Source organism: Pelosinus fermentans DSM 17108, from assembly GCF_000271485.2.
GTDB lineage: Bacteria > Bacillota > Negativicutes > DSM-13327 > DSM-13327 > Pelosinus > Pelosinus fermentans.
On sequence record NZ_AKVN02000001.1, the window covers coordinates 4,453,186 to 4,510,856 of the forward strand.

General features: G+C 45.7%; 54 protein-coding genes and 1 pseudogene (2 of these 55 only partly in view). 2 read left to right on the top strand and 53 right to left on the bottom strand.

Annotated elements, in window-relative coordinates; all coding sequences use genetic code 11:
• From FR7_RS20455 to tpiA, 11 genes are all read right to left on the bottom strand, one after another.
• Nucleotides 1-674, bottom strand: the 5' portion of a protein-coding gene (locus tag FR7_RS20455) for a DUF3829 domain-containing protein (protein WP_007932575.1). It extends 355 nt beyond the left edge of the window; 674 of the gene's 1,029 nt are visible here — the first part of the coding sequence; its start codon is at nt 672-674; its stop codon lies off the left edge, out of view.
• Between the two features lie 456 nt (nt 675-1,130).
• The gene (locus tag FR7_RS20460; protein ID WP_007932577.1) at nt 1,131-1,856 is read right to left on the bottom strand and encodes a hypothetical protein; all 726 of its coding nucleotides are present in this window, start codon (nt 1,854-1,856) and stop codon (nt 1,131-1,133) included.
• Nucleotides 1,857-1,879: 23 nt separating this feature from the next.
• A complete protein-coding gene (locus tag FR7_RS20465; RefSeq protein WP_007932578.1) occupies nt 1,880-2,656 on the bottom strand; it encodes a hypothetical protein in 777 nt (258 codons plus the stop codon).
• A 379-nt stretch (nt 2,657-3,035) separates the two neighbouring features.
• Complete coding sequence (locus tag FR7_RS24060) at nt 3,036-3,428, bottom strand: hypothetical protein (RefSeq protein ID WP_202817059.1); 393 nt, start codon at nt 3,426-3,428, stop codon at nt 3,036-3,038.
• 254 nt (nt 3,429-3,682) lie between these two features.
• The gene (locus tag FR7_RS24065; protein WP_017531511.1) at nt 3,683-3,883 is read right to left on the bottom strand and encodes a transposase; all 201 of its coding nucleotides are present in this window, start codon (nt 3,881-3,883) and stop codon (nt 3,683-3,685) included.
• Between the two features lie 257 nt (nt 3,884-4,140).
• Nucleotides 4,141-4,869 carry a dihydroxyacetone kinase subunit DhaL gene (dhaL, locus tag FR7_RS20475; protein WP_007932588.1) on the bottom strand — a complete coding sequence of 243 codons (729 nt, stop codon included), beginning with the start codon at nt 4,867-4,869 and terminating at the stop codon, nt 4,141-4,143.
• Between the two features lie 220 nt (nt 4,870-5,089).
• A complete protein-coding gene (locus FR7_RS20480) occupies nt 5,090-6,082 on the bottom strand; it encodes a dihydroxyacetone kinase subunit DhaK (protein WP_007932593.1) in 993 nt (330 codons plus the stop codon).
• A 36-nt stretch (nt 6,083-6,118) separates the two neighbouring features.
• Complete coding sequence (locus FR7_RS20485; protein ID WP_007932594.1) at nt 6,119-6,457, bottom strand: Lin0368 family putative glycerol transporter subunit; 339 nt, start codon at nt 6,455-6,457, stop codon at nt 6,119-6,121.
• A gap of 4 nt (nt 6,458-6,461) precedes the next feature.
• Nucleotides 6,462-6,833, bottom strand: coding sequence for a Lin0368 family putative glycerol transporter subunit (locus FR7_RS20490; protein ID WP_007932595.1), 372 nt, complete (start codon nt 6,831-6,833; stop codon nt 6,462-6,464).
• Nucleotides 6,834-6,908: 75 nt separating this feature from the next.
• Nucleotides 6,909-7,304: a dihydroxyacetone kinase phosphoryl donor subunit DhaM gene (dhaM, locus tag FR7_RS20495; protein WP_007932596.1), complete on the bottom strand. Its 396-nt coding sequence runs from the start codon at nt 7,302-7,304 to the stop codon at nt 6,909-6,911.
• Nucleotides 7,305-7,345: 41 nt separating this feature from the next.
• Entirely contained in the window at nt 7,346-8,119 is a 774-nt protein-coding gene (gene tpiA / locus FR7_RS20500) for a triose-phosphate isomerase (RefSeq protein WP_007932597.1), read from the bottom strand.
• Between the two features lie 535 nt (nt 8,120-8,654).
• Between tpiA and FR7_RS20505 the strand changes: the two genes are divergently transcribed.
• Entirely contained in the window at nt 8,655-9,023 is a 369-nt protein-coding gene (locus FR7_RS20505) for a helix-turn-helix domain-containing protein (protein ID WP_007932598.1), read from the top strand.
• A gap of 423 nt (nt 9,024-9,446) precedes the next feature.
• Here FR7_RS20505 and FR7_RS20510 read toward each other — a convergent pair whose 3' ends face one another.
• The 38 genes and pseudogenes from FR7_RS20510 to FR7_RS20685 form a co-directional block, all read right to left on the bottom strand.
• Nucleotides 9,447-9,881: a hypothetical protein gene (locus FR7_RS20510; RefSeq protein ID WP_007932599.1), complete on the bottom strand. Its 435-nt coding sequence runs from the start codon at nt 9,879-9,881 to the stop codon at nt 9,447-9,449.
• Between the two features lie 75 nt (nt 9,882-9,956).
• On the bottom strand, nt 9,957-10,184 hold the full coding sequence (locus FR7_RS20515) for a PAAR-like protein (protein WP_337453672.1): 228 nt from the start codon (nt 10,182-10,184) through the stop codon (nt 9,957-9,959).
• A gap of 40 nt (nt 10,185-10,224) precedes the next feature.
• Complete coding sequence (locus FR7_RS24330) at nt 10,225-10,536, bottom strand: hypothetical protein (protein ID WP_017531394.1); 312 nt, start codon at nt 10,534-10,536, stop codon at nt 10,225-10,227.
• Nucleotides 10,537-10,630: 94 nt separating this feature from the next.
• The gene (locus tag FR7_RS20525) at nt 10,631-11,059 is read right to left on the bottom strand and encodes an Imm26 family immunity protein (protein ID WP_007932600.1); all 429 of its coding nucleotides are present in this window, start codon (nt 11,057-11,059) and stop codon (nt 10,631-10,633) included.
• Nucleotides 11,056-11,565: an RHS repeat-associated core domain-containing protein gene (locus FR7_RS20530; protein WP_237715549.1), complete on the bottom strand. Its 510-nt coding sequence runs from the start codon at nt 11,563-11,565 to the stop codon at nt 11,056-11,058. Before FR7_RS20530 ends, FR7_RS20525 begins: the two co-directional genes overlap by 4 nt.
• Before the next feature lie 27 nt (nt 11,566-11,592).
• A pseudogene (locus FR7_RS24520) lies at nt 11,593-11,745 on the bottom strand (RHS repeat-associated core domain-containing protein); the annotation flags it as partial.
• Nucleotides 11,746-11,824: 79 nt separating this feature from the next.
• Complete coding sequence (locus FR7_RS20535) at nt 11,825-12,670, bottom strand: transposase (protein WP_064448917.1); 846 nt, start codon at nt 12,668-12,670, stop codon at nt 11,825-11,827.
• A gap of 1,398 nt (nt 12,671-14,068) precedes the next feature.
• Nucleotides 14,069-14,236: a hypothetical protein gene (locus tag FR7_RS23595; protein WP_017531603.1), complete on the bottom strand. Its 168-nt coding sequence runs from the start codon at nt 14,234-14,236 to the stop codon at nt 14,069-14,071.
• A 33-nt stretch (nt 14,237-14,269) separates the two neighbouring features.
• The gene (locus FR7_RS20540; RefSeq protein WP_007932621.1) at nt 14,270-14,734 is read right to left on the bottom strand and encodes an Imm30 family immunity protein; all 465 of its coding nucleotides are present in this window, start codon (nt 14,732-14,734) and stop codon (nt 14,270-14,272) included.
• Between the two features lie 46 nt (nt 14,735-14,780).
• Complete coding sequence (locus FR7_RS20545) at nt 14,781-15,050, bottom strand: hypothetical protein (RefSeq protein WP_237715547.1); 270 nt, start codon at nt 15,048-15,050, stop codon at nt 14,781-14,783.
• A 236-nt stretch (nt 15,051-15,286) separates the two neighbouring features.
• Nucleotides 15,287-15,856 carry a hypothetical protein gene (locus FR7_RS20550; protein ID WP_007932623.1) on the bottom strand — a complete coding sequence of 190 codons (570 nt, stop codon included), beginning with the start codon at nt 15,854-15,856 and terminating at the stop codon, nt 15,287-15,289.
• A 17-nt stretch (nt 15,857-15,873) separates the two neighbouring features.
• A complete protein-coding gene (locus FR7_RS20555; protein ID WP_007932624.1) occupies nt 15,874-23,046 on the bottom strand; it encodes an RHS repeat-associated core domain-containing protein in 7,173 nt (2,390 codons plus the stop codon).
• A 71-nt stretch (nt 23,047-23,117) separates the two neighbouring features.
• On the bottom strand, nt 23,118-23,750 hold the full coding sequence (locus FR7_RS20560; RefSeq protein ID WP_237714825.1) for a DUF4105 domain-containing protein: 633 nt from the start codon (nt 23,748-23,750) through the stop codon (nt 23,118-23,120).
• 47 nt (nt 23,751-23,797) lie between these two features.
• Complete coding sequence (locus FR7_RS20565; protein ID WP_007932626.1) at nt 23,798-24,751, bottom strand: hypothetical protein; 954 nt, start codon at nt 24,749-24,751, stop codon at nt 23,798-23,800.
• A 147-nt stretch (nt 24,752-24,898) separates the two neighbouring features.
• Nucleotides 24,899-25,486, bottom strand: a complete 588-nt coding sequence (locus FR7_RS20570; RefSeq protein WP_007932627.1) for a hypothetical protein — start codon at nt 25,484-25,486, stop codon at nt 24,899-24,901.
• A gap of 63 nt (nt 25,487-25,549) precedes the next feature.
• Nucleotides 25,550-26,062 carry a hypothetical protein gene (locus FR7_RS20575; protein WP_007932628.1) on the bottom strand — a complete coding sequence of 171 codons (513 nt, stop codon included), beginning with the start codon at nt 26,060-26,062 and terminating at the stop codon, nt 25,550-25,552.
• A 271-nt stretch (nt 26,063-26,333) separates the two neighbouring features.
• Nucleotides 26,334-27,278, bottom strand: coding sequence for an ankyrin repeat domain-containing protein (locus FR7_RS20580; protein ID WP_007932630.1), 945 nt, complete (start codon nt 27,276-27,278; stop codon nt 26,334-26,336).
• A 153-nt stretch (nt 27,279-27,431) separates the two neighbouring features.
• Nucleotides 27,432-28,376, bottom strand: a complete 945-nt coding sequence (locus tag FR7_RS20585) for an ankyrin repeat domain-containing protein (RefSeq protein ID WP_007932632.1) — start codon at nt 28,374-28,376, stop codon at nt 27,432-27,434.
• 3 nt (nt 28,377-28,379) lie between these two features.
• A complete protein-coding gene (locus tag FR7_RS20590) occupies nt 28,380-29,489 on the bottom strand; it encodes a DUF4280 domain-containing protein (protein ID WP_007932648.1) in 1,110 nt (369 codons plus the stop codon).
• Nucleotide 29,490: 1 nt separating this feature from the next.
• The gene (locus tag FR7_RS20595; RefSeq protein WP_007932650.1) at nt 29,491-30,042 is read right to left on the bottom strand and encodes a hypothetical protein; all 552 of its coding nucleotides are present in this window, start codon (nt 30,040-30,042) and stop codon (nt 29,491-29,493) included.
• A gap of 1 nt (nt 30,043) precedes the next feature.
• A complete protein-coding gene (locus FR7_RS20600) occupies nt 30,044-31,111 on the bottom strand; it encodes a pentapeptide repeat-containing protein (protein ID WP_007932651.1) in 1,068 nt (355 codons plus the stop codon).
• Nucleotides 31,112-31,129: 18 nt separating this feature from the next.
• Nucleotides 31,130-32,527, bottom strand: a complete 1,398-nt coding sequence (locus FR7_RS20605; protein WP_007932653.1) for a hypothetical protein — start codon at nt 32,525-32,527, stop codon at nt 31,130-31,132.
• Nucleotides 32,528-32,534: 7 nt separating this feature from the next.
• Nucleotides 32,535-33,152: a hypothetical protein gene (locus FR7_RS20610; RefSeq protein ID WP_007932655.1), complete on the bottom strand. Its 618-nt coding sequence runs from the start codon at nt 33,150-33,152 to the stop codon at nt 32,535-32,537.
• 19 nt (nt 33,153-33,171) lie between these two features.
• A complete protein-coding gene (locus tag FR7_RS20615; protein WP_007932657.1) occupies nt 33,172-33,948 on the bottom strand; it encodes a hypothetical protein in 777 nt (258 codons plus the stop codon).
• A 31-nt stretch (nt 33,949-33,979) separates the two neighbouring features.
• Nucleotides 33,980-34,690, bottom strand: coding sequence for a hypothetical protein (locus FR7_RS20620; protein ID WP_007932659.1), 711 nt, complete (start codon nt 34,688-34,690; stop codon nt 33,980-33,982).
• A 12-nt stretch (nt 34,691-34,702) separates the two neighbouring features.
• The gene (locus tag FR7_RS20625; RefSeq protein WP_007932661.1) at nt 34,703-35,992 is read right to left on the bottom strand and encodes a hypothetical protein; all 1,290 of its coding nucleotides are present in this window, start codon (nt 35,990-35,992) and stop codon (nt 34,703-34,705) included.
• 2 nt (nt 35,993-35,994) lie between these two features.
• The gene (locus FR7_RS20630) at nt 35,995-37,131 is read right to left on the bottom strand and encodes a tetratricopeptide repeat protein (protein ID WP_007932662.1); all 1,137 of its coding nucleotides are present in this window, start codon (nt 37,129-37,131) and stop codon (nt 35,995-35,997) included.
• A gap of 25 nt (nt 37,132-37,156) precedes the next feature.
• Nucleotides 37,157-39,796, bottom strand: a complete 2,640-nt coding sequence (locus FR7_RS20635) for an acetate and sugar kinases/Hsc70/actin family protein (RefSeq protein ID WP_007932663.1) — start codon at nt 39,794-39,796, stop codon at nt 37,157-37,159.
• A gap of 76 nt (nt 39,797-39,872) precedes the next feature.
• A complete protein-coding gene (locus FR7_RS20640; protein ID WP_007932664.1) occupies nt 39,873-41,858 on the bottom strand; it encodes a PP2C family protein-serine/threonine phosphatase in 1,986 nt (661 codons plus the stop codon).
• A 48-nt stretch (nt 41,859-41,906) separates the two neighbouring features.
• On the bottom strand, nt 41,907-42,722 hold the full coding sequence (locus tag FR7_RS20645) for a PP2C family protein-serine/threonine phosphatase (protein WP_007932665.1): 816 nt from the start codon (nt 42,720-42,722) through the stop codon (nt 41,907-41,909).
• On the bottom strand, nt 42,719-43,264 hold the full coding sequence (locus tag FR7_RS20650; protein WP_007932671.1) for an FHA domain-containing protein: 546 nt from the start codon (nt 43,262-43,264) through the stop codon (nt 42,719-42,721). Before FR7_RS20650 ends, FR7_RS20645 begins: the two co-directional genes overlap by 4 nt.
• 24 nt (nt 43,265-43,288) lie before the next feature.
• Nucleotides 43,289-43,837 (bottom strand): FHA domain-containing protein, encoded by a 549-nt coding sequence (locus FR7_RS20655; protein ID WP_007932672.1) that lies wholly within the window; start codon nt 43,835-43,837, stop codon nt 43,289-43,291.
• A 12-nt stretch (nt 43,838-43,849) separates the two neighbouring features.
• Nucleotides 43,850-44,302 (bottom strand): J domain-containing protein, encoded by a 453-nt coding sequence (locus FR7_RS24570; RefSeq protein ID WP_007932673.1) that lies wholly within the window; start codon nt 44,300-44,302, stop codon nt 43,850-43,852.
• Nucleotides 44,303-44,371: 69 nt separating this feature from the next.
• A complete protein-coding gene (locus tag FR7_RS20665) occupies nt 44,372-44,797 on the bottom strand; it encodes a hypothetical protein (protein WP_007932674.1) in 426 nt (141 codons plus the stop codon).
• A gap of 22 nt (nt 44,798-44,819) precedes the next feature.
• Nucleotides 44,820-45,251 carry a hypothetical protein gene (locus tag FR7_RS20670; RefSeq protein ID WP_007932675.1) on the bottom strand — a complete coding sequence of 144 codons (432 nt, stop codon included), beginning with the start codon at nt 45,249-45,251 and terminating at the stop codon, nt 44,820-44,822.
• A 99-nt stretch (nt 45,252-45,350) separates the two neighbouring features.
• Nucleotides 45,351-47,540 carry a hypothetical protein gene (locus FR7_RS20675; protein ID WP_007932677.1) on the bottom strand — a complete coding sequence of 730 codons (2,190 nt, stop codon included), beginning with the start codon at nt 47,538-47,540 and terminating at the stop codon, nt 45,351-45,353.
• Nucleotides 47,541-47,558: 18 nt separating this feature from the next.
• On the bottom strand, nt 47,559-49,349 hold the full coding sequence (locus FR7_RS20680) for a vWA domain-containing protein (RefSeq protein ID WP_007950186.1): 1,791 nt from the start codon (nt 49,347-49,349) through the stop codon (nt 47,559-47,561).
• A 193-nt stretch (nt 49,350-49,542) separates the two neighbouring features.
• Nucleotides 49,543-53,307 (bottom strand): phosphoribosylformylglycinamidine synthase, encoded by a 3,765-nt coding sequence (locus tag FR7_RS20685; RefSeq protein WP_007932680.1) that lies wholly within the window; start codon nt 53,305-53,307, stop codon nt 49,543-49,545.
• A gap of 101 nt (nt 53,308-53,408) precedes the next feature.
• On the opposite strand from FR7_RS20685, the gene FR7_RS20690 reads away from it, so the two are divergent.
• Nucleotides 53,409-54,290 carry a LysR family transcriptional regulator gene (locus FR7_RS20690; RefSeq protein WP_007932681.1) on the top strand — a complete coding sequence of 294 codons (882 nt, stop codon included), beginning with the start codon at nt 53,409-53,411 and terminating at the stop codon, nt 54,288-54,290.
• A gap of 145 nt (nt 54,291-54,435) precedes the next feature.
• Here the strand turns inward: FR7_RS20690 and speD are convergent, their stop codons facing one another.
• The 4 genes from speD to panC form a co-directional block, all read right to left on the bottom strand.
• The gene (gene speD / locus FR7_RS20695) at nt 54,436-55,248 is read right to left on the bottom strand and encodes an adenosylmethionine decarboxylase (protein WP_007932683.1); all 813 of its coding nucleotides are present in this window, start codon (nt 55,246-55,248) and stop codon (nt 54,436-54,438) included.
• 451 nt (nt 55,249-55,699) lie between these two features.
• Complete coding sequence (locus FR7_RS20700) at nt 55,700-56,170, bottom strand: NanQ anomerase/TabA/YiaL family protein (protein WP_007932684.1); 471 nt, start codon at nt 56,168-56,170, stop codon at nt 55,700-55,702.
• A gap of 266 nt (nt 56,171-56,436) precedes the next feature.
• Nucleotides 56,437-56,823 (bottom strand): aspartate 1-decarboxylase, encoded by a 387-nt coding sequence (panD, locus tag FR7_RS20705; RefSeq protein WP_007932685.1) that lies wholly within the window; start codon nt 56,821-56,823, stop codon nt 56,437-56,439.
• Between the two features lie 4 nt (nt 56,824-56,827).
• A protein-coding gene (gene panC, locus FR7_RS20710; protein ID WP_007932686.1) for a pantoate--beta-alanine ligase crosses the window boundary here: on the bottom strand, nt 56,828-57,671 show its 3' portion. Its footprint extends 2 nt past the window's final position; only the last 844 of its 846 coding nucleotides appear in the window; only part of the start codon is in view: it crosses the right edge, with 1 base visible at nt 57,671; its stop codon occupies nt 56,828-56,830.

Sequence of the window (57,671 nt, forward strand, 5' to 3'; positions counted from 1 at the left end):
AACGTATCAAACATATGGCTTATTTCTCTCCCGCTTAATAATACACTTAGTGCATAATAGTGTATGTTAAATCCTTTTTTCTTAAGACCAGGTAATTCTGCGCCTTCATGTTCAACCATTTTCGGATAAAATGCAGTTGAGAAATCATCAGCTGCCTCTGACAACTCTCTATAACTTAAAACCATCTTTTTATGAAGTTCACGTCCTTTGGCAAAATTGTCCTTTTCATACTCTTTATTGGCATAATATAAAGTAACATCTTTAAAATATAGCTCAATAAATGCATCTGTCTTATCGCATAACGTTAGCATTTTATCGTCAATTTCTCCATAGCTAGGTCTATCCGCCTGATATTTGCGTGGCAGCTTGGTGTGGCGCTCCTTATGAAACCCATAAAGACTTTTTTCCCCTTCTCTTTCCGCCGTCGGAAACAATATAAAACCGCTAAATTCTTTTTTTATATTTATTTCTTCGCCTGTACCAAATTCATTAAAATAGAACTTAGCAACACCGCTTAACCAGCCCTGTTTAAAATTTAAAAGTTCGATATAGGAATTAAACTTCTTTATATCATCCCCCTTTGTGCTGCTATTGCTCAAGGTATTTGAGATATTTGAACAAGCCGTTAATAATAGGCTCATACAAATACAAATTAGAACTACTCTTATTTTCATTTCAATCCGCATTCCCCTTTATTAGTAAATTTCCTTCTTCGGTCTGCTAGTTTCCCATTTCATTACCCCATTTTTCTCTCTTTTTCTAATGCTTACTGTTAGGATAAACCATTTTGGGAATCATTACCTCCCCTAAAAGGTGTAGATATCGACATTTTTCACTAAAAACATTAAATTTTAGTATACTTCTCAAAAGCAAAAGACTACGTTTTTGTCAGTCAGACAAAACGTAGTCTTTTACTCGGGAAGCAATGAGGCTCGATGAACTGAAACACTCGCTTGAACAATTTTCACCACGTTTATTTATAATACACCCCTAGTTTATACTTTAAAATAAATTTTCCGATAATACGGCAATCCCCGTTTCGTAGACACCTAAAGTATCGTTTCTATCTCTTTATAGAAGAAGCGACAATCGAATAGCCCGGGCTTCACAGGCCCAAGCCCTCACAATGCCTACAGATCCAGCATAATTTCTATTTTCTTAGGTTCAACACTCACGTAATCCAGATTGAGAAACAGAATGGTCGTAGCAACGGTGTAAAATGCAGCAATGATGTCGATCAGGGTATCGGTAATGATGCTGATAGTGCCAGGCAAGGAGGTGGATAGATAACCGATTCCAAAGCCAATTCCTCCATTGATTAAGGCAAGGACAAACATGATGCCAAAGGTTTTCCACCAGCGTCCTTTGACTAGTGACTTACTGTAATTAAGGGCTGTTTTTCCGCCCAGCTCGCGTAAGGCAACAATTTGTACAATAAAAATATAGTATATAGACCAGATTACGCCAGGTATTATAAGTAAGAATGTTAACCCCAAAATGATAATTCCGCCTAAGATACTGGTTGTTAAACAACTGCCCCACCGGGAAAAAGCTTTGCTTAGCGCTGCCCCCCAACTAATCGGCAGATTATCATTGTTTTGAATTGCATGATCAACAACCACGGCAATCCCCATCATTGCAATCACACCGAATAATCCTTCCAGGATTTTGATTACGTTCATAAAATCCTGAAAACTGTTCATGTATCCAGCCACCATATACAAAATAATGTTGATAGGGATGTATACAATCAGCGTAATCATGACAATGGCTTTAAACTGCTGAGAGTACACTGACCATCCATTGGCTATCACATCACTAAAACTAAATTCTCTTTCCTGTATTGCTTTTAACATGTAGACACCTCTTTTGGGTTATTTTAGTCCACCAATATTCTCCGCCCACCGCCTCTTCCCAGATTGGAAGCCATGTCTTTGCCTTGCTTTATATCATCCAAAATTCTGGTTAGATGGCGGTGTATATCCAGGTTGGTACTTTCTTTGGTTACGATATTCAGTCTGGCGGCGGTGTAGGCAGTAATGAGCAGGCGGGCCACGGGTTCTCCTTGGGCACATTGGCCAATGAAGGTATAATCGAAGGGATGGATGGGGCGATGCCGAAAGGCTTCTTCGGCAAATCTTCTGGTAATAATGGGTGATAGGGTGTATTCATAGGGAGCGGAAAAAGGTACGCTGATGATATTTACCGTATCGTATTCCGTATCGAAATCGGCAAAGTCTTGATAGTCGTCCCGCAGTCTGGCACCTACTTTTAGTTTGAAGCGGCACAGTTCCATCTCATTTTCTGCCATTTTCAGACCGGGAGTGGCCAGGATATCGCCGTTCATAATGGTATAGTCATCACTTTCTTTTGCTCTGCCGAAGCTGATTTTTATGATGGTATCCTGCCCTGTAGCGGTATAGGGCACTGCAATGCTTTGCTGGAGCGTATAAAGAGTGCCTCGATGGCGGACAAGACCAGGTGCTATGCTAAGGCTATCGGTGTTGACAATCATACCGCAGCCTGCGATAACCCCGTCAGCATAATTGCTGTAGAGTATATTCACATAGTCTCTGGGATAGTCTCTTAAAATACCGAGCATATCATGTTTCAGCACTCGTCCAGGGGCGAATTTAGGAAATTTATCAATAAACATGTAAGGACTCCTTCATTCGTTGTTCTCCAAGACTATTTCATTCCATCAAAGAAGTTATTTTCCCACAAATCATTTTCACCGGAGACGCAGGGACGGTGGATTCGTCTTATCAGCCTTTTTTAACAATCCTTTACTTACTCCATCTGGATATTGCTAATGACAGAATTCGTCTTTTTGGATTTATCTTGCTCTACTCTAATGCTCTTTTTTATAGGATAAATCGTTTTAAAAGTCATTGCATCTAGCAAAAGGTATAGATTCCCAAATATATTGAAATACATTCAACAAAAAAAGAACCGTCTAACCTTTAGAGGTAAAGACGGTAATAGTGGTAATCGGGGTCAGGCTTGAGTTATATGTAAAATTGACTTATCACCTTCTAACTGTCAAGTAACTCTTGCCAAATCCTTGTAATATTCGCTGGATCAATCTGTAAGACTTTGGCTAACTGCGTTCTTGTCATTAGATTTCTCTCTATCACTTCATAAATCAGTCGTTTTCTGGCTGCCACCACCTGCCGTATTCGACACTTTCCTAGCAACTGCTCTTGATTCACTTGTTTCTCTATAGTGATCATTTCTACTAGCTGCTCCCACGTTAGTTCTATCCGTGTTCTTTTTATTTCTGCTTTTATGAGAGTTTTCTGATCTTCGTTTACTTCTACGCTTTCATCTTTATATTTCGGTTTATCAACTACTATCTCCACTAAATTTAGGTATTGCTCCATTGCCTCATCATGATTGGAACTCAATATATTCAATATAAATTCCACATTTACTAACCCCTGTGCTCTTCTAATATATGATTTATGACTACTCCATCTATGATTGATTCCCTCTGGTATGTTTGCCCGTATTGGATTCTGATGTATATAATATATAAGAGCCATTAAATAGCTCTCATTCTCGCATAAGAAGGCCTTGTAGCGCTGTTCAAATACATGCCCGCTGTGTTTACAGTGCCAATTGTAATACTGCGTATATCTCTGTTGAATACCTTGCATAATTTTTGCCAATGGATTTTTTCCTACTTGAAGCAGTAAGTGGAGTGATTGTCCATAATCACATAAGCGTACAATTGAAAGTCATATCGTTCTTTATAGTCTGCTAAGATTTCTAGATACTTTTCTTTTTTTTCATCTGTTTCAAATACATTTGCTCGATTATTTCCCCTGGCTATTACATGATAGAGTGCACCATCGTAATGCACTCTTGGCTTTCTTGCCATCATTTCCACCTGCCAATCTTACTTTATCTCAGATTAACAGATCATTTAATATAAGTCAATTTTCCAAATAACTCAAGCCTGACCCCATGACCTTCCAGGGTTCATCGGAAGTTTTGCGCGAATAAAGGCTCAACAAGTAGTAAAATACTGCAAGTTGAGCCTTGAAACTATCTACGCACAAAATTTTTGATTGCCCAGGAAGAAGGAAATTGCGGTGAATTTGCCTATGGATTTTCAATCTGCCGCGCTTTGCTTTTTTAAAAGAAAAATGCGCAATCAACTGACCTTTTTGTAGGTTTTCGGCAGTTTTCTTCCTGAGTGCTTCCTTTTCGCCAGTCATTTTTTTCTAACAATATTTTGTAAATCGTCTGCAAAAACAAAGTTGCAGATACTGCACCTGGATCAATATGACCGATCGCCCGCTCACCTAAACGCATGGCCCTGCCTTTCTTGGCTATAATTGGAATAGTAGCTTTTGCACCTCGGTCAGCCGCTTCCACAAATGCACTAAACGCTGACAACGGTTCGATCTGTTTCTCCATCGCATCGGCAAAAGCATCAATTCCTGGGCGCAGTGCGTCTACCATAGTTTTTTCACCGACCACCGCTTTACCGCGCATTTCGATAGCGGCAATGCCAGCCGAAAACATGGCATAAAAATCATTAAACGTAATAATTTCCTTTCCTTGGGCAACTTCACCAAACTTCAGAAAAAAGCTTCCATATAAAGGACCGGCTGAACCGCCAACCTTACCTAAAATAGCCATACCTATTTTTTCCCATATTATAGCCAAACTTTCTTGCTCCCAAAGAGAAAGGTTCTTCATAACCTCACGGAAACCAATGCTTAAATTGAACCCATGGTCACCGTCACCAATTGGAGAATCCAAATCCGACAGATAATCTCTTTTTTCCTCGACAACTGCCGCTAATGCCGTTATAATTTTTATAAAGTCCTTTTTTCCTAATACATAATTATCATACATTGTATAATTCCTCCTAGCAACATAATCTAGCGCCACAGTAGGCATCGCTTTAGCAATGCTTGCTTATTTATAAACAGTATTGTATCCGGCTGCCCATGCCTGAATTTGTAAAGCGTGTCTACTGAGCGCTTTTTAAACACTACGCTGGATGGAATGAACAGATAAACATATCTTCATTGTCTACTGACAACTGTTGATTGCTTATCTGTTCTTTCTCTTTTTACTTAATCACACAGTATGGAGTATCACATGGAGCATCCAAAAGCTTTTTTAATTCTTCATCTAATTTTATTAAAGTAATGGACATACCGATCATATCCATGGAAGTCGCATAGTTTCCTACAAACGAAATATGTATCTTAATTTCATGCTTTGCCAGGATTTGTGCAACCCGGCGGTACACAATATGTAAATCCATCAATGGTAATCCGCCTAAACCATTTACTAGTACATTGACTTCATCACCTTTATTAAATGGAAGATCATTTAAAATATATGGCATAATCTGGTCAACGACTTTATCAGCCGATTCTAATTTACCGCGTTTCACTCCTGGTTCACCATGTATGCCCATGCCAATTTCCATTTCCCCGTCTTCCATCTCAAAAATTGGACCGCTGGCAGGAAGGGTCGCTGATGATAACGCCACCCCCATAGACCTTGTATTATGATTAGCATGTACAGCCACATCTTTAACTTCATCCAGACTAGCACCAGTATCGGCTTTCGCAGCAGCAGCTTTGAATACAAAGAAATCTCCAGCCACGCCGCGACGGTCAGCAATCGTAGCTGACGAGTAAACGTCATCAGTCACCAGTACGGTTTCCACCCGAATGCCTTCCTGACTTGCCATTTCTACTGCCATATCAAAATTCATAACATCACCAGCATAATTCCCGTACAAAAATAAACATCCCTTGCCAGTATCCACAGCTTTAACGGAATTGTAGCAAGGCTCTGGCGAAGGAGAAGTGTTGATATTACCAACGACTGCTGCATCTGCAAATCCTGACCCTACATATCCTATAAACAAGGGTTCATGCCCTGAACCCCCTCCAATAATAACTCCCACTTTATCTTGCATCGGTGTCTTCTTACTGACAACAACCCGTCCATCATTAGCTAGTAATTTAACATATTTATCATGTGCCAATACATAACCTTCCAGCATTTCCTCTACGACGTCATACGGATCGTTCACCAATCTTCTCATAACCAACACCCCCGTTATATTTTAAAAAAACAATCATTATTTCAAAACCAAGGAAAGAATAAATCCTCCAATAGTTCCTCCGATAATCGAACACACCACAGTAGGCATCGCTTTAGCAATACTTGCTCCTGAGAAAGCAGCACCTGCTAAGAGACCGAATCCGGCTGCCCATGCCTGATCTATCCATGCATGCCCACTTTGATAAATAAGAGGAATATAGTGATTAAGCGCCCATGTCGTGCCAACGATAAACCCTGCTGCCATCCAACCGCCAATCGCCCCCCATACCTCCACCATTTTTCCCCAGCACATACTAACCATGAAGGGAAATATAAAACCACCTGCAAAGGTTGCAACCATAAGTCCCTCTGTCATCGCACTACACTCCTTCCTGTTCATTCTTGACCATTGATTTTTGACATACAGCCGCAACAATACCGCCAGTAATGCCTCCCAAGATTACTAATATCAGTGTAGGCAAGGATTCAACCAATGGTGTTATCGAACCTGCTATAAAAATATCCCGCATAGTCCCAGCAACCCCAATACCCAAGGCCATATCTATCCAGGCACCACCTTCTTGATTGTCAATCATACCTACATGGTGATTCAGAAACCAAAGTGTCCCTATGATGATAAAAGCAGCAAACCAGCCTCCTACTAAATCGTATTTCTGCACAAAGGCCCCCCATACACTCATAACAAAGATACCAGCGACGGCTGTTCCTATAATGGTTCTTACATAATTCATTTTTTCACCTCCTCTCTCTGCTGTTTTAACATAAAACGCCATTCCATTCATATTCACAGCGTATATGCATTTTGATTATTCGCTAAATTTCACGAGTTCTTTACTTTTTTTAATCATTTCCAGCACTTCTGCTAAATCATCAGTAATACTGGCCTGAATCACTCCAATAACAGCGCCTTCCAAAATGGGACCATCAACCATCATGACTTTTTGCCGTAAGTCGTCTTCTAACAAGTCAATAGCCAAATCGGTACTCAGAACCGCACTGCCCAAATCAACGAAAACTAATATATGCTCACAATTTTGAACAGTTTCAATAGCTTCTTGAATTTTCAAAGGATTCGTACCTATTCTTCCATCCACCCCCCCAGCTGCCACGCAAACCGATTTTCCTCCATGCAGCTGTTCGACAACATCTTTTATTCCTTCTGCAACTTTTTCACTATGCGATACAATTACAAATCCAAACATTGATCCACCTCTTTCTAAGCCAGATATCTCGATTTTAATAATTATTTATAACCAAACTCACAGGCAACACTCTTTATAATCTCGGAAAATATTTCGACCTGAAGACCAGATCGACCTATAAATAAGCCATCGACTCCATCCTGGGTAGCTATCTCAATAGCATTGCTTTTATCCACGCTTCCACCATATATAACATAAGTTTCTTGTGCAGCAATAGCACCATAATTTTCACTCAATACTTCACGAATAATGCCATGTACCATCTTTATATGAGTAGCTGGTGCAGCTAATGCTTTGCCAATCGCCCAACGTGGTTCATAGGCAAAAATGATTTTTGTAACATCCCCATGGCTAACATCCTTGAGCATCTCAGCCATTTGTTCTTGCAGAAAAATATGAACTTCTCTTTCAGATAATATAGTCTCTTCCCCTAGGCATAAGATTGGTTTCAGTCCAAACTTCAAGGCTGTTAGAATCTTCAAATTTGTAATTTCATTATTTTCGTTAAAATAAGCTCGTCGTTCCTGATGATTAAGTTCTACATAAGTACAACCTAATTCTCGCAGCATAGGAGCTGAGATTTCACCAGTAAAGGCACCATATTCTTCCCAGTGCATATTCTGTGCACCAAAGATAATACGAGTATTTCCGGCCAATCGCTCACTAACAGCATGTAATGCTGTAAAAGAAGGCAAAACAAACAACGGAAAATAATCAAATTGATCTAAATTTTTTTCTAAATTATCAAGCAACGTTATACTTTCCGCTATTGTATTATTCATTTTCCAGCCAGAGCCAATTATAAATCGTTTCATACAATTCTCCTCTTACTTAGCTTCAAACACTCCTCTTTGATGATTGATGAAATAGAATACTGCGCCCATTGTCTCGAAACTCATCAAATCAATTGTCTTGTTACGATTAACATTTACGTCTCTTGTCCGATACGTTATAATAAAATTGTGTAGTTTGAAATACCATGATTTTCGAGACTTTATAGGCATATCGTCTTATTCTCTTATGAAGCAGTACTTTGCTTGGCGGCTTGGATGCTTCATACAGAATCCCTTAGGTTATTGAGGTATTTTGCTAAATTACCACTTATACTTAAATTTCACCTCGCTTTTTTGTTTCATTTGAGATTAAATGCTGGTGTGCAAAGCAAAATTATCAGCATATACTCCCTTAGTACCGTTTCTCTAGAGCAGTACGCCCCTATTTGTAAGGGTAATTTTACCTTGTTTTTATTATAGTACACTTATAAGTGTACAGTCAATACAAAAATACACATATAAGTGTACTATTTGACAAATTAGAACACTTATATGTGTTTAGAGGTGTTACGTATTTATGAATTATGTAGATATAGGCTTACGATTAAGGCATATCCGTGGTAAGATCAGCCAAAAAGATTTTGGCATTCAATTTGATGTATCTAAATCCTATATAAATAATGTTGAACATGGTTCAAAGCCAAGCCTTGAATTTCTTATCAAAGTTGCTGTCGCTTTTGATGCATCATTAGATTGGATTCTATTAGGAAGGCAATCGCTGCTATCCGAACTTAGTCCAAGTACTGAGGGTGTACAATCTGCAATACCAAAAGAAAACCTCCTGCGCAATGAACTACTTCATATTTTTGATAATCTTCCTCCTGCTGTTCAACCTGTAATTCTCGGAGCTGTAAAAACCATCTTACAACATTCCCCAGAAAAATGAATTCTCCCCAGGTTCGATCCCATGAAATTCCTTCAAGTCGGCCACTCATCCTATCTTTTAACAGGTTCCCAAACAAGACTCGGGGACGGTGGTATCGTCTTATTATTTCAACAGATACTTTTACTTACCCCAGTCATCCTGAAGATTTCCTAATAGATAAATCCAGTCCTTCTACTCCAATGCTCCTTTTATAGAGTAATTGGTATTTAAAGTCGATACCTCTAGCAAAAGGTATCGACTTTAAATACATTCAACAAAAAATAAGCCGTCTCACCTTTCAAGATAAAGACGACAAATAGTTACAACTGAAATCCAAGACATTACCACCGTCCCCTTGGCTCACGTCTGTTTGCCCTAATAAGGAGGTACATTGGGGACAGGTTTCGTTGGACAGCGAACCTATCCCGCTGTTCCTATGCTAGTTTACTCCTCTTCTGCAGCTAATCCACTTTCAGATTTTACAGCACTTACAGAGTCAATTTTTTGTCGCATCACCAAGAGAAATTCTCCCGACCCGTCGGCATGGCTATATCTTTCGTTATAGTCAACGACAAAGGCATTGGGAAAATATATTTTGCGGGGAACTCTGCCGGCTGAGATAACTTCTACGGTTACACTGCGGTAAGCATCTTTATCTTCCGGTGGAACCAGCGACCATGTAAACAATTTTTCGGTTTCAAGGTCATCTATTGCCTTGTTGTTAGACAGTAGTTTACCACTTACAGTCATCGTAGCAACAATGTTTGTTTTTGCTAACGCGGTGCTTTCCGTAGACGTGCTTACTTCGACTGAATTAATTACTTCTTCACCTAACTGAATGGTTGTGTTCTCTCCTGTAACTGTTAATATAAAACCCATAGTAACGCCTCCCCATTCATTTTTTTTATAATAGATATTGTCTTTTTTTGAAATTCAGCTATTACTTTTGAAATTTTATTGTCCATCGGCTACAATTTTAATAACGCCGCCGTTGCCACAAGGAATTATAGAGGTGTTGAGAAGCGCCGGAGTATTGTCAATACCTACACTGTCTTTACCGCATTGCCACTCTCCGCTGGGCGCGGGTACGCAAGGGGCCTTTTTTTTATTTTTACACTTCCCCATACTGCCGATATTGACCATAGACTGGCTATCTTTAATATTTAAGGTAATCAGGGTCAGGCTTGAGTTATATCAAAATTGACTTATTACCTTCTAACTATCACCCAAGTAACTCTTGCCAAATCCTTGTAATATTCGCTGGATCAATCTGTAATACTTTGGCTAAATGCGTTCTTGTCATTAGATTTCTCTCTATCACTTCATAAATCAGTCGTTTGCTGGCTGCCGTCGGCTTTGACGATTTCGGTAATTCTGCCCCATTTGTCCAGCTTGTATTCCGTTTAAACAAAGTCCCTGTCCCCATGTTTTCCATAATCATCAGTTGTTCACGAGACGACACCTGAGAAGAAAAGAGGTCAACGGATTTTGTCCGTTGACCCTTGAAATTACTGGAAATTATTGATATCCCCATCTCTGCAGCATTTAAGTTTGCGATACACTCCCTGAACCTTTTTACGTACAAAACTTCCGATTGAAACCTTCAAGAACCGTCACCTGACCAATTCTTAACGGCGATGCCACTTATCATCGCCCATTATTCTATCAATGATATGATGTGCATCCCAAACAGCTGCTTTTTCTAGACCCTCATATTCATCTTTAGTGGACTCCTTTATTTCGCCTTTATGGTATATAGAATATTCTCCCGAAATCTTATCAATAATACATGCAGGCGGTGGCCATGCTTCTTCCTCATCAGCAAATGGCCGATTATCCACTATAAGCCAATTTCCTGATTTTAATACATCTTCATAAACACCAACAATGAACTGATATTCTTCTTTTTGAGGAAGATTTTCAATAGAATCTCCAATATGCTTGTATATTGCGATAGAAGCATCTTTAAATATTCTACCAAAGCCATATTTACCATCAGATAAAGGAATAGCATATACATCGCCAAGCTTTATTCTTTTACGAGTTTTCCTAGTCATATTTTACCAAACTCCTCATCAGTTGCATCAAAATATCTTTCGCGTTTTTTATTTTTATCTGAAATACCATTGATTTGGTTTCCAGATGTCCCATCTTTAGATTTCGCACCACCAAATTTATCTATGAGTTGTTGTTCTCTTCCTCGAATAGCATCTCTATTTGTGGAAGATTTATCAAGTTCAGCAGGACCAAAGCCTTTATCATTAATATGATGATTTACATCTCTGCGCCTAACATTTTCCAAAGGAGTACCTGTCCCACTAGTTCTTCCAGAGTAAACCTCTCCTGTCTGCGGGTTAGTCTTAGTATATGTCTGATAAGATTTATTAGCATTACTCGACTCCTCAGGCACCTCAGCCTTTGGCTTCTGCGGCTGATTGGCTTTCTGCTCAGCAACTTGGTTCTTCGCATTCTCATAGGCATCTTTTTTGGCTGCCTGCGAATCGTAATCTTCTCTGCCGCTCTGACTCTGTTGTTCACGTTGCTTTTTATACGCATCCTTCAAACATTCCGATGCATACCCACTCGGGTCATAATACACCACCGGGTTATTAGCACAATAAGCATACAGATTCAGCCCATCGCCCCTGTATTCGTCTTCCTGCGTAAATCTCGCGATAACCGGATTATAGAATCTTGCCCGCAGGTAATATTGCTGGGTCACCGGATCAAACTGCTGTCCGGTGTATCGGTAGGGTAATCGGGGTCAGGTAATCGGGGTCAGGCTTGAGTTATATCAAAATTGACTTATCACCTTCTAACTATCACCCAAGTAACTCTTGCCAAATCCTTGTAATATTCGCTGGATCAATCTGTAATACTTTGGCTAAATGCGTTCTTGTCATTAGATTTCTCTCTATCACTTCATAAATCAGTCGTTTTCTGGCTGCCACCACCTGCCGTATTCGACACTTTCCTAGCAACTGCTCTTGATTCACTTGTTTCTCTATAGTGATCATTTCTACTAGCTGCTCCCACGTTAGTTCCATCCGTGTTCTTTTTATTTCTGCTTTTATGAGAGTTTTCTGATCTTCGTTTACTTCTACGCTTTCATCTTTATATTTCGGTTTATCAACTACTATCTCCACTAAATTTAGGTATTGCTCCATTGCCTCATCATGATTGGAACTCAATATATTCAATATAAATTCCACATTTACTAACCCCTGTGCTCTTCTAATATATAATTTATGACTACTCCATCTATGATTGATTCCCTCTGGTATGTTTGCCCTTACTGGATTCTGATGTATATAACATATAAGAGCCATTAAATAGCTCTCTTTTTCGCATAAGAAGGCCTTATAGCGCTGTTCAAATACATGCCCGCTGTGTTTACAGTGCCAATTGTAATACTGCGTATATCTCTGTTGAATACCTTGCATAATTTTTGCCAATGGATTTTTTCCTACTTGAAGCAGTAAGTGGACGTGATTGTCCATAATCACATAAGCGTACAATTGAAAGTCATATCGTTCTTTATAGTCTGCTAAGATTTCTAGATACTTTTCTTTTTTTTCATCTGTTTCAAATACATTTGCTCGATTATTTCCCCTGGCTATTACATGATAGAGTGCACCATCGTAATGCACTCTTGGCTTTCTTGCCATCATTTCCACCTGCCAATCTTACTTTATCTCAGATTAACAGATCATCTAATATAAGTCAATTTTCTAAATAACTCAAGCCTGACCCCATGACCTTTCCATCTTAATTGACGGGTTCTCCTATTAAAATAGGTACACCTATAAAATGTATGCTCTGATTGTATTGGCTTGGGTAAATAATTATTATTTTGCGGTGATATTACTAAAGAATGTGCTTGTGATATTAGTTTTATTAATTGCAGCTGTTATTAAAAATGCTATATATATTGTGCGATTGCTGTAACTATAAACATATCGTTTTCCTTTTTTTGATTTTAATATATAAATATTACAAAATCTGGGATGTGTAACATTAAAATGCACTTTTTTATAAAATATTTTTAGGTGGTCAATAATGACGACTGGTGATTAAAATACTTTAACCTATGAATTGTATACTCTGATTGAATTTGATTGGATAAATAATAATTATTTTGCAACGATAATGAATCTATTGCTTTTACTGTAAAGGGTGCTTTGGTACTATTGTGATTTAAAAATTCATATATTAGGCGGTTGGTGCAACTATATATAAATATTACAAAGTCGTGAAAGTGTAACATAGTTTTGGTGATTTTTTGAAAAATATTTCTTAAGGTAGTCAATATTGATAGTTGACGGTAAAAATGTGTATTCTAATTAGGTCTGACTAAGTAAATAATTATTATTTTGTGCATTGTGTAATAGGTGGTAATCATTTATATGAAATGCTCTTGAATTATTAAGAATGCTTATATTTACTGGGTTTGCGTGTGCTATAAATAAACATTTTTCCTTTTTTACTTTTACTATATAAATATAACACAATTTGAAAAGTGTAATATCAATTTAGATATTATTATAATTTTTTTTATCCGTGACAGTGTGACAGAGAATTGTCACTAGTTATCAGGTTTATTTCTAAACCCCTATATGGATCTATTAATAGTATCCTATTGGTCATTTATAGAAAATTCATCTGTAGTTACTGTGGTAATTCTGTTTATAAACTGTTGTCTAATATGATTATTATTTAAGGAGTCAGATTCAATGAGATATTGATTTTACTGGATTGATGACAAATTACATAAAAAAACCTCTTAGACGAAAACACCGTTTTAGTCTTCACCGACAGGTGATATATTAGAATTATTCTTACTAAGGAGGTTTTGTTGATGTATGATAATATGAGAAGATGTCCAAATTGTGGTGCGGATGCTCCATGTCTGGGACAGTTGAACAAGTGTAAGGAATGTGGTGGGGTATATTGTGGCAACTGCTCTGGTAATGGATATGGGGGTAGTTGTCCGTTTTGTGGAGGGAATGAGTCAAAATCATTCTGATTCACTAGATTTGATTTTTACGAATTATTAATAGGTAATATTATCTAATCATCAGTTGTTCACGAGACGACACCTGAGAAAAAAAGGTCAGCGGATTTTTGTCCGCTGACCTTTTGACATTACTGGGAAGGTTGTCTACAACCTCGCCAGACTGGCACCATTCCAGCATCGTGATTTTATCCACGTTCTTGGCACAATGTCCCCTCATCCCTCCTATCAGTCTACTTTTGAAATTTCAGGCTTATATACCCCTTAAAAATTCATTAACTGATTCTGAAAACTTATGAGGATTATCTTTCTTAATTTCTTGCATAATATCAATTAGAAAATTCTTTATGGTTTGATCACTACTCCTTACTACCATTATGTATTCTTTTAAGCTAGGTTCATCATTTAGTATTCGAATGTTTAATAACTTTATCCATTCTCTGGCATTATCAAGGTCGCCAGTAATAGAATGTATGAATTCTTCAAAATACTTTTTAGCTCCTATTAATTTGTAATAAGACTCTATTGCATGCACTAAACCAAACATTACTTCGTCGTCTTCAGTATTATCGTGAAAGCCCAAACATAGATATTTTATATTTTTATAGTCTTTAGTATTCAAAATGTTTTCTATTGAACTTTCAAAATCTTCTATCTCGTTTTTAGTTCTTAATAGTCTACTACTTTGTAGCTTCTTAACTTCGTTTAATATATTCAAGATATTCCCTCTCTTTTTTGCTAAATAGCTTTGATATGTATCAATCTTACTTTTTAAATATATCTGGATACATATTCTTGTTAAGGTCAATAACATCTTGGAGTGATTGTCTGATTTCAGGAGTATATAGTCCATCGTTTTGATAAATTTTTCTTGCATCCAGGATATCGCGCGCTAACGCCTCACGCGGAGTTTCAGTCAGATCAGTGCCAGCACCATATGACCTTGTATCACGGTGTCTACCACCAGTTCCTGGATATGGATGTTCCATATTCATGCTAACACCATCATTTTTCTTAACGCCATACTGATCCATAAAGTCTTTGGAGGGCATATGATGTGGTGTTATATTGTCTCCGATTCTTCCTGAATCTCTTAAATCTTTATAAGTTCCGACATTCCCTTCACCAGGTAATAATTGTTTAGCATTACTCGACTCCTTGGATACTGACGAGCTTTACAATATAGAAGAAGCAAGGTACGCGTCCCCTTGCTTCTTCGGTAGTGACTCCATTCGAATTTTGCAGTCAGCTATAAATACACTTCTTAGCATTACAACCAATATTTAACCCCTGGGTTAAGATTTGAACCTACTAATCCCTCTTTATCCATATCATAATCCAGATAGCCATCACTGTCTAAGAAATACACTGTTTGCTTGTAAAACTCGCAAACAGTCTCTAGAAATTTTATAGGACTTTCATTCATTAGAACTAAATCACCTTCATCGTGCATCAATGCACAAATATGCTCCTCGCCCTTAGACGATAGATGGTAACAAATAAAATCATCAGAGTAATTACTTAATAACGGCAATACCACTTCACGGTCAGCATACCCCTTATGATTTAACACTCTGTCAAGATTCTTCTTTTCTTCAGGTAACTCGGTTATATGTATTAACCTATATCCTGGAGTATAATCCATTATATCTTGCTCCTTGATATTTCGCTTTGTACCTGAAACATTACTGTATATCGCAGAATAAATCTCTGGGATATCTAAAACAAACTTTTTCACTGTATCTTCCCATTTATCAGTCTTATCACCAAGACTTTGAGGATATTTAGGTCTTAATTGTCCTGCTAATTTTAATGATTCTTTAAACAATGTATCTAACATATACTCCCTCCTTATATTTAATCAATAATTTTAATATCAAATTTATCGTTTTCTTTGATTCCTTGCTCTCTATAGAATTTACCAAGGTCTCGACCCACAGCTTGATTTTCCTCACTCAGTACAGGTTCTACATGTGACCCAGCCCCACCTTGTTTAGTCGATGCATATGGAAATTCATCATAATCATATCCTTCGGGAGGCGACCCCTGCTGCTTCCGTATATCTTTTTGAGCTTGATATCGATTTTTTTGAGCTGCGCGAGTTCCACTTCCTCTTTCTAGTCCTTCTAGCGAATGACCTTTCTCCTGAGCGTTTTCTAACATTTTAGCATGATTTGGGTATTGCTCTCTTGAAACGGTAAGGACTGGATTTTCAGCTTTACCCGACCCCTCATAAGGTTGAGATTTCTTTTCACAACCATACCCGCTCGGGTCAATATACACCATCGGGTTATTCCCACAATATGCATACAGGTTCAACCCGTCTCCACGGTAGGTATCCTCTTGCGTAAATCTCGCAATTACCGGATTGTAGAACCTTGCCCTCAGGTAATATTGTTGGGTTACCGGATCCAACTGCTGGCCAGTATACTTGAAGCGGTTCGGAACGGTTTCTTCCTGTTCCGTGATATTGCCCCATGCATCATACTCGTACCGGTTAAGAATGCTTCCATTCTCATCCGTGATATGGGTAATACTGCCTATTTCATCCGCTGCGTAATGGTAGTATGTCTTAGCGTATTCAGCATCGCTGATGATCAGCTCATGGCCGCGGATCAGCCGGTTGATACCAGCATCATTGATTTCTACCGCAGCTTCTCTGCCGCTGAAGATAAACTGTACTAGGCGCCCGTTCTCTTCCATCTCATAGCGCAATCCTTCGGCGTCATAGCGGTTCACTTGTGTTTGACCGTCGACAGTTTCCACTTTAGTTGCCCGGTTGAAGCCGTCGTAACTGTATCGCTTATCGCCGTCATGGAGTAAGTTTCCGGCATTGTCGTACTGGTATGGTATGACCACACCTTCCCATTCCAGGGAAGTAAGGCGGTTTCTGGCGTCGTAGCTATATTGTTCTTCCATGCCATTTATTATGCGCCGGCTGCGGTTGCCGGCTTTGTCATAGAACAGTTCCTCAGAGCACGCGGGGTATTCCACCTTGGTCACTTGGTTGAGGTTGTCGTATTGATAGCTGGTCGGGCCGTTATGCTGCTCTTTATGAGTCCGGTTGCCATTGCCGTCGTACGCATACCGATTCTGCACTATCGGCTTGCCGTTTAGTAGAACCTCTAAGCCTACAATATTTTTATCAGCGTCATAGGCATAGCTTGTCCGCAGGGCTGCGCCGTTCTGCAGGGCTTGTATTGTTCCATCCGGGTTATAGTCGTAGCCTGCAATTCTATTTCCATTTTCGTATAGGTCTGTCAGCAAGTCAAGAGAATTATAGGTATACTCCGTCGTTTTGCCGGTGACGTCCGTCTGCCTCACCTTGTTGCCGTTGAGGTCATATTCGTACGAGAGCAATCTTCGGCCGCTGGCCGCTTTCTCCTGTAGCCTTCCATCGGCGTAGTAGCGATAGCCGTAGCGCATGCCTTGGGCGATGGCGGCTTTGAGCTTGCCGTCGGGGCAATATTCATACATTTCTCTTAGACCGCTGGAGCGTTCTAATTTTTCGGTCAGGGCGTCATAGATGTTGTAACGGTACTCAATTTGGTTGCCGTTGCGGTCGATGTGGCGTTTGATCCGGCCTTGGGCGTCGTAGTGGAAGGTGTCGGTTTCGCCGGTGGGGTCGGTGATTTTCTTCAGCTTGTTGATGAGATTGTATTCATAACGAATGGTATTCCCTTCCCCATCGGTGGTTTCGGTGATGTTTCCAGCGTAGTCGTAGCCGTAATATTCCCGGCTGCCGTCGGCTTTGACGATTTCGGTAATTCTGCCCCATTTGTCCAGCTTGTACTCCGTTTTATTCTGGTTGCCGTCACTGACGCCGATAATGTTGCCCTGAGCGTCGTATTGGTAGGCCTGGCTGGCTCCTCCCGGCGTGCGGACGGTTTGTATGCGGCCTGCCAGGTCGTATACGTAGTCGATGCCGCTTTGGGTCGCGTCCCGTCTTTGCACAAGCCGGCCCGCTTTGTCGTAGCTGTTAGTCTCAATGACAGTGCCGTCCGGAGCGAGGACGGTGATGACCCGGCCCTGAGGGTCATAGTTGTAGCGGTAGCCGTGACCGACATCGCCTTGAATTTGGTATTCGTTGGGCAGTATCCGTCTTGTGATGCGCCCATTTTTGTCATAGACAGTCCTTGTTATACCGCCGTTTTTACCGATATGCTGGGTCTCCCGGTTGAGGAGGTCGTATTCGTAGGTTTCTTCGACGCCGTTAGCATCTTTGACTTTAACAATGTTGCCTGCCTTGTCGTAGGTGATTTCCATCTTGTTTTCGATGCCGTTTTCTTTGTCTTTGTGGATTTCGGAGATTAAGCGGTCGGCGGCGTCGTATTGGCGTTCAATGATATAGCCGGCCGGGGTTGTGATTTTGATGACGTTACCGGTTTTGTCAAGCTCATAGCAGGTCCGGGCCGTGAAGTCGCCGCTGCCTGCCCGGTCGGCGCGCTGCTCGATTTCGATGAGTCTGCCCGCCGCGTCGTAATGGTATCGCAGCATCTGGTAGGCGGTTTCGTTGATTTTCCGCTTTTCGTAGGTTCGTTGACTGAGGCAGTTATAGCCATATTCGATGGTTGCGCCGGTGTTGTCTTTGACTTCTTTGAGCCGGTTTTGTTTATCATAGGCAAAGTGGAGGCTGAGCACCCGGCCACTGGCGCTGGTTTTATCCTGTTCGTCGAGGAGTCTTCGCTCTTCGATCACATTGCCGGCGTTGTCATATTTATACTGGATAGTCTGGTAGCAAAGCGTTCCGGCAGTTTTTCCGACTGGGATTTGTTTTTCGGTCAGCCAGCCCAGGCAGTTGTAGTGGTAGAGAATGCCCGGCCTGGTTTCGTCGGTGGCCCCTTCCAGGTAGCTTTGTGCGTCGATTTCTTTTACAATATTGCCGGCCAGGTCATAGATATAGGCTTTTTCTACTACGCCCCCGGGACCCGTAATTTTTGTGAGACGGCTCCTCTCATCGTAGGCATAGGTGTAGCCCGGCCCTTCGTCGGTAGTTTCGTTGTAGTCTTCCGGCAGAATTTTTTTGACGATATTGCCACCAGCGTCGTACTGTAGCCGCTCAATGCCGCCATCGGGGTAGCGAATTTTGATTTTACGGTTATCACTGTCATATTCGTTTTCGATGCCCGTTCCGTCTTGGCTAGGTTCGTCGTAGGTGTTGGGATGGATTTCTTTGACGATGTTTTCTTCGGCGTCCCGTATTGTCGCTACGGTGTTGCCGAGGGGGTCGATGGTAGCCACGAGTTTGTCGAAAGCATCATGGATGTAGCGCCAGCCGGGGCCGCTGTGGCTTTTCTCGTGATACTGGTTGGGCCGGATTTCTTTGATCCGGTTTCCCAGCTTGTCATAGTCGTTTTTCCAGGTGTTGCCTAGGGCGTCGATGACCAGCGTCCGGTAGTCGAGATGATTGTAGCCGTATTCTTTTCTTCCCAAAACGCTTTCCACCGCCATCAGCCGGCTTGCAGCGTCATATTGGTAGGTGAATGTATCACCTTCGGCGGTGGTGATGCTTTGGGGTTTGTTTTGGTCTTCGGCATAGTCATAGGTTGTCGGGTTGCCGCTTCCGTCAGTGTAGCTGACCATTCTTCCTTTGGCATCATAAGCGTAGCGGACGGTTTGCCAGCGTTCGCCTTCGATCCGGTTCTTGACTTCCACCAGATTGCCTCTTTCGTCGTAACGGTAGCGGATGTCGATTCCGCTGGTGTCGCTTTCAGCGAGTTTTCGGCTGGCCGCGTCGTATTCAAGGGTATGGATGAGTCCGTTGGGCCATATTTCCGCCGTCAGTTGGCTTTCTTCGTTGTAAGTGTAACGGGTTTCGTGACCGCGCCGGTCTTTTTGCCAGAGAATGTTTTCTTTGTCGTCGTACTTGGTTTCTTCTGTCGTTCCGTCAGCGTAGCGGATGGTTTCTACAAGATGGCGCCGGTTGTAATAATAGCAGGTGCGCTCCTCGTTGTGCGGCTGGGTGACGGTGGTCATCCGGTCCTGTTCCTGATAAAAGAAGAGCGTTTCGGCTCCGTTTGCGAGGGTTTGCCGGATGACACGCCCCTGGCCGTCGTATTGGTTGGAAACATAGCGATGACCGTTCTGGTCGGTGATGGCCGCGATAAAGCCCTGGTCGGTGTATTCGTATGTAACAGTCCCATCGTTAGGGTAGGTAACTTCGGTGAGGAGTTCCCCCTGGTAACGGTAGCGGATGCTTCGTCCAAGCATGTCGCGGATTTGGGTCAGTTTGTCATTTTCATAGGTAAACTGCAAGGTCTGGCCGCTCGCCAAAGTGACTTGGCTAATAAAGGAGCCGGTGTATTCGATTTTCACCCGGTTGCCATTCTTGTCCGTGATGGCAGTCAGCCGTCCGAATTCGTTGTAGTCCCAGGTTTTCTTTTCCCGGATGAATTGAAGGCGGTAGCCATGTTTTTCTTCGGTGAGTACGAGCGACCGGTCGCCGCCGCGCCGGTTTTGGTAGATGCCGTCTTGTTGTTCGAATGTTTCGATATGAAGATCGGGCAGGAGGATGCGAACCTGGTTTTGGCGTCGCTCAATCCGGCTGCCCAGGCTTAACAGCCAGCGGCTGCCCAGATGCTGGTGTTTGTTTTGGTAGAGGGATTCGTAGCTTCGGGTGAGGACGAAGTCTTCGCCGAGGTCGCTGAGGATGAGGTCGGTCATCCGGAGGCTGAAGGAACCGTTAACGACGTTGACCGGATCTTTGAGACATGTTTCTTTTGTGGGTATACGTCCTTGGGTATCCGGTCCGTTGTGGCCGCCGTGTTTGTTTTCTCCGCCTGCCTTCTCGTGGCCGACTTTTTCTTCTCTGCCTTTTCTTCTGCGGCTTGCCGCCGAGCCTACAATTGCCGCGTTTTGCAGGGTATCAAAGAGCAGGTTGAGCGATTCCGGGTCGTTAAAGCTGAAGGTGCCGTCTATGATTTTCCGGCCCAGGTCGCTGATGCCGTCTTTGGCCCGCATCAGCGCGTTGAAGCCCATGGCTCCCATGATGAGCCGCTCGACGGTCTGGATGGCTTTGGCCGCTTTGGCCGTCTTGGCGATGGTGCCCGCGACTTTGGCTCCCGCCACCGCGAGTTTGAGCCCTTTGCCCGCCACGTTCGCGCCCGGGACAATGCACCCTATGAGGGAGCACGCCGCGCCGAAGTAGTCGCCCCGTGCCAGCGAGATGGCCGCGTTGAGTCCGTTGGCCAATACATTGAGTCCCGGGATGCAGCCGGCAATATCGAGCAGTACCTGGACTCCGTTGAGCGCGGCGTCGAGAAGTGACGGCGCACTTAGGGTAGTGTGTTTGTTTTTGTTGTAGCCCAGTTGCCGGAACGCCGGTGTGCTGATTACGATGGCTCCGCCGCTGAGTTTGAGTTCGCTCGCCCCAATCCCCAAACTGCAGTTTTCGAAGCCATACAGCATGAGGGATTCGGCCGACGGTCGTTCTGCTTTTTTTTCCGGTGAGGCCGGCGCGGTTTCTCCTCCCCCGCCACCGCCTCCGCCGCCGAAGATGGTTTGGACGTTTTTTACGAAGGCCGGAATTTCCACCGCTATGGCCCCCACACCATTACTAAAGCTGTCCACAATATCCGCGCCCATTTGCTTGAGGATTTCCTGCCCGGAATTGTAGGGCTTGCTGCCGCCCCCAGCCATGTACAGGGCCGCTCCCTGTGTATGCCCGGCATCGTATTTGCCTTGCGCCGCTGTGATTTCGCCTTCGGGGATGGCGCTTTTAGCCGCTACCAGCTTGAGTCGTTTGTCGGCCTGGATGTGGATATCCTGGGTGCTTTTGATGACAATGCCCCCGGCGTCGGTCATTTCGATGAGCGCCTGGCTGCCACCGCCCTGGTCGTACGCGCCCCGCGCCGCTACGAGTTCGCAGCTGCCCGGGGTCATTTTGAGCATTTTATTGGTCGAATTCATCATTTTACTCGCGGGATCGACGTAGTCCCCGTGTGACGCGCTGTTGGCTCGCCGGCTCCCCAAGGCTACCGCTTTGCCGTTATTTTCGTAGTAGACGAAGACTTCGTCGCCTTCGTCCGGCATGGAGTAGAAGTAGTTGTTCATAGTATTTTCAAACGGCAGCCACATAGCGGTGGCTTCGTCCTGCTCGGCGTCACAGTAAAAATGTACTTTTATTTGCGTACCCTGCACCCGGATGATTTTCCCTTTGATGGCGTCTCTTTGGTTAAGCGCACCAGCGCTCTTTTCCCTGTCCGGCCGGCAGCCTTCGGGGTGCGCCAGGGTCAGGCGATTTTCCGCAGTTTCGCCTACGCTGACGATTTCGCTCCGCTGGCTCCAGCGCACTCGTTCCCCTTGGCTTTCGAGCTGGTAGCCTGCTCCGATTGTCAGGTCATAGCTTGTCCTACCTTCGGTTTCAAATTGACAGGCTTCGGCCTGGTCGTCGATATTTTGTTGGATTTGGATGTATTTCAGGATGTCTTTACCGCTGTCAGCCGGTTTTTTCTTGGTTTCGACCCCCATTTCTTTGCGGGCAAAGGGATAGGTGCCCACGGCGAGACGCAGCAAATCCGATTTGCTGTCGGCAAAGAGGTAAGCTCCGTACTGGTTGGCGATCCGCCGCAGAAACTGCCAGTCGGTTTCGGCGTTCTGGTAGAGCATTTGCTCGATTTGGATATCTTCGGCCACTTCCACCTGGATGCCGTAGACCGCCATGACGGTATTGGCCACCTCACTTAGCATTTTGACTGTACTTTGGAAGGTGCGGCTGATTTTCTTCCGATCGGCCAGTACACTCAGGCTTTTGGCTTCGAGGACCAGTTCGCTGTAGTCGGCTTCGTTATTAAGTCCCACGCTTTGGCAGATGCCGACGAATACGTTGGTTCCGTCTGCATCGGTGACTTTGACGGGCGCGTCTTCGAGCTCGAGGACTTCGGCCACTGTCAGCAGGCGTTTACTGATGAGTGTGAGTTGCATATGCCCATGTTCATTGGCTTCGTCCAGGATGTGGATGTGCTTGATTCTTAGGTATTCTTTGGCGAATTCTACTTTCAGCCGCCCTAGTTCCTGCAGTTCTTTTCCCATTTTGGAGTTCCTCCTCTCACTTGCTTGATTTGCGGGTTTTACCTTTTATTGCGAACATCGCTTGGATTTTTTCACCAGCCATTTCTCGTGTCCGAAAAAGCAACACGGTTCATAGGGTCCCAATTGCCTTGCTCCGCACCACCACTACGATTACTTACCCTGCTCTCATTCGGGAGCCTCCCCATATAGTAATAGTCGATAACCAGCGTATGGTTTGTATGCAAGTCAAACATTAACGCATGGTTTAATCCCCAAGGGCTGACAGGGATGTTAGGATCGCCTGTTAAAAGATTCATACTCCCAGGCCTGCCTGCATGGATTGCCTCAATCACAACAGTAGCGCAATTATCCCCAAACAGGATTTCATAGGAACCTTTCGGATCGGAATAGGTAAACGACTGGTGATTCGGCCTCTTATTACTATCATGATAATAAGGCATTTGATTGCCCTCATAGTACTCAATTATTTTTTCTGCTTCGGAAGCAGTCAAACTCAAAGTATAAACGGATATATCCTCCCCATCTTTACGAGTCAAATTCAAATATTCGTCCGCATCATAATATATTCTTAATACACCATCGCCGCTAATAGAAGTTCTTTCTTCTCCATACCGACCATAACTGTATGCTCTCCCATTCACAAGCAATGCTACATGCCCATGATCAATGCCACGAGTAATTGCATTCGAAACAGCAACTTGCACTGACAAGCCATATCCCTCCATTTCTTAAATGATTGATTAAACGCTGATTAATTGCCCGGCGCGAGCCAATTGAGACCGTCCAGACCCCCAAACATCCAGCGATCCTGATATAATAGGCTTAATTCATTCCGACCGTCTACCGGCACAACAATCAACTGTCTTGCTATTGTTCCATCCACATCTACCCCTTCATCAAACGCAATATATTTTTTATCCGGGCTTACTACGAGCTGACTCTCTATGCGAATATCCTTAATGTTTTTTCTTGCTCCGGATTCAATATCATAGAAGATCAATCTCTTGGTTTGATTATCATAATAGAACATGCTTTTTCCGGCGGCATACCAAACAGGAAACCTGCCTTCCGCCAGTTTTCTGCGATTGCCGGCGGCATCTATCATCTCAATCGAGCCACGATCTACGAAAAAGAGCGATTTGTAAATCCAAGGTTTCTCTATAACGACAAATACCAGCGAGCCGTCCGGTAACGTTTGTACCCTGCTGTTCTCATCCACAGGTTCATCGACAATTTTTTGCGAAGTTTTAGTGCCTACATCATATTTATATAAATATGCCTGATTTTTTTCCCCTTCAATGTAGATAAGCTCGGTATCCTGATTTCGTAATACCGGAAATGATATTTTTTTATCGGCGGTCATGATTTCTGTCATTTTGCCATCACTGACTTTGAGTACCGCATACTTCTCTGCATTGCGTCGTTTGGCTGCGCAGATAAAATCTTGCTCCCGTATGGTTGGGAAACTCAATTCTTCATATTCCGTTTGCTCACAATCAAGAAACTTCTCAAGTTTGAGAGGCTTTCCGAGGGAAAGTGAATAGATACTTCCAGCTTCGTTCTCCCAGTCGTGGTTATAGGAAATGCTTCCTATTAAGGTGCCTTCCAATTTGATAAATCCCCCAAAGCGCCAATATAGCCACAATGAAGTTGATCCTATCACTATAATAAAAAGTACGAACAAAGATAATTTTTTCGATTTCATATTCACCTTCTCCACCTTAAATACGTTTACAAGATTATAAGAACCTATATTCTTATAATCTTGTAATCTTTTATTCTTTGGTTATCAAATATCGGCTTGATTTTATAATGTTCAAGTATTGGGTCAATAATTTCTCTATTTCTGCTATTATTTTTTATCTAAGCTGTTCTGCACTACAGCAGCAGCTGTACCGGACGGGTCAACTTTGTTCAGCGCCGCTGTGACGGCGGCCCGTCCAATATTGTTCATGACTCCCGCCTGCGACCCTGTACTTACAAAGTCGCCTGATACTCCAGCCGCGGCCGCACTGGGAACTGCGGCAGACATTGGATCGCTTTCTACTTTCACATCGTCAATCGTATCTGCTTTTTGACGGATTACAATAGTAAAGTTTCCTATACCCGATTGACTGCTGTATGCTTCTTTATAGTCTACGACAAATGCTTTATCTAATGTTATAGTGCGTTTCGGCGTAACCTCAACCTGTACTGTTACTTTGCGATACGCTTCTTCTTTCTCGGCTGGAACCTGCGCCCATTTGAATAACTGGACTGTCTCACTGTTCGCACCACCTTGGTCAGCGTGAAGTTTTCCCGATATAACCAGTGTCATATAGTTGTTGGTGGATTTTGCCCGTGAATCACCTGGCGACGATAATGCTGCCTGTATATTACCAATAATGTTCTTGTCATAGGTCAATGTCTCCTGACCTTCGATCTTTAGGTTAAATCCCATAGTATCCCCTCCACTTTTTTATATAACGTTATAGACATTTTTTTATCTTATTTAATCAAAATTCTATTGAATTTTGTAATTTCCACCTTTATTTTTGACTGCATTCTTAATTTGTTCATATATTTTTTTAATCGCCAGTGTCCCTACCATCGCAACACCAAAGAATGCAAATGTTGCCAGGTACATAATCCCTGTCATAATCACATTCCAAAAAGATGGTACCATAGCAAAACTTTTCATGGCTTCTCCTACACGATATGCAGCCATTCCATAACTGATTGGAATATCTTCTTTGTAATCCACAACTGCCCCTATTGAGAACCAAATCCCATGAACAATATGGAAAAGACAGCTTGCGCAAAAAAACAATAATAAACGTTTTTTTAAGGGAAAGCTTACAGTTACCATCGCCCCCCAGATGGATATTGCAAACATAAAAAATTGGAATCTACTTTGTTTTGACGGATCAGAAAATACAATCACATCATTCCAAGCATCTACTCTATCCAGAATGATGAGGAAGAAAGCAATTATAGCAAACAGTACGATTTTTATTATTTCTCTCATTTTCATCATACGACTTTACTTCCCTCCCGTTGTCTCGTACCAGTTTGGGTGGAGTTTTGCAGTCAGATGATTCTTCTTTCTATATCTGAGGGGTTAACAACTCGGTAAAGCAACAGAATTATTAATGAACCTAGAACAATAAAAAAACCTATCCCAATAAATACCAGTCTCAGCGCTGCCCGCGTTAATGGGTACGATGGAGATCACTCCGTCTTCAGCTTCTTATTGTTATGGTGACCGAGCTTATATTCAAAAAATTAATACGAAATTTATAACCCTATCAATACTGCTTTATATACTCTTCCCAAGTATTCGGGTGAATCTTTTTAATCTCTTTCAGCCTATCACTTGGAATCTTAGTATCCCAATAATTTACACCCTGCCAGGCAAATTCCTCAACAATCTCCATTTTCATCTTATATTCTTGTGATCCGATAGCAACAATCCAATCCCTTAATATGTCCACCGGAAAGAACTTTTCATTCGGGTCTTCATTGCCATAAGTTTCACTTCTGTAATATGGTTCCGATACTTTTGCTTTCTTTTCAGCAATCAAATAATGGGCATATGCATTTCTTTCTAATGCCGGCCCTCCTGCGAATAATGCTTTTACTGCAGCCGTTTTCCCGCTTTTCATTTTATGGTTAATATCAGCTCCGGCTTCTACTAAAGCTTTTGTTTTCTCAATACCACATCCAATAGATTGCATTAATATACTGGTGCCAGGCTTCATACCATGTTCATGACCAATATAAATCCAATTAGGGTCAGCACCATATTTCAGCAGCAGCTTGACATATTTCGGATCCTTTTTGGCAACGGTATCCACCCAGGAAAAACCTGCTGCTACTGAAAGTGGTGTTTCTTCTGAATAGGTCTCATACCTTACAGATGCGATATTCGGGTCGGCGCCACATTGTAATAATGCTTCTGCAGAATTATATTTCTCCATTCCGACCGCCCATAGCAGCAAAGTCAATTTGTACTTAGGATCCTGATAATTCAATAGTTCCGGTTTATCTTTTGCTAGTTTTTCTATGGCTGCCGTGTTTTGTTCCTTTACCGCGATTGCCAATTCCCAAACAGGAGTATCCTTGAAAATATTGATATTCGTCATTTTATATTCTCCCTTCACGCTTTCACTCTCTTGGCTATGACATCCGGATAATAGAACAGAAAAAAGGATCAGCAACATGGGGGTTATAAAGAATAACTTTTTATTCATTGTCTAGTTTTCTCCCCCTTTTTCTTTAATCCCATCTATTACTGCATCCATCGAATGATTTTTAGCTGCATTTTCAACATTCGTCTTTTAGCTTCTTATTGTTATGGCGACCGAGCTTACATTCAAATCATGCATACGCAATGTATAACCCTATCAATACTGCTTTATATACTCTTCCCAAGTATTCGGGTGAATCTTTTTAATCTGTTTCAGCCTATCACTTGGAATCTTAGTATCCCAATAATTCACACCCTGCCGGGCAAATTCCTCAACAATCTCCATTTTCATCTTATATTCTTGGGATCCGATAGCAACGATCCAATCCCTTAATATATCTACCGGAAAAAACTTTTTATTCGGGTCTTCGTTGCCATAATTTTTACGTCTGTAATAGGGTTCCGACACATTTGCTTTTTTTTCAACAATCAAATAATGGGCATATGCATTTCTTTCTACTGCCGGTCCCCCTGCTAATAATGCTTGTACTGCAGCTGTGTTCCCTCTTTTCGTTTTATGGTTAATATCCGCCCCGGCTTCTACTAACGCTTTTGTTTTCTCAATACCGCATCCAATAGATTCCATTAATATACTGGTGCCCGGTTCCATACCATGTTCATGACCAATATAAATCCAATTCGGGTCAGCGCCATATTGTAGCAGCAGCTTGACATATTTCGGATCCTTTTTGGCATCGTTATCCACCCAGGAAAAACGTGTTGCTAATGAAAGGGGAGTTTGTTCGGAATAGGTCTCATACCTTACAGATGCGATATTCGGGTCGGCGCCACATTGTAATAATGCTTCTGCCGAATTGTATTTCTCCATTCCGACCGCCCATAGCAGTAACGTCAGTTTGTACTTGGGATCCTGGTAATTGAGTAGCTCCGGTTTATCTTTTGTTAGTTTTTCTATGGCTGCCGTGTTTTGTTCCTTTACCGCGACTGCCAATTCCCACACGGGCGTATCCTTGAAGATATTAATATTCGTCATTTTATAGTCTCCCTTCGCGCCTTCACTCTCTTGGCTATGACATCCGGATAATAGAACAGAAAAAAGGATCAGCAACATGGGGGTTATCAATAATAACTTTTTATTCATTGTCTAGTTTTCTCCCCCTTTTTCTTTAATCCCATCTATTACTGCATCCATGGAATGATTTTTAACTGCATTTTCACCATTTGTCACTGGATTCCACGTGTTAGTAGGGTATTGTGCAGGTAAATACTCCACGCTTCCAATTGGTTTTGAAAACCAGCCTTCAGCAGAGTGTAAAATTTCACCATCGACAATATGTGCAGTCATTGAAGCAGAATAGTTTGAACCATTTGGGGTATAAGCATCTACATTAACAGCTGCAGGATTAAATAGTATCGCATTTTTGTTAGTTTCCACTGCGTTAGCTGCCGCTTCCGCACCACCCTTGGAATGACCGACAAAGGTTATATTGGCGTCAGAATGATCTTTAACAAAGTTCTTTGAATAGGCTAATGAATTCCGCACATCGTCTGACGCGCCAAAAGGCTGTTTAATATTATCATCTCCATCTTCACTCCAAGACCAATCTCGTGTTCCTCTGTTCACCAGCGTATATTCCATTTTCTTTTCCTCTCCCTCTCCTACCGTCCTCGCATATACGCCGATTCTCATACTTTCTTTTTCCTCAGCATCATCCAACTGCCAACCTCCGGGTAAGGTATCTTGTTTTGCCTCCTCAAGGGATTTGGTAAAATACACGTGATCTGCCATTTCTGCGGCTTCCATTACAGTGGGTCCGCCTGCTGTACCTGACGGATTCACCGCCGCTGCGGCAGCGGCGATTGCCTCCACTTCATCGCCGGCGGCTTCGTTGCGGTCACCCAGCTCAGCGCTGCCCGCGTTAATGACGATAGAGATGACGCCACCTTTGACGCAGGTTAGTTTGCTCTGTTCAATTAGGGCCGGTGCGCCCTCCAGGATATGTTTCTTGTTGACGTTGATCCAGGCCAGCGGCGTTACGGGCGAGCAGGGCAATTTTGTTGCGGCGCAGAAGCCGTATTTCAGAATATGCTGACCCGGTTTGTGATCGTTGGCGTTTAACAGTGGCTCTAGGCCCGGCGTATAGGCGACGCCGTGATCGACAGGCAGGTTCAGCAGATTTTCCGAACTGCCCTTGCTGCATTTGGATTTGGTTCCCCGAGGAATATACGCGGGTCCTGATGCGGTGGTTGACATGTTATTCCCTCACTTTCACCCGTTCCAGGCCGGCTGCCAGCGGTCTTCTTCTTAAGATGCTTTCGGCGGCGGCGAGGGATACGAGCCAGATTTCTTCGACGAGTCCGGCCACTTTGAGAATGTGTTTACCCCGGACGGCGTCTTCTTTCACCACGAGTTCCTCCACGATACCGGTATCGTAAATTTTGGCCGTATCGTGCAGGCACTCAGTCGGTTCGATATAGGGAATCCAGTAGAGCGGCACCGGCGACTTTACGCCTTGATCCGCGTCAAAATCGAGGGGGTAGAGCTGGACGCCCTTAAACTGTAGCTGGGGTTCGAGAAGCGAGAACAGATCCCGGAACCGGTCGGCGATCATAAAGCAGGGCGATTGGAGCATATCGCAAATTTCAAGCCCTATATCGGGTTGATAGTAGGAGACGACCAAGTCCTCCATTCTGGTAAAGACGGCCCGATCCATTTTGTAGGGATAGTATTCCCGATCGAGATTCTCGATGACAATGGGATTGGATACGATATGGCTTTGGGAAAGCCGAAAATATTCGTCTGTCATGTTATTTCTCCCCGCTTTCCGTCGTTTGGACTGCGGCCAGTTCCTGAAAATCGGAATCCGTATAGTCGCCGCCCTCGATTTCCATTTCCGTCAGCAACGAGTCTGTCAGCAGAGCGCCCGGAAAGCGGCAGTTTATAAGCTGCACATCTTCCAGCGTACAACTGGCGAATTCCAGGCTGCGGTAGACATCGTTTCTTTCATTGTCACGGCGCAGCGGTTCGGCCAGCACGTCCCGGAACTCAACTTCACTAAGCCGCGTATCCAGAAACAGCGCGCCGGACAACTGGACCTGTGTAAACAAGGTGCGCGCAAAGCGGCAGTTGGCAAAGGTGACATCGCTGAGATCAACGTCATCAAAGGTGCAGTCTTCGAAGGCGCAATCCTGGAACCGACTGAGGCTCAGATCCAGCCTGGTAAATGTTTTTTTGTGGTAGCGACATTTTTCGTAGGTGCGAAACCGCAGGGAATCGTCGGTACTGCAATTAAAAATGTCAATGGGCGGCAGAAGGGCAAACACCGCGCCCTGCCAGTCCTGGTACTCGCCAAACAGGATGTAGAATTCGTCCTCGCGCCTAAGTGCGCCGAGCGCCGGGGATGCGGCGAGGTCCTGCAGCCAGTATTTGAGCTTCGTGTACAGGCCGTAGGCAAGCAGCCGGACAGATTGCCAGCCCAAGCTTTCAAGATGGGCGCTCCGTACCCAGGTCCGCTGGTTTTTTGCCGCTTCCGTCAGGGCTTCTTCGTGGAAACGCCAATGGGCAAACAGCCAGGCAGCGTCAATGTATTCGCTGTAAAAAGGGTCGGCTACCGGCCACTCGCTGCTGTAAAAGTCAAGGCGCAGTTTGGTTTCGCCAAAGTGGACGGCGGTGTACAGCACCGATATAGACAGATAGGCAGCCGGCGGCAAGCCTTCTAGCTGGCGCCGCGCCGCGTTTTCCATCGCGCTTTCCACGGCCGCCACGCAGGTTGCGGCGGCGGCCTCTTTGGCAAGATCCCGCAGGGTGTCGGCCAGCAGCTTACCTGCCAGTGGGACATAGTGCTCCGCCTGGAATGCGGCGACAACATCTTTCATGGGTTCCGTCTCCTTTCATTAGGTGATGACGACGTCCTTGGCCGCCAGGGTAATCTGGTCTGGCAGCATGTTGATGAACGATTCGCCCGATTTAAGCAGGATCTGTTCTTTGGCCAGCACCTGGATGTCTTTTTTGGCTTGTACGGTGACGTTGGCTTCCGATTCGACGGTGATATTCTGGGCGGAGACGATCTTGATACCGTCGTCCTGCGTCAGGTCAATGAATATTTTCTGATGCTGGCAGATGATATACAGCCCTCCGTCCGTCATCAGGAGTTCTTTGCCGCTGGGAGCTTTGAGGCTTTTATGGCGCGGGTTGGCCAGCGGAGCCGTATTAATCGAGCTGGCGGCAAAACCATCCGCTTCATTTTTGGAAGGAAACATGATGCGGACGTAATCACCGATTTCCGGCATGCAGTACCAGCCGCTGCCGTCGCTGCTGGAGTAGGCGGTCGAATAGGGAAACCACCAGTCACCGCTGCCGTCGTACTCTTTGTCAATCTCGATAAGATGCACTTTGACGGTATCGCGCTGCACGTCTTTAACTTGGCCGATCAGCACCCGGCCGGCGCAGGCGGTGTTGGACACCTGGGGCGCGACAAAGCCGGTTTTTCCGGCCAGGAGGTATTCCATTTCCAAAATACCGTCTACAAGCCGGGCTTCCACTCCCTTGACGCGGCACTCGCTGCCGTTGATGGAGATTATGTCACCGAGGTAGACATAGTCGTAGGACCGGGCGATCAAGGCGGAAAAATCCTGTCGCAGCGCCTCGCCGCCATCTGCCATGTAGTTCTCAGTAACCTGGTTGTATTCGTCGTCCTGCTTGCCATGCAGAAAGGAGGTTGTCGTAATTTCCTTGGTGTTGGCAACCGGCGGCAAGCCGACGAACACCAGCGGTTTAGGCGCAGTGATGCTGGTGAAGACCGGTACGTTGAAGCGTGAGGCCATGCGTTTGGTAAATTCCCAGTTGGTCTCGTCCATCTGCATGACGAGCGCGCCGATGACCTGGTCGGTTACGGTCAGTTCCACGCTGCCGTTGCCGTCGTAGGCTTCGTTGAGGATCTGTTCGTAGGTTTTACCGCCGTTTTGATAGGTGCGCGATATTTTTTTGATGTCCTGCAAGAAACTGGTGGTAATGCCCCGAACGGTCAGCACGCTGTAGCCGGCTTCATTCGCCACCGACAGGTTTTTGACGCCGCCTGTAAACAGGGTGACTGTCTCTTCACCGGCCGAACTGGTCACGGTAATCGACGTAGTTTCGTCGGCCCGCTGCTGGCAGTCTTTGGCATCTTCCGGCGCGATTTCACCGACAATGGTAATCTGGCCGTGTTCGTTGGGCCGGTGGGAAATATACAGTTCCTTAATGCGCGTAAAGGGGAAGCCTTCCACTTGAATCATGTTGTGAATGATACTCATGCCGTTCTCACTCCCTATTTACCAAAATCCGGTAGGATGCAATGATTTCTTCGGCAAGCGGCTCCAGCCGCTTGCGGTCCTGATAACGGAAATTGACGAAGCCAATAAGCAGCCGGGCGTCAACGTTAGCGTAGAACATCATGTTATAGAGTGCGCCTTCCAGCGTCTGGCTGATAAAATACATTTTCGCCACCTGCCGGCCACCGCAGTGGATGGTTTCCGTCTTGACCACTTTTACCTGGGGGCCGCCTTTTTCCAGCAGACCGCGGGCCAGTTTGGGAAATTCCTTGATCTGTTCTTCGGGTACTACATGCCGTGTATGGTTAAAGCCCACCATAAAATATAGCGGCTCGTTTCCCATTACAAGCTGCGGGCGATTTCCCAGGGGAAACAGCGCCTGTACGACATCTGCTTCCAGGGGAATAAAGTCTATGGGAAGCCGGATGGAGATTTGTCCGTCCAGTAGTTCCCGGTCGGCAAATACAGTCGGATAACCGAAAATATCGACCGTTTCGTCGTAAATGCCCTGCGTAAGTTCACGCTCCACAGCCTCGTCGGCATGAGCGTCTTTTTCTGCTGCTTTCACGCTATTTTTTAGTTCCAGGATTCTTTCGTCCATTTCCATTCCAGCATTGCCTCCTTTGTCAATCCACAATAACCTGACGCCTTTGGCGCTCCGTGCGGGAAAGTTCGCGCTCGCCGTTGTCTTTGATCCGGCTTAATATGGTAAGCAGCGCTTCAAAAATCACCAGGTTGTCGCAGTCGGCAACCGCTTTTTTCAGCTTGGTGGCTGTATAGAGGAGTATGACCTCCCGGTTTAGTGCCTCCTTAGCGTTCAGAGCCTGCAGACAAAATGCCGTATCGACAGGGTCCATGGCGTACGCGGCCGCTTCCCGTGCAAAGGCCCGGGTAATGTCCGGCGAAAGCGAGTTGGCCCCGACGGCGGCAAAGGGTGCGTGGATGGTGTTGACGGTATCGAATTCGGTATTACGGTCGGCAAAATCCACATAATTCATCCGGAGTCTGGCACCGGCCTGCAGTTTAAAACGGCATAGTTCCATTTCTTCTTTGCCCAGCCTGAGATTGTTCACAAGCGCAGTTTCCACTTCGCGGTAGATATAGCCGTCTTTTCGGACTTCGTCCTTGAACTCCAGCTTGAAGACCGCCCAATTGTCGGTGGGATAGTAAGCAAGGGAAAGCGGTTCGGTAATCAGGTACACATTGTCCTTATAGCGGATGACGCCCCGGTGTAAGGTAATGGTATCCACCGTTGTCGTAATGCGGCAGCCGCTGACAATACCGTCGCTATAGTCTTCGTGGATAAGCCGCCCGTATTCGTACGCGTAGTCGCGCAGTTCTGTCAGCATGGTCGTTCGCAGTACATGTGCGTGTTCAAAGAGGGGAAAAACCTGTCCATTCATAAATCATTTGCCTCCTTTTTCAAAAGCAGTCCTAAAACAGCGCGATGGTGTCGGGCTGCATGGCAGCATCTACGCCGATGATACCGAAATGGTATTCCCAGAACAGCCGCGCCGAAAAGCCAAAGGGCAGAAACAGTTCGAGCAGGAACTTGAGAATTTGCGCCTTCTCTTTTGTTTCTTTCTCACCGAGATACAAGAGCAGTTCTTTGTTGTTATAATTGCTTTGGTACAGCAGGCTGCCGGTAAAGGCCGTCCGGACCGCCCGGCGGAAAACCCGCAGGCTGGTTCCGGTCTGAAGCTGGGTTAGGAGTTCGTTGGCCAGACTAAATTGCAGCTTCCGGTCCATGACCGCTACCGCCGCGGCCGCTTCCCGGCCGTAAACGCCGTCCAAAAGCTCAGCCCGCAGTTGGCGGACGAAGTATTCCCGTTTGGTAAGGCCGTGCTTTAAATCGATTTCACTCAAGAGATGCACGACTACATCGAAAAAGCAGGCGACGCATTGGGCAAGATCCCGGTTTTCCGGCCGGGCCAGCAGCTCGGGATGCAAAAGTTCCTGAAAAATGTGGCTGAAACGATAGAGCGCGTTGATCTCGACAACCGTGCTTTCGAGCCTGTCCTGATTGATGCAGGGGAAGGCCTGCTCGCAATACGGACTGTATTCTTTCGCCTGCTGAAACAAGAGCTCGGCTTTGTCCATGCCTTGCGCTTCGGCCTGTAAAACGATGTCCCAAATAAAATTCACGGCTCCACCTCCTTATACCAGCCGGCCGCAGCATTCGTATTCCGGAAAGTGACGCTGCACCACGCCCACCAAAAAACTCATAATATCCCGGTTGAGGTAAAAATCGTAGTCGGCAGGCTGAAAATCAAGGCGCATTGCCGTTTTCCAGGTACCTGTCCTGAGTTCGTCCCGGATGAAGTCGTCCACGATATAGGTTTCTTTGTCAGGAAAATTGGCTACCAGCTCCACGCCAGCAAAGGTCAGGTCCCGTTCGTAGCCGCAGGCCTGAATCAACCGGCTCAGTTCCAGCTTGGTTTTGATCGGCTGCCGGAATACGCCCATGAGCGTATCGGCGAAAGACACCTGTTTGGCGTTGCCCATTAGCCGGTTGGGATACTCACGCTTGGCCTGGGGATTGCACTGGTACATTTCCCAGGTCACAGGATCTTCCAGCGGGCAGGTGATCAGAAGATCGCCTTTGGTCCAGCGGATGTTAGCAACGCTCACATCGGAATTGGTCACAAGATACCGCGCATCTTCCTGGAATTTATGCCGAAAAATCCGGTGTTCGTAATTAATCTTGTCCACACACGGCTCCGGATAGGTACTCGTACGGATGGCAACCGTCTCCAGATTCCACAGCGGCACCTGATGGTAACGGATCGCCGGGGCGTATTCTTCGAAGTCAATTACGGCTTCTTCAATCATTTCCTGTGCGTTCCAGTTTTCGATCCCGTCGATATAGACGTCGAACAATTTGTATAAATACGGCGCACAGACGCTGCGCCAGGGCAGATAGTTCAAGTGAAAAATCCGGTACAAATCTTCAATCTGCCGCCTGTACGCCAGGTTGCGGCGGACATGAAACTGCGCGGTGTATTCGCTGTGCCGTGTCTTGATGACACCGCGGAAATTTCGTTCGGGCCGGTCGAATTGGCAGGCTTCCAGATGGTCTGCCTGCAGAAAAACCGTATAGAGAAAAAACGGCGACTTTTCATTGAGGCTTGTAAGGAGCGCTTCGGCGTCCACCTGATGAGGCCGCATGTCTTCCGGCCGCATGGGCAGTAAAAAGTCATCTGTTACGTCATAGAGCCTGCGATCAATAATATTCGTTATAATCGCCGGACCTTCCACCGGCATCGGCACTTCTTCAAACACACGCTGCTCCAGTCCCTTGTACTCTGCTTCGATTTCGCCATGCAGTTCGAGAAACATTCCTTCGACAACGGATGTGAAGACACGGCGGCTTTCCAGATTATCAATTTCAAGCAGCCGTTTTTTTATATAACTTCGCATGTCAAATTCTTCGTCAAATATGCGCATGTCTATCCCTCTTTCTCCAGCCTGTCCGCTTGCTGCTGTGCATCCGCGATACCGGCTGCGCCGGCCGCACGGAAAAGCTTGAGCGCCAGTTCCTTGTTTTTCTGCACCACATTGCCAGCCAGGTAGGCCTTGCCCAGCATATACTGAGCCAGCGGCTCGTTTTGGGCCGCCGCCGTTTTTAAAAGTGCAACCGCTTTTTTTTCGTCCTGCTCCACACCGCGTCCAGTGTAATACGCCGTTCCCAGCAGCGCCTGCGCCGCCGCATAGTCCTGACTGGCGGCGAGTTGCCACCAGCGGACAGAAGCCGCGTAGTCCTGGGCGACAAGGCGGCCCCAGAATGCATTGGTGCCCGCCTGGGTATAGAGTTCGGTTAGGGGTGTCTTTTCTGCTTCTTTTTTCCAGTCGAGATTTTCGCCAAAGTCCAGTTTGGCGTCCGTCCCTTTCTGCCCAATTTTTTGAAGAAAGTCTTTCGCCTGGGGATTGCCCTGCTGCGCCGCCGTACGGAACCGCTTCACAGCCACCGCTTTGTCCGCCGGCATGTTCGTTTTATAGCCGTCAATGCCCAGCAGCACGCTGGCCAGCGCCGAGCCGTCCTGTTCGGCCCGCAGGTAACGCCGCTCGGCTTCCGCCGGGCTTTTCGGCCTATTGCCGAAGCCTTCGGCATAGGCAAGCCCCACATAGGCGCTGGCGTCCGGGTGGCCACTGATGGACGCCCTGCGCCACCACTCGACCGCCGCCTTATCGTCTGGTTCTACCTGGCGGCCGGTATAGTATGCTATTCCTAAGATATACTGTGCCTGGATGTCGCCGGCTTTGGCCATGGCCTCTACCTGCCCAAATGCCTCGTCGGCCGCCTGTTTGGCGGCATCGGCTTTTTCACTGGCTGCTTTTTTGGCTTCTTTTTTATTGGCCGCCGGTTTTTCCGGCGATGCACCGGGAATATCCACCTGGGGCGTTTTCGGCACTGCCGGAGGTTTGGCTTTTGCTTTCATTTTTTCTACCGCCGCCACTGCCGTACCGGCGATGGCAATTTTCTTTACGTCGTCCTGGCTGATGTTTATCGCTTGCGCTTGAGGCAGTGCGGCCAGCACGACAATCACCGGCAGGAGTGCCGCCATCCATCGGGCTGCTTTTTTCATCGATACCCTCCTTATGCGTCGGTTGTCATTTTGTCCCGTCGAAGAAATTCTCCACCCAAGCGTCGCTTTCGAAGCTGAAGAACTGCGAGCGTCCCAGCATCAGGATTTCGCCGTCGCGATAGACCGGCAGGACGAGAAATCCCCAACGGCGCGATTCCGTCCAGGCAAAGAACTTCACTTCGCGGTCGACAATGCTGTCGACGTCGTCCTGGGGGATATTGACGCCGTACACTTCGCAGATTTTTTCGTATTCCATCGCACAAAATTCGCCTAACGTACAGGCGTAAGTGAAATTATAGCGTACCTTTTCGTTCATGTCCTTGAGATAGAGCTTCAGGGTCAGATCGTCCATATTGCGCGAGATATGCCCGCAGCTTTTGCCCTTTTGCAGTCCGTGGATCAGGACAATTTCCCGGCCGGTATGGGTGTAGGCGGTGATAATATACGGCAGCGCCGGTGTACGGCTGGTGATTTTGACGTCGGCAAAGCCGTATTTTTTGTCTTTGAGGTACTTTAAGGCGCCGTCGATGCACGTCATTTTTAGCTCGAAATCGTCGGAAAGATCACCGGATTTGCGTTTGAATTTGATGGTCTTGCCCGGTACGAATTCTTTTAACGCGTCGCGGAAAAGATCGATTTTGCAGGACTGGCCGGTAAGCTTGATCATGGTGTATTCATCAAGTTCGTGGCTGTCATACATCTCGTCCATAAATTTGTGGATGACGCCGTAAATGTCGGCCCGCAGAATGAGCATGATGTCAAAGATGCTGAAATACACTTTGGGAAATGCCTTGACGGTTATGAGTTCTTTGCCCTGCATCGCCGTCAGTTTCCATTTGTCAACGAAGAGCATGGTGGCCGACGGTTCGCTCTTTTCGTCGCAGGACAGGCCGACGCGCAGCGTGCCGACTTTATTGTAGAATTCTTTTTTGATGCGCTCGGCGGTAGAGAAAAGAAAATAGAAATTGTTTTTCACCTTGTAGTATTCGGTGCGGCTGAGCTTTTCCCAGTCGCGGAATTTGGTCGGTAAGAACGTTTCGGCTTCGGCGTAAGCGGCGTCGAATTGTTCGTAAATTTTATGCGGACCGTATTCGTCCACATACCGGAACACGTCGAGGTCGAAGGTATTCAAAAGGTCGTTGATGTCCGGGATCTCCTCCTGACGGTCCCGCGGCGCCAGCGCTTTGTACAGCCGTATTTTCAAAAGCTGCAGGATGCGGAAGGTCAGGTTGTTGCCGCCGAAGTCGGTATCGCCGTTTTCATAGGCGGTTTCGATGTCGATTTTATAGGAGACGCGCTGCGTGCTGACGCGGAAGCTGCAGGAGGATAAGTCGGTCGTGCCGCCGCCGCAGTCGATGATGAGCGCTTTATACGTCGTATTTTCCTGGGCGCTCTTTTGCGTGATCATTTCGGAGATGGTATTGTAGAGTACGGCGATTCCCTCATCGAGCATATCGTCTTTTTCCACGGCGTATTCGGGCAGGATTTCGGCGAACAGCGCCTGAAACAGGTATTTTTGTTTGACGGGGCTGGAAATATGTACGGCCTGGATATCGCATTTAAAGCGGCTTTTCATGGCTTCGACAATATGGCGGAAATACGCTTTGAGAATATCCTTGCGTTTGACAAAAGCGCGCCGACCCTGTTTGTCGATGATTTCCTCGCTCTTTTCATAGTCGCCGATCCAGCGCTTGATGTCGTAGAAAACGCAGAAGCCTTCGTCGATATAGCTGGAATTGGCCAGTTTTACGGCATCATAGCCAAACAGGTATTCCGGCTCCGTTCCGCCATTGATGGCCAGAACGCCGACCACGCTTGGCAGGAGCGTCGTCTCCTGATAGTCCTGGGTGGTATCGTAGAATACGGCGTAATTGACGTCGTTTTCCAGCAGACCGAGCTGTCCCGGCTCCATGTTGGTGCGCTCGAAATAGAGACTGTCCAAATACACGCCGGCCGTGGTACTCGTGGTGCCAAAGTCGATGGCAATCGGCATGGTAAGCGACACCGGCTTTTTCACCATAAAGTCTAAAAGCGGCACACGATAGACGATCAGGTGCTGCGGCATATAGGCGTAATCGCCGCTATAAATGCGGTGCAACATTTCGGAGCTCGCCTTGTTCATGCACAGCAGGCTGTAGTTCTTGATTTGGGCTTCACTGCAGGGCAGTCCGGCCGATTTGGTCAGATACAGGGATTCTTTGCCGCCGCCTTTCGTCTCGACATTCAGGATACCGCACAGGGTATTGTCGGCGCTGACGATCAAGGCGTTCGTCCCGGCCAGTTTGGCATGATATTTAATGGTCAGTCCGTCATAATAGTCGAGGGACAGCCCTTCATAGACGACAATTTTGGCGCTGCAGTCCGGCCGAATGTCCGTTTCGTAGTGGATCTGAACCCTGGAAATCACGTTTTGCAAAGCCGCGTACCCTTCTTCATCATACGTTTTGATCAAAAGGTTCTCATCAGCGCCGCGATACCGGAGAATGACGCGAATCAGATCGTCCTTGTCGAGGGGGCTTACCACTCCGTGAATGATCTTTTCCCGCCGGCAGATTTCCCGGAGCTGATGCCCCGTCATCAGTTCCAGGTCGCGTTTATAATAGCAGTTTTGCATTTTTTTGATCGCATTGCCATCAATATTCAAGGTATAACCGTATTTATCCATAAAGTATAGCCTCCATAAGACAGCAGACTTGGGACTTGAGCGAAACCATCCGTTTGCGCTCAGGGTCTGACGTCGGTTACTGCGGCAGCGCCGACATAATCGCGGCGTCGGCGTCGATTCGGTCGAGGATGGTCTTGATCTCGTCCGCTTTCGCCTGGTTGCCAAGGGCCAGATAGAGCTGCTGCGCTTGGCGGTACGCTTGTTTGGCCGCCGTGTATTCTTTCTGCGCGTAGAGTTCGCCGGCCTGGGCTTGTGTCGCCGCGGCGTCGGCCCTTTGCTGGTCGAGGGCTTGTTGCTTGGCGGCCATATTTTGCAGTTTGCCGCTGAGGATGGCGCTCTGGGCCGTATCGCCGAGCGCTGTGTACTGAGACAGCGCCGCGTTATAACTGGCCGCCGCTCCGATGTAGTCGGCGTTGGCGAACGCGGCATCCCCCTGTCCGACGAGGGCGGCGGCGGTCGTATACTCGGCGGCGTGTTTTTCCGCTTCTTTTTGCGCTGCCGCCGCCGCTTTGCCTCTGACCTGACCGAGCTTGTCAAGCGCCGCCAGGGCTTCTTTTTTGCCGTCAGCGTCGTAATGTACCGCTGCCAGAGAGCGCGCGGCCAGGTATCTCTGTTCGGCCATATCCAGATCGCCATACTCTGAAAGTGTGTCACCCTGAGTAATTAAATCACTGATATCGCCAGTTAACCTTTGTTTGTCTTTCTTTTCCTGTTCGTCTTTTTTCTTTTGTTTAGCGTCGTACAATTTGTCAAGTGCGGTCTGCGCCTGTACTTTTCCGTCGGCGGCGTGGATTTTGGCAGCAAATGCTTTGGCCCGCAGGTAGTACACTTCGGCCTGGCCAAGGTCGCCTTGTTCCATAGCTTTGTCGCCGAGATTGATGAAGTCGGCAACTGTCAGGTTGTCTTCAGCGTTCGAAATCCGGCGGTTAATGTAAGCCTCGCCGAGTTTATCGGCGTAGCGAGACCGTTCCTGTGCCGTCTGATAGCCTTGATACGCATCGTCGAATTTCTGGTTCTGATAGGCATCGTCAGCCGTGATCACGCTTTCAATCAACCGCAGATAGTTAGTAAGCTGCTGGATTTTTTCCTTGTCTTTGAGATTTTCCGCTTGCTGCAGGGCTTTTTTTACTTCTTCCCTGGCCCGGATGTAGTTGTTATCCTGGATGCAGGCAATGGTGCTGTCCGCCCTGAGGTTCATTTCGTCCACTTTGTCTTTGTGCCTACTGTACAGGACGTAGGCAATAATACTCACAATGAGGAGCACAATAAGGACAATAATCGTTATCTTGATTATGCGTTTGCGACGGCGATCGCGGTTGGGGTCTGTGAAGATTTTGTTGATAAAGACGGCCGCCATCGTGTAGTTGTCAAGGTTGGGCGGCTGCTTCGACAGCAGCATTTCTTCGGTGTTGTTCAGCGGTTCCTGGGGATCGTCAGTCGTCTCGGAAAAAATGTCGTCGATGTCGGCCTCGTCAAGGTTTTCCCAGATGCCACGCGTATACAGCACGGCGATGTCGCCATCCATGAGCTTCAGCTTGCCGGATATGTGGGGACGGAAATCTTTTTCTTGTCCGAGGTAGGTATAGAGGTTATGCCTTTCTTCGTGTCTTGACAGCACGTTGGGCGTGATTTCGTCTTTTTCGACCAGGTCCTGGCTTAAGGACATGTCCTTTGATTTTGTATTTAGCGTGCCGTCGCGATACAGGCGGAAGCGTGTGTTGCCGGCAACAGCGTAGCGTACGGCTTCATAGTCGGTGACAATCACGGTTACCGATGCCTTGAGCACTTCGCGGCCATTCGCCTGCAGAAGATCGCGGTTGGCGCTTTCCAGGCAGGCGCGCAAGGCCCGCCGCGTCAGTGAAGGACGTTCCTGAAAGTGCAGGATGACGCTCTCGACCGCCTTTTGGGCGCTTTCCGACTGCGCCAGGTCTGTAATGCCGTCGGCAATGACGTAACAGGCATAGTCGTCCTGTTCGACGAAGGCAAAATAGTCGTTGTTCGTCAGCGCCGCCCCGGCTTCCGATATAAATGCGGTTTTAAATTCACTGTTCAGCTTTTTCATAGAATCCCCCTGTATGGACGTTGGACGCTGGATTTTGGCTGCCAAAGTCTAACATCTATAGATAACAATGCTGGCATTGTCTTTGTTGGGTAGTTTACTGCGGTTAACGCGTTCGATAATCCGGAGCGCCTGCTGCTGCGCGTCCCGGCCTTGCGCAAGCTCGTGCTCGATCTCGCGCCAGAGCAGCGTTTCGTAGATGCCGTCGCTGATAAGGACAACGGCGTCGCCGGCGCGCAGCGGCAGCGGCTGGCTGAAAAATTCAATATCTTTAAAGCCGTCCTGGCCGACGAAGTTATACAGACGGTGCCGATCCAAGAGCTCGATGGCGCTTTTTTTTGCCAGACGTCCTTGCAGGTATTTCTGCTGGGCCAGCACGCTAATGGTATGGCCTTCGCTGACCGGCACGAGGTCGCCGCCGTGATAGACGGCGATTTTGATATTGCCGACGAGGGCGTAGTAGAGCGTATGGTCGGCAATGAGGGCCGCGGCGACGCTGGCCGAGCCGCGCCCGTCTTCCACCTTGTTCAATATAGCGCGATTGGCTGCATGAAAGGCTTTGCGGAAGTAATACTGCGGTTTTTCAAACGCCTTGTATTCTTTAAATAAGTCCACGAATGTCTCCACGGCGACGCGCCCGGCGATTTTGCCGCCGTATTTCCTGCCCATGCCGTCGGCCAGCACCAGCAGCGTTCCCGTCTGATTTGCTAGAACGCCGTAATCGTCTTCCTGTACTTCGCGGTCGCCGATGGTCATGCACTGACCCACTCTGGTATTGTAGGCAGGCGTAAGCGTCATCCGCTTAATGACTAGGGCAATCACTGCTATGGACAGCACGAGGATAAGGGCAGCCGGTGCATGGATCATGCTTTTGCTCCCGCATTGCTGTTTTCCGTATCTTTCGGCTTCTTCACATCTTCCCAGTTAAATTGCTCGCCGCAGAACGGGATAAAGAGGAATTTGCTGTCGCCCAGTTCGATGACATCGTATGTATTTAACACTTTCGGCGTATAGACGGCGTCACCCTGATGGTAGACGATGCCGTTCGATTCGCCCGGTAAGAGCACCATTTCTTTTTTCTTGGGGTCAAAAACGATGATGCCGTGATTACGGCGCGAAATTTTGTTGTCACCGAGAATCTGAATGTCCATATCGTCAGCGCGGCCGATAAAGTTTTTGCCGGTTTTAATCTTGTAGTCCTTGCCCTGCCGCGGCCCCGAAATACAAACGATCCAGCCGCAAACAGGCTGCACGTCTTCTAAAAACAGCAGTTCTTCCACATCTACGTCCGTCTGGCCGGTTTCCTTTTTTTCTTTGGTAGCCGTCTCTATATTGCAGTACGGGCAGACGGTTCCGTAGCGCCGGGAACTAAACATATGCCCGTTTTGGCAGCGAATTAAATTGCTCATACGATTCCTTCTTTCTCTAATGTTTTATCTTGCCAGCAGTTTGGTCAGGCCGACGATGATGACGTCGCCCGCGTCCAGCTTGCACGGCTGGTCGGCGGCAAGCTTATATTTCCGGTCGTCGACTTTTTTTTGCAGCACGACTCCGTTTTTCGAGCCCAGATCTTCGATGTACCAGTGGTTGTCGGCGTAATTTAAAACCGCATGCTCGATGTCGATCATCGAGGCGTAGACGCTCTGGTTCAGGTTAATATCCACATGGTTTTCTTTGATGTCCTTGCCAATTACCAGGGCCGTCTTGCAGAACATATCCCAGGCAGCAATGGGGTTTTCCTCTTCATTGAGTAATAACAGTTCCGTAATGGCGCCCCCCTCCTGAACCGGCTTGCTCTCATGCGCGGCCCGCTCTTCGGTGGCGGCCGTCAGATAAAAGACCAGGAAGGTGATAAAACCGCTGCCAGCGCAAACTGCAATATATAAACCGTTGGGCGCGTCTTCCATCCCGTACAGTGCAATCAGGACGACCAGACCGCACAGGATCGCGATGGCCAGGTCGATATTTTTTTTCTTGTCCATTGATACACCTCCTCACTTTTTGAAGTCGGAAAAAAAGCCTTCGAACATGGCTGTCGTATCGAGCGGGTTCTTCTTTTTTTTGGCGTTGACGTTGAGTTTTTCCTCGCGCGTAACCTTGCCTGTCTGCGGATCGATGCCGAAGTAACGTTCAAAGCTGCCTTGCATGCCTTGCGCCATATTGGCAATGTCAAACGCGCCGCCGTCCGAAGTGTCGGTGGACTGCCGCCGGGGTTCTTTAGCCGCCGCGGCCGTTTTTTGCGCTGCCTCATCGTAGGACCGGCGCGCCTGTTTGTCGCTTAGTATCTGGTAGGCTTCGCCGACCTCCTTGAATTTTTGCTCCGCTGCCGGATTGTTTCGGTTGACGTCCGGATGATATTTTTTGGCAAGTTTCCGGTACGCCTTTTTGATCTCGTCTTCGCCAGCGTCCTTTGACACTCCCAATATTGCATAAGGATTCAGATTCATTTTGTCACTCGCTTTCGTCAGTCAATTTAGAAAAGGCGTGTCCGACCGGGACACGCCTTTTCGCTTTTCTTAGGCAGGGTATCCGCCTTCTACGGTAACGTTCGCAAACTTGTCCTTCTTCTGGCGAAGCGCCAGCGTGAAGGTGCCTGTGCCGTCCACATCGCCGTATTCTTCTTGATAATCGACGACAAACGCATTGGGAAAGTGGTATTTTCGTTCGATTACGCCTGCCGCGGTCAGCTCAATGGTGACTTTGCGGTAGCAGTCGGCTTTTTCCGCCGGTACGACGGACCACAATGCCATTTTGCGCGTGCTGTCATCTGGGTCGCCGTCAGTGGCGGCGAGGATTTTTCCGATAATGACGAGGCCCGTGCCCACATCTTTGGTACGCGCATCGGAGTCGAGTGGAATTTCCGTCGTAAATTTTACGCTTTTGGTGCATTCCGGCGGAATGTCAAACGGTTCCTGTCCCTCTATTTTGATTCTAAATGCCATATTGTTTCACCCTTCCTTTCGCTTATTCCGCCCCGAAGCCGCCGTCAAGCTTCACTGCGGCATTCTGGTCTTTTTTCTGCTTCATGTGGAGATAGAAGGTGCCGACGCCGGTTTCGTCGTCGAGTTCTTCCTTGTATTCCATCACGAAGGCGTCCGGCAGCGTGTACTGCCGTACCATCTGGCTGGCGGCGACGATGTCAAGCTGGGCGCTTCTGTAGCAGTCCGCCTTTTCACTCGGTACCTGCGACCATTTCGCCACGTTCAGTGTGGCGTCGGCTTCTTTGCCGCCGAGGGAGTAGAGCATTTTGCCCCACACTTTGATGCTGAGCGCCACATCGGTCGCTCTTGCATTGGAGTCGTTTGGCGAGTCGGAGAAAAACTCCGCCTTCAGGACCGCTCTTTCATCAAATGCAATTTCCTCCGGTCCGCCAGTTACCTTTAATCTGAAACCCATACCAATTCCTCCATTTCATTTTTTATATATAAACTTGCCGGACGCAAATCGGATATGGCAAATACATTTTAAAATTCGCGCCGGCATTCGGACAACGTTTTACGCGCTCCGGCCCGCCGACGTCAGGCGGTTGATCTCGATTTCAAGGTTCTTCACGTTACCGTTGAACGTGATATCCAGCGTGCAGATGCCGTTGGCTTCGTCGATGACGTAGTTGATGTCGTCGCCTTCGCTGATGATCGAGTTGACCTTATCGCGTTTGCCGATCCACAGACTCTTTTGGCTCTGCGGATTGTTGGAGAAGAATTTGATGATGTTGTCCTGTTTGAAATCGCCGGTGCCGTGGCGCAGAACGCGTTCGATGTATGTCGTAACCTGTGTCTTGTAGATCGGCTCGTACACGCCAAGCTCCGCGTCGTAGAGGAGGTTGCGCGCCTTGTAGACCATGATGTCCGTAATGTTCAGGCCGTCAAAGGCAGCGTTTTCCGAAGAGAACACGAAACCAAAATTCTTGCGGTTAATATCATCCTTGATACTATTTGTAAACCCGGTGATTTCTTTGGCCAGAGACGTCCGCACACGCAACGGGTGGTCACCGGCTTCGATGTCAAAGCGCACGCCGGGCAGTTCGGTGTCAACGTTGCGTTTGAAGGTTTTCTTGAGGTATTCCGGGCATTGCGTGGCCGCGTACAGACCTGCCGCGACGAAGGCCGCGCCGATATAGACGCCGTCGATCCACAGCTTCATGATGTCTTCCTTGGCGCCAGATAGTTCTGCCATATTGGCGTCGTTTAAGAACATTTTTTTGTCGAGCACGACACCGGATTTGTCCTTCGGCACGATGGTGAAGTTCGGAACGCAGGGGATTGCAAATTCACTGTAGGGTTTGCCAGTCAGGCTTGTGCAGCGCTCGACGAATTTGTCGATGCCTTCCGTGGCCATGTAGTTGAAGGTCGTCTTGTCGCCCGTCTCGTAGCTGAAGAAGCACTGCACCCGATAGTCTTTCATGACGTCGAGGATGCGGGCCAGCGATTCCACGCTGTTGACGTTGGGATTTTCGACGATCTTGTTGCCCTGGAACCGTTCGCGCGTCAGCTTCATCTTGGAGTTTTGATCGAGGGATACGGACGGGAAGATCGAATACCAGACCGTATTGTTGAAGTCATTTTTCGCATTGACCGTGTTGAGGAAGGTGATCAGGCGAGGAATATTGGACGCTTTGGCTACCATTTCGTTGCTGGCGTTGGTAATGAGGAGGGTCGGCCGCATGCCTTTAAGCTTGGCCGGATATTGTTCAAAGAATAACCTGACGCCCAGCACTTTTTCGATAAGAGGCTTGACTGTTTTGATGAAATCGTCTTTGGCGGTTTTATAAAATTCCAGATAGGAGTTGTAGTTGGCGATTTCTTTTTCCGCATCGACGGTCGATACGATGGTGGACGGCAGCGGGCAGAACGTCCGAGCGACGAGCGCCTTGACATAGTCATTGTGATTTTCCTCGTTTATCGCTTGGTAGTCCTCCTCAATCGCCGTGATCAGTCCCTGATTGATCTGGTCGTCGAGGGTGGCCAGGGCTTTGGTTTCCGGTTTCGGCGCTTCAAGTATCTTCAGTTCACCTTCCTCGCCCATCGACAGTACGCCTAAGGTAAGCGGCGTATTGTTCTTGCCGTCGCCGCCCGCGCCCAGAAGCAGCCGCGTCTTAATGTCTTCGATCGCCAGCGGCAGCATGGCCATTACATTGTTGTAGTTCATGCTGGCTTCTTCAAACATGACGTTCAGCTTGTCGCCCACGTCGAGTCTTTTCGGGTCGCCTTCTTCAAGCAACGCGTATTCGGAGTAGACGTAGCGCATTTCTTTTCTGATCTGGCGGATGTCTTCCATGACCTTGGCTGGCGAGATCAGATTGGTCAATTTCTCAAATTTAAAATCAACGTTTAAGAGTCCTTGCGAACGCTTCGTTTCCACCAGCGTCAGCAGCATCTTGAGAAAATCGTTGTGCATGTTGAGATGGATTTCCGTCAGCAGTTCATCCGGAATGGTTTCCGGTTTTTTCAGTGTGTACATGACGCGCTGGTTGTTGGCATTGTAAAAGGAATAGACGACAGGATCGAATTTTTCCAAGAATTCGTCAAAGCTCTTGACCGAGAGATGCTCGTTGATCTCTTTGATCTTCTCATCGTTAAGGCTGTCCATTCCCTTCACATCGCCCACCATGGTGAGCAGGTCGAGCTTCTCGGGATTGATCTCTTCTAAAAGCATGGTCCGGTTTGTTTGCGTAATAATAGCCAATTTGTCCACTCCTTTGCATTAGGGCCGTTCAGACGGCTTGACATTTTTGTATTCTAAGATCAGTTCGCTGCGCTCGTCCTCAAACGTAATATGAATTCTTTCATGGAAATAGACGAGGCAGCTATGATCTTTCACCAACAAGTCTCGGTTTTTCAAAATGGTGCAGTCCGACTTGTTCGTAAGAACCAGCGCCTTGTTGGCACCCGGACTGAAAAAGACTTTATACGCGCCGTCCAGGACTAAGGAAAGTCCACAGTTTTCCAGAAGTGCCCCCAGACTGATTTCTTCTTTCTTGAAGTGGCGGTACAAATTGTATTCCATGGGTGCGATGTCGCTGTCGTCCGGCGCCTTAGTGACATAGATTTTAAGTTTGCCGGCGTATTCGTAGCGGCTTGCGGGCGGTGGAGCCGGCGGCAGCGGTTTCGGTTCTCGCGATCTCCACCAGACCAGCACAGCGATTGCAATGGCAATGGCCCCAACGAACGCAATCATTTCCCCATATCCTTCCTGTTGGTTGATCTGCACAGTTGTTGTATCCGGCGCAATGATGTTGACACCGAGATCTTCGTAGCGGACTTTCACAGCCACGCTGCGTGTGCTATCAGCTGGCAGAGAAAAGCGGATTGCTCCTTTCTCCACCACCGCCGTGATTTCCTGACCGTCCGCCATTACACGGACCGATTTTCCTTCAAAATAAGGGTCATTCAAAAGATGCAGATTCTGATTTGCATCGCTGACGGGAATCAGCCGCACCTCGACCGTCTTTTGCTCCGATTGCCCAAGGGTCGTATTCTTCACTTCCACTTGAATCGACGCAATCATTTCCAGAATCAGGTCGGCCTGCACATTTCCGCCGCCCGCAGACCCGAAACGAATCTCTGCCGTGTCGCTTTGCGGATGCTGCAGGTTCAAGACGGCAAATCGTTTGCCGGCTAAAATTTCGCCGCTTTGGGCTGTGTAGCTGGCGCCGATATTGCCTAACGGCACAGTGGAAGTGAGGAGAATTTTCACTCCATTGATTGAGTCGCTGCGTGCAAGCGGCAAGCGCACGCGCAGCGTATCGCTTTGCAGATCACCGCTGCTGATGGCTGTTTTGGCAATGCCGAATACCTCATATAAAATCTTTTTGGCAACGTCGCTTAGCTGCGCGACATCACTAATGTTAAACAACACTCCCTGGCGGTTGGCAGAATCGTAAATATTTGCCTGCAGCACGTTGCCCGGATCACCGATTGCAACCGTACAGACGCGGATACCGCGCTCCGAAGCCGTCTGCATCCCACGGTTGAACTGCTCCTCGGAAACTCGCGTCGCGCCCGCGTTGTCCAACATAATTTCGCCGTCGGTCAGCAAAACCAGCGTTTGATCTGCTGTACTATCCTTGAATAACGTCAACGCTCTCTCCAGTCCCGCCCCGGCGTTCGTATAACCGGTGTAGTTCACCTGGCGCAGCGCAGCACTAATTGGTTCTCGTTTGGCGTCTAACGGCTTTGCCACCTGTACTTCACTGCCATAGGTAACAAGGCCTACTGAATAATTCGATGGCAATGTATATAAAATTTCTTCCAGACCATCCGGCGCGAGTTTTTCCACATCTGTCGTATTCATAGAATTGCTGACATCGAGAAGGAAGACGACTTCATGTTTTTTTACTGTTTCCGCCGCCGTCACGCTGTGGGAGGTGTTCAAAAAAAAGATGAGCAGTACGAGCAGCAAAAGGAAAAGAAACGCCGGATTCTTTCTAAAATTTGTTTGTATCAATCCGCTTTTCACCTCCTTTCCAGCATTTTCCTTACCAATATAAACCATTACTGATACAATAATACATTTTAATGCCTATTTCATCTGCCAAAAGGTATAGATTTTAACATTTTTTATTAAAATCATATATTTATTTACAAAATTGTAATGTAAAGAAAAGTAAAAAGACTACAATTTATGACAAGTCCTTCTGGACATCATCAAAAATTGTAGTCTTTTTTACTTTTACTTTTTTTCTATTTTATTTAAAGTACCCAATACCAGCAGCAAATAGCTGTTGATCTTTGCTGCCAGGGACATTTTTCACTACCTGATTGCCAATTCGTTCTGAATGACCCATTTTTCCTAATATTCTCCCGTCTGGGCTGGTAATTCCTTCTACTGCTTCTACAGATCCGTTAGGATTATAACGGATGTCATAGGTAGGCTGTCCTGTTTCATCCACATACTGAGTAGCAATTTGTCCCTTTTGCCGCAAGCTGTTTAGCACTGCACTGCTGGCAACAAAACGACCCTCACCATGGGATACGGGAATAGTATGAACCTCACCTAATTCTATGTTATGAAACCAGGGAGAAAGTTTAGATACAATTTTCGTGTTTGCCATACAAGAGATATGTCTGCCGATTTGATTATAGGTTAGCGTAGGGCACTCTGGTGATAAATCAACAATATCGCCATAAGGCACTAAACCTAATTTAATAAGAGCCTGAAAACCATTGCAGATGCCCAGCATCAGGCCGTCTTTTTGTGATAGAAATTCCCGCAGGGCTTCTTTAATTTTGGGATTTCTAAACATGGTAGCAATATATTTGCCTGAGCCGTCTGGCTCATCTCCAGCGCTAAAACCACCTGGCAGCATAATAATTTGAGATTGCTCTATAGACTTGACCATTTCATCTATAGACTCTTCTACTGCTGATGGGGTGAGATTGCGAATGACCATCGTATCGACGATGCCGCCTGCTATTTCAAATGCTTTGGCAGAATCATATTCGCAGTTCGTCCCGGGGAAAACCGGAATAAAGATGCGAGGCTTGGCAAAAGAATGTTTTGCTTTTTTCGCATTGCTGGCAAACAACTCCTGCTTCGGTTTTTCCTTACTGATTTCAGTCTGTGTGGCAAAAACCTTAGTTAAAGGCTGTTCCCAGGCAGTTTGCGCTTTTTCAAGGTCAATGGAATAACTGTTGATATCTATGCTTAGTTGTGCCTTTGTATGACCTAAGACAGAATAACTCATCTCACCTAAAACTTCTTTTACAGAGATATCAGAAGGAATCTCCAATATCAGAGAACCATAATCCGCAGCAAATAACTCTTGGGGTGATACAGGAGAAGTAAAGGTCATGCCAATTTTATTACCAAAACTCATTTTACTAATAGCGGCTGCTAAACCGCCCCTTTTAATGGTATGAGCGGCTAACACATGACCAGCTTTTATGAATTGAGTAATGTTAGCATAGTTCTGACACACAACAGGAAAATCTGGCAATTCATATGCATCACGAACTAAGGGTACTCGTATGATTTGACTTCCGATCTCTTTGAACTCTGGAGAAATCACGTGACTCGCTTGAACCACGTTGACGGCAAAAGCCACTAAAGTTGGAGGAACCGTCAGTTCTTTAAAGGTTCCAGACATACTATCCTTGCCGCCGATGGCCGGAATTGCAAACTGTTCTTGCGCATGAAGAGCGCCTAAAAGAGCACTAAAAGGTTTACCCCATTTTACCGCATCCTGCCCTAATCTTTCAAAATACTCTTGCAGGGTCAGGCGGACGGTGTGATATTCACCACCCATAGCCACGATTTTTGCTACCGCTTCCACAACCGCATACACCGCACCGTGAAATGGACTCCAGGTGGATAGCTGGGGATCATATCCGTAGGTCATTAACGTGGCTGTATTCGTATTTCCCTTAAGGACAGGAATTTTACTTGCCATTCCTTCTGCCGGTGTGGTTTGGTATTTACCGCCAAATGGCATTAAAACCGTACTTGCACCAATCGTGCTGTCAAACATTTCCACGAGACCTTTTTGGCTGCATACATTGAGATCACGCAGATTATCAAGCCAAGCTGTTTCCAGATTGTCTATCTCACTTTCCGCAGCAGTAAAATAATTCTCGGCTTCTACCGGAGCAATAACCTGTACATTTACTTTTTGTTTAACACCATTCGTATTTAAAAACTCCCGGCTAATATCAACAATGGGAATTCCCCGCCATAACATGACGAGTCGCCCAGTATTCGTTACTTTTGCCACTACTGCCGCTTCCAGATTTTCTGCTGCGACATAGGACATGAATTCTTCCAGATGATGAGGTGCTATGACTACAGCCATACGCTCCTGAGATTCGGAAATCGCCAGTTCTGTACCATCCAGACCTTCATATTTCTTCGGCAGCGCATCTAAATCTATGACCAGGCTGTCTGTCAATTCTCCAATAGCAACAGATGCCCCACCTGCGCCGAAATCATTACAACGTTTAATCATCCGACTTGCTTTGGGATTTCTAAACAGCCTCTGTATTTTTCGTTCCGTAGGCGGATTGCCTTTTTGTACTTCTGCACTGCAGGTTGCCAGGGATTCCTCCGTATGCTCTTTTGAGGAGCCCGTTGCCCCGCCGCAGCCATCCCGACCCGTTTTTCCGCCCAATACAACTACGATGTCATCCACTGCCGGTCGTTCGCGTACTACATTTTCTTTTGGAGCAGCAGCAATCACTGCGCCGATTTCCATTCGTTTTGCGATAAAACCTTCGTGATAAATTTCTGCTACTTGACCTGTGGCTAAGCCAATTTGATTTCCATAGGAACTATAACCTGCTGCAGCTCCCAAGGTTATTTTGCGCTGTGGCAATTTCCCTGGCAACGTATCTTCTACCTTTGCACGAGGATCACCGCTCCCTGTAACACGCATGGCTTGATACACATACGATCTGCCCGATAATGGATCCCGAATGGCTCCGCCTAAACAAGTCGCTGCACCACCAAAAGGCTCAATCTCCGTTGGATGATTATGGGTTTCATTTTTAAACATAACCAGCCATTCTTCGATGCTGCCATCCACATCTACAGGAACAACAATGCTGCAGGCATTAATTTCTTCCGAGTCATCCAGATCTGTGAGCTTGCCTTGCAGACGCAATTCTTTCATCCCCATCACGGCGATATCCATCAAGCAGATATCTTTTTGTCGATCCTGATATACAAGGGATCTAGCTTTACAATATTGATCATAGGCTTTAGCAATCGGCTCTGAAAAATGACCTGTTCCTATATTTACATTTTCAATTTCAGTGAAAAAAGTGGTGTGCCGGCAATGATCTGACCAATACGTATCCAACACCCTGATTTCTGTGATTGTCGGGTTGCGTTTTTCCACATCACGAAAATATTGCTGACAAAATGCAATATCTCCTAGTCCCATGGCCAGTCCCATATCTTTTAACAGCAATTCTAGTTCTTCTGCTGATTGGGTCATAAAACCGGGAATGGTCTTTACATCAGCAGGTTTTTCCACTGTTAGTTCAAGACTGCGGGGTTTTTCTAAAGAAGCTTCCCGCGCTTCTACCGGATTGATACTGTACTCTTTTATTTTCTTAAACTCATCTTCTGTAATATTGCCTTGTAATACAATTACTTTGGCAGTACGAATGGATAAGGTTTCTGTTTTTGTTAGTATTTGCACGCATTGCGCCGCCCAATGAGCTCGCTGGTCATATTGCCCCGGCAGATACTCTACTGCAAATATTTTATCTTCTGGTACTATGGTGAGTATTTCATCATAAACATCATCAACAGTCGGCTCAGAAAATATACTTTGTTTAGCTTCTGCAAATTCTTCCTGGCTGATTCCCGATATATCATAACGATTGACAAGGCGTACATGTTTCAAACCTGTAATGCCAAGATTCTGAGTAAGATCAGCATACATTCCCTTGGCCTCTACCGCAAAATCCTGCCTTTTTTCCACGAAAATTCGTTTGACTTCAAATGGCATGTTTCTACCTCCTAGTATCGTCTTGCTATTGTTATTGTAATATATTATGATTAATTATAATAATTAATAGTATTAATAAAACTTATAAGGAGTGTTTATATATGGACGTTAATTTTGAACTGTATAAAGTGTTTTACTATGTTGCCAAATACTTAAGTTTTTCAGCAGCTGCTAATGAATTATACATCTCCCAGTCAGCTGTCAGCCAGGCAATAAAACAATTGGAAGAAAAGCTGAATACAAAACTTTTTTTTCGCAGTACCAAACACGTACAGTTATCAGAAGCAGGCACACTTTTATTTACCCATGTAGAGCAAGCCTTTCACTTTCTAAAAACAGGTGAACGCAGCATCAATGAATTGCATTCCTTAGAACAAGGAGAGCTGAAAATAGGTGCCAGCGATACCATTTGCAAATACTACTTACTTCCTTATTTTAAACAATTTAACCTTCTGTATCCTAAAATCAAACTCAATATTACCAATCGTCCCTCTCCTGTTTGTGTGGACTTATTAAAAAAAGGCTTAGTGGATATTAGTGTGGTTAATCTTGCCGCCGAAAAACTGTATCCGGGCATGACCATCAGCAAATGTAAAATGCTGCATGACGCATTTGTCGCCAGTTCTGCTTTCGCTCACCTGCAAAGTCTACGCCTGGTTCTTAAAGATATTGCTGCTTTACCTATTCTCACATTAGAAAAGAATACAACCACAAGGACCTTCCTGGATTCTATGTTCGCCCAGCATAATCTCCCATTTGAGCCTGAGATTCAATTAGGCAGTGTGGACTTAATGATCGAACTGACAAAAATCGGACTGGGGGTCTCATTTATCAGCAAGGAATATATACAAAAAGAACTGGCTGACAATCAATTATTTACCCTTCCCCTCACTACTGATATACCTCCGCGAGAGTTAGGGATTATGACCCATGATTATCTGCCAGTTCCACTTGCAGCACAGAAATTTATTGAATTGTTATAGTTTCATAATATCGACTAAAGATTTGCACCTTGCATAGGTCACTGGTATATGACATTAAAAGCGTAGGTTAAGTAACACGGCGAAGCGTTAATGTCATATACCAGTGACCTCACTATAGAGTTTCTTTAATGGATCATAGATGACTTCACTTCACTTTAGGAATATTACGGCCAGCAAAGATTTCTGACATTTCTTTTTTCAAGCGCTGTTTGATTTTTTTCTTCTCACCTGGCAAAAGTTCACCTTTGGCTGTACCAAATAAATAATTATCCAAATCAAATTCTTTTAAAATCATTTTGGTATGGAAAATATTTTCCTGATAGATATTCACATCAAGCATCTGATATAACTCACGAGTATCATGAGCAATGTAATTTTGAATCGAATTAATTTTATGGTCAATATAAAACTTCTTCCCTGTAACATCACGGGTAAATCCCCGTACTCGATAATCGATAATTGCAATATCAGAACTAAAGCTGTTAATAAGATAATTCAGTGCTTTTAGTGGTGAAATCTCTCCACAGGTAGAAACATCAATATCAGCACGAAACGTACTAATACCCTTATCAGGGTGACTTTCCGGATAGGTGTGTACGGTGATATGACTTTTATCTAAATGGGCTACCACAGCATCAGACTTAATTTCCTGCAGATCGATCAGCTCTGGTGCCTCAACTGCCATTTTTCCTTCTGAAATTAACATGGTTACACTGGAACCCTGAGGATCATAGTCCTGCTTTGCAATATTTAAGATGTTCGCACCAATCATATAAGCGACTTCTGTTAAAATATTGGTAAGACGCTCCGCATTGTATTCTTCATCAATGTATTCAATGTAGGCTTGACGATGTTCCGGACTTTTTGCATAACATATATCATACATGTTGAAACTAAGTGTCTTGGTCAGGTTGTTAAAACCATACAATTTTAATTTTTTAATTGACTTTATTTCCATATTTCTTCTCCTTACTTGTTGTACAATTTCAAAGTCATGCCCTGAATCAGTACGGTATCATCGTCTGCTAGGAGCCTTGTTGCTTTGACACTTATCATGCGAAAGAATACTTTTTAGTCAAATGGAGTTTCACCACCCAACCTAAGTCCCACTTATCCGTCAAATTAGCCCCTCTAGGGCTCCCACCTGCTTTAAATAGGAGTCGTAGAGCGGCTTATTCATCGAATAAAATGTACTTCTAGTACTACATAATAGCCTACTTTTTTATTGCTGTAAATAGTATTTTTTCGAATCCCGCTGCGCTTAAAAAATAAAGGAAAAAGGATGCAACACTCCTATCTTTAGTATAGTGTTTTGTCAATAAAGTATTCTTAATAGCTATAAAAAAAGAACTCTATAGCAAATTTTCATCTGCGAGAGTTCTTATTTTAATTGAGCTGGAAAGTAATGATTATAGTGCAGAAAGGGCTATTTTCAGCACTACCTTTTTAACTTTGGCTACCGAATGCAGCGTACAATTAGGACGATGAACATCATTAGGGAAAAGCACGGCATATAACCCGGGTTTTAGCAGCAGTTCTACCTCTTGCTGTACTCCTTGATAAAAAATCAAATCTTTTAGCTCCAGTTCATCCTGAAGGACTCCATACTCTGAAGATAGCAGACTACACCCAATCATTTCTTCCCCTGAAACTACATACTGTATATCAATATACTTCTGATGAGCCTCCGGTTTTCTTTTCTCTTTGGGTTCCGTTTCATATTCGGAAACGGAGGCAAATATCGCATCCCCTTCAATATCATGCCTACCAACTGGCAAACTAGACAAATCGGTATTGATTAAATACTGCAAACCTCTTTGCAAGGCAGGAGACAAAGCAGCCTTCTCTTGTTCAAAATTCTTTAACTGTCCATAAATCATCTTAGCAACCTCCCTTTTTAAACTCTATTTTATATCTATTCTTTATTTTTATTGCCTTTCCTCTGTCAATGAAGAGTTTTTAAAAATTTGAACCACAAAGGCACAAAGGTCACAAAGGGATTATTTATATTTTTTGTGTTCTCCTTTGTGTGCCGCAGCAGCGGCATTGTGCCTTTGTGGTTCAAATTCTTATTCTTTTTCATCTGCAAAACTTATAAATTCTATAAAAATAGAGGCAGTTTACACTGCCTCTTGTTCCTGCTTTTTTAGTCAGCAAGCTGTCCATGGATTTCCCTGCCGCGGATTTCCTTAACTTTATTATTTTCACCCACCATCACTACAGTAGGGGTAAAGTTCCTTGCTTCCTCTTCCGTCATCATGGCATAGGAGATAATAATGACTTTGTCATCAGGCTGTACTAAACGGGCTGCTGCCCCATTCAAACAAATGACTCCTGAATCTTTCTCGCCGACTATTACATAGGTTTCAAACCGATTACCATTGTTATTATTTACAATTTGCACTTTTTCATTAGGCAGGATTCCTGAAGCTGCCAGTAAGCTTTCATCAATGGTGATACTTCCCATATAATTAAGATTAGCCTCCGTCACCGTGGCACAATGAAGCTTAGCTTTTAAACATGTAATAAACATAGAATTATCCCTCCAAAATGATATTATCAATTAAACGAGTATTCCCAATGCGTACAGCTAAGGCTAGAAGAGTTTTACCGATAATCTGGTCTATAGTCTCTAATAACGGATAGCTGTGTATTTCTACATAATCAATTTGCGCTAGTTCTTCCAACTGGATACTTGCTATCACCTGCTGCCTGATGGCTTCTACGTTTATCTCACCACTGGTAACAAGCTGTTTGGCCAGCTGCAAGCTAGAAGACAGCACTAATGCCGCTCTTCGTTCTTCAACAGATAAGAAAGCATTACGAGAACTCATGGCAAGTCCATCTTTTTCCCGCACAATAGGTACAATCTCAATAACTATATTCATATTTAGATCAGAAGCCATGCGCTGAAGCACTAATACCTGCTGAGCATCCTTCTGACCAAAGAAGGCTATGTCAGGCTGAATGACATTAAACAATTTAGTCACAACAGTAGCGACTCCACGAAAATGACCCGGACGAGACAAACCGCATAGTTTTTGCGTAATACCATCAATTTCTATAAAACTGCTATATCCCTTAGGATACATCTCCTGTGCTTGAGGATGAAAGATAACATCTACACCCGCAGTACCTGCTTGTACACTATCGCCCGTTAAGTCTCTTGGATATTTTGTATAATCTTCATTAGGACCAAATTGAGTAGGATTCACAAAAATACTCACTACAACGATATCGCTTTGTTCCTTGGCTTGACGCATCAACGTAAGGTGTCCTTCATGCAAGGAACCCATGGTGGGTACTAAGCCAATTGATAAGCCTCTGGCTTTTACCTGCTTAACAAAAATCTTCATTTCCTCGATGGTTTCGATAATTCTC

Excerpts from the sequence above, each read along its gene's own strand:
- FR7_RS20680 (WP_007950186.1), bottom strand. The coding sequence starts at position 49,349 with ATGGTTTATATTGGTAAGGAAAATGCTGGAAAGGAGGTGAAAAGCGGA.
- FR7_RS20590 (WP_007932648.1), bottom strand. The coding sequence starts at position 29,489 with ATGTCAACCACCGCATCAGGACCCGCGTATATTCCTCGGGGAACCAAA.
- FR7_RS20655 (WP_007932672.1), bottom strand. The coding sequence starts at position 43,837 with ATGGACAAGAAAAAAAATATCGACCTGGCCATCGCGATCCTGTGCGGT.
- FR7_RS20615 (WP_007932657.1), bottom strand. The coding sequence starts at position 33,948 with ATGAATGGACAGGTTTTTCCCCTCTTTGAACACGCACATGTACTGCGA.
- FR7_RS20595 (WP_007932650.1), bottom strand. The coding sequence starts at position 30,042 with ATGACAGACGAATATTTTCGGCTTTCCCAAAGCCATATCGTATCCAAT.
- FR7_RS20465 (WP_007932578.1), bottom strand. The coding sequence starts at position 2,656 with ATGTTTATTGATAAATTTCCTAAATTCGCCCCTGGACGAGTGCTGAAA.
- FR7_RS20485 (WP_007932594.1), bottom strand. The coding sequence starts at position 6,457 with ATGACAGAGGGACTTATGGTTGCAACCTTTGCAGGTGGTTTTATATTT.
- FR7_RS20565 (WP_007932626.1), bottom strand. The coding sequence starts at position 24,751 with ATGAAATCGAAAAAATTATCTTTGTTCGTACTTTTTATTATAGTGATA.
- speD (WP_007932683.1), bottom strand. The coding sequence starts at position 55,248 with ATGGAAATAAAGTCAATTAAAAAATTAAAATTGTATGGTTTTAACAAC.
- FR7_RS20490 (WP_007932595.1), bottom strand. The coding sequence starts at position 6,833 with ATGAATTATGTAAGAACCATTATAGGAACAGCCGTCGCTGGTATCTTT.
- FR7_RS20685 (WP_007932680.1), bottom strand. The coding sequence starts at position 53,307 with ATGCCATTTGAAGTCAAACGAATTTTCGTGGAAAAAAGGCAGGATTTT.
- FR7_RS24065 (WP_017531511.1), bottom strand. The coding sequence starts at position 3,883 with ATGGCAAGAAAGCCAAGAGTGCATTACGATGGTGCACTCTATCATGTA.
- FR7_RS20690 (WP_007932681.1), top strand. The coding sequence starts at position 53,409 with ATGGACGTTAATTTTGAACTGTATAAAGTGTTTTACTATGTTGCCAAA.
- FR7_RS20460 (WP_007932577.1), bottom strand. The coding sequence starts at position 1,856 with ATGTTAAAAGCAATACAGGAAAGAGAATTTAGTTTTAGTGATGTGATA.
- FR7_RS20535 (WP_064448917.1), bottom strand. The coding sequence starts at position 12,670 with ATGGCAAGAAAGCCAAGAGTGCATTACGATGGTGCACTCTATCATGTA.
- FR7_RS20480 (WP_007932593.1), bottom strand. The coding sequence starts at position 6,082 with ATGAGAAGATTGGTGAACGATCCGTATGACGTCGTAGAGGAAATGCTG.
- FR7_RS24570 (WP_007932673.1), bottom strand. The coding sequence starts at position 44,302 with ATGAATCTGAATCCTTATGCAATATTGGGAGTGTCAAAGGACGCTGGC.
- FR7_RS20645 (WP_007932665.1), bottom strand. The coding sequence starts at position 42,722 with ATGATCCATGCACCGGCTGCCCTTATCCTCGTGCTGTCCATAGCAGTG.
- FR7_RS20635 (WP_007932663.1), bottom strand. The coding sequence starts at position 39,796 with ATGGATAAATACGGTTATACCTTGAATATTGATGGCAATGCGATCAAA.
- FR7_RS20575 (WP_007932628.1), bottom strand. The coding sequence starts at position 26,062 with ATGATGAAAATGAGAGAAATAATAAAAATCGTACTGTTTGCTATAATT.
- FR7_RS20525 (WP_007932600.1), bottom strand. The coding sequence starts at position 11,059 with ATGACTAGGAAAACTCGTAAAAGAATAAAGCTTGGCGATGTATATGCT.
- FR7_RS20625 (WP_007932661.1), bottom strand. The coding sequence starts at position 35,992 with ATGCGCATATTTGACGAAGAATTTGACATGCGAAGTTATATAAAAAAA.
- FR7_RS20640 (WP_007932664.1), bottom strand. The coding sequence starts at position 41,858 with ATGAAAAAGCTGAACAGTGAATTTAAAACCGCATTTATATCGGAAGCC.
- FR7_RS20600 (WP_007932651.1), bottom strand. The coding sequence starts at position 31,111 with ATGAAAGATGTTGTCGCCGCATTCCAGGCGGAGCACTATGTCCCACTG.
- FR7_RS20555 (WP_007932624.1), bottom strand. The coding sequence starts at position 23,046 with ATGGGAAAAGAACTGCAGGAACTAGGGCGGCTGAAAGTAGAATTCGCC.
- FR7_RS20585 (WP_007932632.1), bottom strand. The coding sequence starts at position 28,376 with ATGAATAAAAAGTTATTATTGATAACCCCCATGTTGCTGATCCTTTTT.
- FR7_RS20510 (WP_007932599.1), bottom strand. The coding sequence starts at position 9,881 with ATGGGTTTTATATTAACAGTTACAGGAGAGAACACAACCATTCAGTTA.
- FR7_RS20650 (WP_007932671.1), bottom strand. The coding sequence starts at position 43,264 with ATGAGCAATTTAATTCGCTGCCAAAACGGGCATATGTTTAGTTCCCGG.
- FR7_RS20700 (WP_007932684.1), bottom strand. The coding sequence starts at position 56,170 with ATGATTTATGGACAGTTAAAGAATTTTGAACAAGAGAAGGCTGCTTTG.
- FR7_RS23595 (WP_017531603.1), bottom strand. The coding sequence starts at position 14,236 with ATGAGGGGACATTGTGCCAAGAACGTGGATAAAATCACGATGCTGGAA.
- FR7_RS24330 (WP_017531394.1), bottom strand. The coding sequence starts at position 10,536 with ATGGGGATATCAATAATTTCCAGTAATTTCAAGGGTCAACGGACAAAA.
- FR7_RS20580 (WP_007932630.1), bottom strand. The coding sequence starts at position 27,278 with ATGAATAAAAAGTTATTCTTTATAACCCCCATGTTGCTGATCCTTTTT.
- dhaM (WP_007932596.1), bottom strand. The coding sequence starts at position 7,304 with ATGTTTGGATTTGTAATTGTATCGCATAGTGAAAAAGTTGCAGAAGGA.
- FR7_RS20610 (WP_007932655.1), bottom strand. The coding sequence starts at position 33,152 with ATGGAAATGGACGAAAGAATCCTGGAACTAAAAAATAGCGTGAAAGCA.
- FR7_RS20550 (WP_007932623.1), bottom strand. The coding sequence starts at position 15,856 with ATGTTAGATACATTGTTTAAAGAATCATTAAAATTAGCAGGACAATTA.
- FR7_RS20505 (WP_007932598.1), top strand. The coding sequence starts at position 8,655 with ATGAATTATGTAGATATAGGCTTACGATTAAGGCATATCCGTGGTAAG.
- panD (WP_007932685.1), bottom strand. The coding sequence starts at position 56,823 with ATGTTTATTACATGTTTAAAAGCTAAGCTTCATTGTGCCACGGTGACG.
- FR7_RS20665 (WP_007932674.1), bottom strand. The coding sequence starts at position 44,797 with ATGGCATTTAGAATCAAAATAGAGGGACAGGAACCGTTTGACATTCCG.
- FR7_RS20545 (WP_237715547.1), bottom strand. The coding sequence starts at position 15,050 with ATGGATCAGTATGGCGTTAAGAAAAATGATGGTGTTAGCATGAATATG.
- FR7_RS20630 (WP_007932662.1), bottom strand. The coding sequence starts at position 37,131 with ATGAAAAAAGCAGCCCGATGGATGGCGGCACTCCTGCCGGTGATTGTC.
- FR7_RS20605 (WP_007932653.1), bottom strand. The coding sequence starts at position 32,527 with ATGAGTATCATTCACAACATGATTCAAGTGGAAGGCTTCCCCTTTACG.
- FR7_RS20570 (WP_007932627.1), bottom strand. The coding sequence starts at position 25,486 with ATGGGATTTAACCTAAAGATCGAAGGTCAGGAGACATTGACCTATGAC.
- tpiA (WP_007932597.1), bottom strand. The coding sequence starts at position 8,119 with ATGAAACGATTTATAATTGGCTCTGGCTGGAAAATGAATAATACAATA.
- dhaL (WP_007932588.1), bottom strand. The coding sequence starts at position 4,869 with ATGTATGATAATTATGTATTAGGAAAAAAGGACTTTATAAAAATTATA.
- FR7_RS20670 (WP_007932675.1), bottom strand. The coding sequence starts at position 45,251 with ATGGGTTTCAGATTAAAGGTAACTGGCGGACCGGAGGAAATTGCATTT.